Below are 56,046 nucleotides of genomic sequence, written 5' to 3' on the forward strand. Positions count from 1 at the left end.
GTCGCGGTCGCCGGAGTGCAGGGGCTCCAGGTCGAAGTGCGCGCCGTCGAATCCGGCGGCCAGTACCTGCCGGGTGGAGGCGACGACGGCCGCGCGGGTCGCCGGGCGCTCCAGATGCATCGCGTACGGCTTCTCGGGGGCGACCTCGTCGCCCAGCCAGGCCTGCACCCGCAACCGCGGCGCCTGCTTCCGCAGGCTGTCGACGAGCCAACGCGCCTTCGGGTAGGCCGACTTCGGCAGTGTGCCGTCGTGTTCCAGAGGGCCGGCGTGGACGTACAGGTCACGGACGCCGGTGTCCCTCAGCCGGCGGGCGAGGGCGGTGACGTCCGCGTCGGTCCTGCGCCCGTCGACCCAGGCGTGTCCGAGCCAGAGGGCGTCGCGGTCGCGGGTGCGGGTGCCGTCGGCGGGGTCACCGGTGTAGTTCACGCGGAGGGTGACCTCGGCGGCCAGCAGCGGGAGGAGCACGGCGAGGAGGACGCCGACCGTGATCCGACGGACCCGACGGGCCCAGCGAGGCCACCGGGGCCACCGGGGCCACGGGCGCCACCGCGGCCACTGGCGCCAAGAACGTCGCCCGGTCGCCGTCTCGCCGGTGTTCTCCGTGCGCTCCGCGGTGTCCATCCCCTTGTCCCCCTCGCCCGTCCCAATACGCCGGCCCTCCCCGCCCCGGACGCATACCGGTCGCGGGCCCGCATTCCTGCCCATACGCTCCGGAATGTGACGTCATCCTTGATCCGGGGACGGCCGCGGCGGGCCTCGCCGTCCCACATATCCGTGCGGGTCGTGCACACCCTGGTGGGCGGGCTGGCCGGGGTGGTGTGGCTGGTGTTGCCGGGGATGACGATCAATGCCGGTGTCCCGGTTCCGGACACCCGTGCGCATCCGCCGGCCGCGAGCGCGAGCGGCGCCGCGCGGGACGAGACGTCCGCCACCGATCTGGTGCTGCCGCTGGCCGTCGTCGGGGCGGCGGGGGTACTCGCCGGATACGGGTACGTACGGCGCGTCCGCCGGAGCCGGACCCGCACGACGCCCGCCGCGGGCCGTCTCGTGCCCGCCGCCCTGCCCGACCCCGCCGAACTCGACGGACGCACGCGCGTGTTGCTGACCGAGGCGGACGACCGGGTGCGGGCGGACGGGGAGCAACTCGGGTTCGCCGAGGAACGGGCGGGCGCCGAGGCCGTCGCGCCCTTCGCGCGGGCCCTGGAGGGCGCCGAGGCCGAACTCTCCGCCGCCTTCCGGATGCGGCAGCGGTACGACGACGGGGTCCCGGACGACGACACGGCCCGACGGCACACGCTCGCCGGGATCGTCGGCCGGTGCACGGAGGCGGTCCGGCGGCTGGACGCGGAGCGGGAGGCGTTCGACCGGCTGCGCGCTCTGGAGAGCGACGGGCTGGGGCCGGCTCTGGAGATCGCGGAGGCCCGCTTCCGCGACCTCACCGGCCGTACCGCGGCCGCGGAGGCGACCGTCGCCGACCTCACCGCACGTCACGGCCGCACCGCGACCTCCTCCGTCGCCGGCCACGTCGAACAGGCCAAGGACCGGCTGGTGTCCGCCACGACCCGCCTCAACCAGGCGCGCCAGAGCTCCGACCTGGGAGAAGGAGAGCAGGCCGCGCAGCACCTTCGTACCGCCGAGGAGGACATCGCCCTCGCGGCGTCACTCATCGACGCCATCGACCGCCTCGACGCGGCCCTGACCTCGGCCGCGTCCCTGGTCCCGGCCGCGCTCACGGGCGCCGAGGCGGCACTCGCCGGGCGGCGGGACCCCGGGGCCGACCGGGTGCTGGCCGCCGTGCGAGAAGACCTGACCACCGGGGCGTACGACCCGCTGGACGCCCTGCGGCACATCGTGCGGGCGGTCGGTCCGCCACCGGACGGTGTGCTGTCGGCCGCCGCCTGGCTGGTCGCGCGTACCTCCGTCACCGCCGCGGACGACTTCGTCACCACGCACCGGGGACTCGTGGGCGCCGAGGCCCGCACCCGCCTGGCTGAGGCCCGCCGACTGCTCCTCACCGACCCGCCCGCGGCGGACACCTTGGCGGGACAGGCACTGGACCTGGCGGAACAGGACACTCACCGGGCCGCCCAAGCGCCCCGTTAGGGGCGCGGGGAACTGCGCGACCAGCCACGACGGACCCGCAGCCGCTACAGCCACCGCGACATCCGGCGCCTCAGAACAGGCTCAGCAACGCCTCCGCCGGGTCCGCGAGCCCCGTCTCCCCGTCGGGCAACGGCAGTTCGAACCACACCGTCTTGCCCCGCGGGGTCCGCCGCGATCCCCAGGCCGCGCTCAGCAACCCCACCAGCTGCAGCCCTCGGCCGCCCTCGTCCGTGTCCCGGGCCCGCCGCCGCCTCGGCTGCACCAGCCCTGAGTCCCACACCTCGCACACCAGGGTCCGGTCGAGCAGCAGCCGCAGCCGGATCTCACCCTCGCCGTACCGCAGGGCGTTCGTGACCAGCTCGCTGACCAGCAGCTCCGTCGTGTCGACGAGGGGCTCCAGGTCCCACGACAGCAGTTGACCGCGCGCGTACTCCCGCGCCCGCCCGACACTGCGCGGCTCGCGCGGCAGCGTCCAGTCGCCGACCGAGTCGGCCGGCAGGCCCTGGACTCGGGCCATCAGCAGGGCGATGTCGTCCTCGCCGTGGTGGGTGTCGAGGGTGTTGAGGACGTGGTCGCAGACGTCCTCCAGGGGACGGGTGGGATCGGTCAGAGCGCCGACGAAGGCCTGCAGGCCCTCGTCGAGGGGGTGATCGCGGCTTTCGACCAGTCCATCCGTGTAGAGCGCGAGCAGGGCGCCTTCGGGCAGTTCGACCTCCACCTCCTCGAAGGGCTCCCCGCCCACGCCCAGCGGCATCCCGGGCGGCACGTCCAGCATCAACGCGTCCTCGCCGGGCTCGACCAGCACCGGCGGCAGATGCCCGGCGTTGGCGAACGTGCAGCGGCGTGTCACCGAGTCGTAGACCGCGTACACGCAGGTGGCGAGGTACACCTCGGAGAGGTCCGCCTCGCGCGGGCGGCGGGCCGCGCGGGTCGCCTGCTGGACCCCGCCCGGTGCGCCGAGGCCCCGTGCGATCTCGTCCAACGCGCTGAGCACCTCGGCCGGTTCGAGGTCGAGCAGGGCGAGCGTTCTGACCGCGGACCGGAGTTCACCCATGGCCACCGCGGCGCGCAGCCCGCGGCCCATGACGTCGCCGACCACCAGAGCCGTACGGTGACCGGGCAGTTCGATGACGTCGAACCAGTCGCCGCCGACCTCGCTGGGGCGGTCGGAGGAGGAGTTGCCCGGCAGGTAGCGGCAGGCGATGTCCAGACCGGCGGCGACCGGGTCGCCCGGGGGGAGCAGGGAGCGCTGCAGTATCAGCGCCCGTTCGTGCTCGCGGCGGTACAGACGCGCGTTGTCGATGCAGACCGCGGCGCGTGCCGCCAGTTCCACCGCCAGATCCCGGTCCCGGTCGCCGAACGGCTCGCTGCCCTTGGTCCGGGCGAACTGCGCGAGGCCCACGACGGTGTCGTGGGCGACCATCGGGACGGCCAGCGTGGACTGGACGAGGCCGCCGTCCTCGGCGGGCACGAGCTGGGGGCGGGCGGTGCGCAGGGCGTCCGCGCAGGGCGAGTTGAAGGGGTAGTGGTGGACGGCGCCGACGGCGACGGGCTGTCCGGAGCCGATGAAGGGGGCGTCGGAGACGGCGCTGGCGAAGGCGACCCGGCGCAGCTCCGCGCTGCCGTCGGCGAGGCCGGGCGGGGTCTCGTCGCCGGCCAGCAGCCCCTGGTAGAGGTCGACCGTGGCGAGGTCGCAGAAGCCGGGGACGACGACGTCGAGGAGTTCGCGGGCCGTGGTCTCCAGGTCGAGGGAGTTGCCGATGCGGGCGCCGGCCTCGTTCAGCAGGGCGAGATTGCGCCGTGCGGCGGCCGCCTCCCGGGCGGCGGCGCGACGGGAGGTGATGTCGATTCCGAGCCAGGCGATACCGATGGGGCGTCCGGAGCCGCTGTGCACCCGGTAGAGGTTGACCGACCAGTGCCGGCGTTCCTCCGAGCCCGGCAGGAAGCCGGTGACGTGCATGTCCGTGATGGAGTCGCCGGTCTCCAGGACCCGGCGCAGGGTCGCGGCGACGCGTTCGGCCTCCGGGCTGCGCAGGTAGTCGTGGACGCCGCGGCCGCGGTGGTCCTCGGGCGAGCTGCCGTAGGCGCCGCCGAAGGTCTGGGCGAACTGCTGGTTCGCGCGGCGGATCCGCAGATCGGGGTCGATCAGCAGGAAGCCGAAGGGGGATTGACCGAAAATCGACTGCGAGGCGGCGAGGTCGGTCTCGATGCTGCGCAGGGTGCGCACGTCGACGACGATGCAGACGGCGGCCTTCTCGCCCTCCTCGGTCCGCGTCGGCATGACGTAGACCTCGGCCAGGCCCTCCTTCTCGTCCGCTCCCCCGGCCGTTCCGGGCGTCCGGAACGGCACCACGCCGGTCCACTCCCGGCCGTCGAGGATCTCGGCCATCTTGCGCTGGCCCTGCTCGCGCAGGTCGGGGTCGACGAACGCCTTGATGGGGTCCATGCCGAGGGCGCGCCGGGCGGGGATGCCGAAGAGCTGCTCGGCACGCAGGCTCCACTGTTCGACGAGGCCGTCGGGACCGATGGAGAAGGACGCGACCTTGATGTAGTCGTAGATCGAGCCGGGCGGGCTGCTCTGCCACATGGCGTCGGCGGTGGGCTCGTCACCGAGGCCGGTGTCGCGGGTCGCCCTGCCGGAGGACGGTCCGCCGGACGAGGACGGCCCGGGCCCGCCCGTCGTCGCGCGGGTCGTGTCCGCCGCGGCATCGCCCGCGGCACTCCTCCTCGCGCCGTCCGACGGGTCCTCGGACTCCGTGGCCTTCGCTGGTATCTCGCTCACGCGAACCGTCCCCTCCAGCTCACCGCGCCCGGCACCGGTCACCGGGGGCGGCTGCCCGCAGTATCCAGCACTACGGCGCCGCACAACACGGTGTTCACGATCACAGCACGTTCCCGGCGGTTTTCGGTCCCGGCCGTGACAACACTTCCAGTCTTCTAACCAGCGGACACGGCGTCGAACCACACTCTCCGCCAACGGTCGTCGGGACCGTCCCGCGATCGACACGGAAGGCGCCCGCGTACAGCGCCCAAAGTCCCTATCCGGGCACCGCCAGCTCGAACCACACGGTCTTTCCCGCGTGTCCGGGCCGGGTACCCCAGCGGCGGGATGAATGAGCGACCAGTTGCAGACCGCGGCCGCTCTCGTCCTCGGCGTGGGCGACGCGCTCGCGGGGCGGGTCCGGCAGTGGGTCGGAGACCTCGACCAGGAGCACTCCGGGGAGGCCGACGGGCCGGACGAGACGGACGCCGATGGGGCCGGTGGCGTGCCGCAGGGAGTTGGTCACGAGTTCGCTGACCAGCAGGGCCGTGAGATCGCCCAGGGTGTCCAGGTCCCAGCTGTGCAGTTGGCCGCGGACGGCGGTGCGGGCGGTTCTGACCGCGCCGGGCTGGGCGGGAAAGCTCCACTCGGCGCAGTCGCCTTCGGTGTCGATCACGCCGATCACTTCCCGGGCCGATACTCACCCCATGTCCGGTTTTCTTGGGGTTAATGGGCACATACCCGATATCGAGAGGCGAGTACCGTCGCGGGGGGCGCGCTGTGGCACGAACGGCGTAGAAGTGATGGGGGGCTCAGCCGCCGGTGACCGCGCGGACCGCCTCCACGTCCTGGTCGAGCCAGTCGACGTCCCAGATCTCGTCCGGGCCGAGCCAGCGCAGTTCGTCGTGGTCCTGGAGCGGCTTGGGCACAGGGGAGCGGGTGAGCAGACGGGCCGTCCAGACCTGGAGGACGTACGGCGGCTTCAGCGGCCACTCGCCCGGTACGCGCACCAGGGCCTCCGCCTCGACGCCCAACTCCTCGCGCAGTTCCCGCACCAGGGCCGCGTCGGCCGTCTCGCCCCGTTCCACCTTGCCGCCGGGGAGTTCCCAGCGCCCGGCGAGGGCGGGGGGTGCGCTGCGGCGGGCGGCCAGGAGGCGGGGGCCGTCGAACAGGGCCGCACCCACCACCACGATCCGATCCGTCATGCGCGGGAGCCTACGGCACCGGGATCAGTTGACCGTGCTCGCTCCGTTCTGGCCGATCCGCTCGACCCAGTAGAGCTGCTTGTGACCGCGGTCGTCGAGGCTGTCCGCGATCTTCTGGGCCTCGGCGCGGGTCGCGTACCGGCCCACTCGGTAGCGATTGCCGTTGTCGTCCTGTCGTATGACGAGCCAGGGAAGAGTGATCGTGCCGTCGTTCACCGCGCTCCACCGCCCCCGCCCGCTAAGGAAACCGCAATCCGCATATGCCCGAGCCTACGCCTTCGCTTCACGCAGCGAATACGCCTTTTCACAAAGAGGTACGCAACCGGCCAGACCGAAGGGGGCGCGCGACGCCGGATGCGCCGTTCGCGCGGGGCGACGCATCCGGTCAGGGGCACTCCGGACAGGCAGGGGGCCACCTGCGAAAACGGCCAGATTCCACCGGCGCGCGGGCGACGGCGAGCACCGCCGGAGAGAGTCCCCAGGGGGCGCTTCCGGCGGTAACAGCCGTAAAGGTGTGCGCTACTTCACCGGGAGGTGGTACGCGACCCGGTAGCGGTCGGCCGGGACGACCACGTCGGCGGTCTCGACGGGGCGGCCCGAGGCGTAGAAGGTCCGCTGGACGACGAGGACCACATGGCCGGGCACGCCGCCGAGGGCGAGGAGTTCCTCGGCGAGGCCGGGGCGGGCGCCGACCTCCTCGGTGACGTTGTCCACGATCACATCGATCGCCGCCATGCGCTCGACGACGCCCATGCCGCCGAGCGGGCCCTCCTCGGGCAGCATCACGGGGGTGCGGCCGGTGACCGCGAGGGGCTCCCAGGAGGTGGAGAGCATCATCGCCTCGCCGGCCTCCCGGAACACGTACCGGGTGCACATCACCCGGTCGCCGGGCTTGATGGACAGCCGCTCGGCGATCGCGCCGCCGGCCTCGGTCTGCTCGCTGCGGGACTCCCAGGTACCGCGTGACTCGCCGTCGGCCTGCTCCTGCCGGAAGGGCGTCGCCCCGCCCGAGGGACGGAAGCCGGAGCGGGCGATGCTGCGGGGCACGGGCCGCTCGCGGACGTACGTGCCCGAACCCGAGCGGCCCTCGACCAGTCCCTCGGCCATGAGGACCTTGCGCGCCTCCAGGGCCACGGTGTCCGAGACGCCGTACTCCTCGCGGATTCTCGCCTGGGAGGGCAGCCGGGTGTGCGGTGGCAGTGAACCGTTGACGATCTTCTGGCGGAGATCACCCGCGACACGCAAGTACGCCGGCTGCTCACCGAAAGTCACTGGCCACTCCCATCAGGTTGTACAGACAGCAACAGCCTGGCAACCGTGGGTTCCGCCATGCAAGCAAAGGCCAGGGAATCACTCGATGTGATGACATGTGCCGGGTGAGGGCTTTACGCAGGCACTTTCTCCCCGCTATAGCCGCCGTCACACCTCCAGTTCGGAAGTGTCTCCCCCGCCACCCCCTCCACCGCCCCGCGCGTCGCCCGAGGGCGGGGTGGTGGCGAGACCCAGAGCCTTGCGGGCGGTGACGGACCTGCCGGGGGCGGACAGCACCATGATCCGGTCGTAGGCGGCGTAGAAGCCGTCCGCGTCGGTCGCCGCGGCCGCCCGGGCCCACTGTTTCCGGATGGTCTCCACCTCCTTGGCGACGGCCGTGACCGGGCCCCTGGCACCGGCCGGCCAGGTGCGGCCGCGCAGTGTGCGGGACTCCTCGGCGAGCGCCCCCGCCATCCGGGCGGCCCAGTCCCTACTCGCCCGCAGATCGTCGTCGGGGCCGTCCACGGGCTGGGTGTCGAGGGCCTTGTTCTCGATGTTGACCGCCTTGAGGTAGGCGATCTGGTCGGCGTCCAGCGAGCGCCCGTCGTTGCGCAGCGAGCCGGTCAGGTTCCCGCCGTCCTCGGTGCTGCCGAACACGCAGGTGACCTCCCGGTCGCCGTAGCGCCAGCTCTGCCGGGTGGGCGTCAGGTAGTACACGTCGACGTCCCCGGGCACGGCCCAGACGTCCATGGCGTAGGAGTACCGCAGCGCGTAGCAGCGGCTGTCGGCGGTCTCGGTGACCTTCTGGTCGCCGGGGTAGGCGGCGGAGCCGGACATCTTGAAGGCGGCGAAGACCTCGCCGTCGTGCCGTCCGGCGCAGGGCACCTTGTCGACGTCGTAGGCCACGCCCTCCAGGGACCCGTCCGGCGCGTCGAAGCACTCGCCCTTGGTGAGGGTGTAGGCGCTGCCGTTGTCGTGCGCGGCCTCCTTGAAGCCGGACCAGAACTCGGAGATGCCGTTCGTGGCCAGTACCAGTACCCACAGGGCGAGTCCGACCGACGACAGGACCGACCCGGCGATCGCCATGCCCTTGCCCCGCTCGCCCTTCCTGCGGATCTGCCCCAGCGCGATCAGGCCGAACAGCAGCCCGAGGGCGGGGACGCAGCAGAGGATGCCCAGCACCAGGGAGGCGATGGCGAGGCTGTTGACCGGGGCGGGTCGGTTGTACGGGCTGTAGCCCTGGCCCCAGGGCTGGTACGGGTACGGGTGCGGATACGGCGGCTGCGCGGGGAGCTGAGGCTCCTGGGGCTGGTGGGGCCCCGGGGGCGGCGGTATGGACACGGGTACCGTGCTCCTGGTTCGGGCGGCGCTGCGGAAGCTGCGCGGAGGGGTGCGGAGACGTACGCGGCGACCGGCCTTGCGGGAGCGGTGTACGGCTGGGCGCATGGTAAGCGCGGGGCTGGCAGGGGCGGAATGGGGATCACGCATCGGACGATTCGGGCGGTCAACGACCTGACCGCGCGGTGAGCGGCGGGGGCGCCCGGCGGCACGGTGTTCTCAGCGGCCGGGGTGTGCCCGCTGCTCGGCCTCCTGGCCGACGGGGCCGGGGGCGCGGCCCGGGCGGAGCTGGTGGAGGCGCTGGGCGTGCCCGACGGGCAAGCGGGCGCGGCCGCACGCGAGTTGCGAGACCGTGGCGTTCGGGGTGACGGCCGAGCACGATCTGCTGGAGCGGCCCGAGGTGTTCGGGCCGGGCACGGCGATGCCGGACGGCACGCCCGCCCCCTTCCCCGGCATCAGCGCCGACCCGCTGTGCGTCGCGTCGGCCCGGCAGTCTGCGATGGCCCGGTTCTTCGCCCGTGGCTTCGAGGCGGCGGCGGTGACGGCCTTCGGCATGGTGGGGGCCGGAGTGCCCCGGCTCCGCTGGGCGACCACCGTCGTCGAGGCCGTCTACGACCGCCCCTTCGGCTTCCTCGCCCTGCACCGCCACTCCCGGCTCGTACTGGCCGCCGGGTGGGTGACGGACCCGGAGCCGTATCCGGACCAGGACCCGGAGTACGCCGAGGAGTACCCCTGGGGCGGGGCTAGGGCCGCTCCCGCTCCAGCAACTCCACGCACCGCCCCAACAGCCCCGCCAGGGCGGCTCGTTCCTCGTCCGTGAACTCGGCCGCGAGCGCCCGCTCCACCCGTACGGCGCGGGAGTCGGCGTCGGCCATGACCGCGCGACCCTCGTCGGTGAGACGGGTCTCCAGCACGTTCCGGTGCCACTCGTGGGGGGTGCGCTCGATGAGCGCGCGGTCCTGGAGGTTGTTCAGGACCGTGTTCATCGTCGGCGGGGTGACCCCGCACAGACGAGCCAGGGCCGCCGCCGAGATCCCGGGGTTCTCGGAGAGGTGGAGCAGCGCCGAGTACTGGGCGACGGTCACGCCCGCGGGTTTCAGGACCGCGGCCTTGGTCGCGCTGAGAGCCTGTTCGGCCCGCTTGATGTGGGAGCCGAGGCGCTCGGACACGGGCATGGACGTCATCTGCGCATGGTAACGGCCTCTTTCTGTGATGAGACCACGCTGGATAATTAATGCATTGACGTGCATTAGAGCTCTAACTTAAATTCGGGTCCTGAAGGTAGTGAGTATCCGAAGTGAGAGGCACCGACGTGTCCCGTTCGATCCATCGCCGTACCTTTCTGACCACCACCGCCGCCGCGCTGGCCGTCACCGCGGCGGGCCCGGCCCGGGCGGCCACCGCGCCGCGGATATCCACGGCGTTCACGCTCCCCGACGACCGCGCCTATCCGGAGGGCATCGCACTCGATCCGCGGACCGGCGACGCGTATGTCGGCTCGTACACGACCGGCGCGGTGTACCGCGCCGCGAGGGGCAGCCGCGCTGCCGAGGTCTTCCTGGCGGCCGGCGCGGACGGCCGCACCACCGCCAACGGTCTCGAGGTCGACCGGGCCGGGCGGCTGTGGGTCATCGACTCCACGGCCGGCGTGGACGTCTACGCGTTGCCCGGCCGCACGCCGCTCGCCCGGCTCACCGTCCCCGACGGCGGCCCGTCCTTCGTCAACGACCTGGCGATCGGGCCGGACGGCACCGCCTACCTCACCGACAGCTCCCGCCCCGTGGTCTACCGCGTCACCCCGGCCGACCTCGCCCGCGCCCGCCGCGGCGGCGCGACGCTGGACGCCGCGTACGACCTGAGCTCCGTGGCCGACCCGGGCGGTCTGTTCCTCAACGGGATCGTCGTCGATCCCTCGGGGCGGCACCTGTTCGTCGTCGGCATGACCGGCGGCGGCCTGTACCGGGTGGACACCGCGACCGGCGCCGTACGCCAAGTCGCCCTGCACGGCGGCGACCTGACCCACGGTGACGGGCTGGAGCTGGCGCACGGCACGCTGTGGGCAGCGCAGAACGCCGTCAACACCCTCAGCCGGTGGCGGCTCGCCCGCGACGGCGCCTCGGCCCGGCTGGAGCGGCGCTTCACCGACTCCGCGCTGCAGGTCCCGACCACACTCGCCCGCCTCCACGGCCGGCTGCTGGTCGTGCGGTCGCAGTTCGACAAGGGCGGCCCGATGGGTCCGGGCGTGCCCGAGGAGCCGTTCACCGTGGCCTGGGTGGACGGGATCTGACGGTCACCCGGCCGGTTCGCCCGCCAGTCTGCGCTGCTCCTCCTCCACGATCCGGCGGGCGATGTCGGCGTCCGAGACGTCGATCGCGTCCGGGGTGGCGTCGGCGGTGTCGCTGCGGCGGGCGTAGGCGTCGAACAGGCGGCTCTTGTCGTTCAGGATGCGCAGGAGGCGCTCGTCGACGCTGTCGGGCGACAGCAGGCGGTGCACCTGGACCGGGCGGACCTGGCCCATGCGATGGGCGCGGGCCACGGCCTGGTGCTCCAGGGTGGGTTTGACCTGCGGTTCGCACAGGATCACCACGGACGCCGCCTGGAGGTTGAGGCCGGTGCCGCCCGCCTCGATCTGCGCGAGCAGGACCGCGTGGCCGTCGGCGGCCGTGAAGTCGTCGACCAGGCGCTGACGGCGGGCGGCGGGCACGTTGCCCGCGATCGGGCCCACGGGCGTGCCGTCCAGGGCCGACCGGGCCGCGGCGAGCACGTCGCGGAAGTACGAGAACACCACCACCTTCAGGTCGTTCGCCGCCGCGTCCGCGACCAGTTCGCGCAGCCGCTGCAGCTTCGCGGACTTCTCCGGGTCGGCGTAGGCGGCGCGGCGCATCGCCATGAAGTTCCCCGCGGCGACCGCCCCGCGGTACGCGTCCTGGTCGGCCGCGCTGAACTCCTCCCACTCGTCCACCTGGAGCACGGCGGGGAGTTCGGTGAGCACGTCCTGCTGGTTGCGGCGCAGGTAGGCGGGGGCGACGGCTCTGCGGAAGGCGTGCGGGCCGGCGACCGCGTCGCTGTCGCGGATCTCGGGGAGCAGCTCCGGCCGCAGGTGGCGGACGAGCGTGCGGAACTCCTCGACGCGGTTCTCCATCGGGGTTCCGGTCAGGAACAGCACGCGCTCGCAGGTTCCCGTCCAGGCGGCGATCGACCTGGTGCGGCGGGTGTCGGGGTTCTTCACGTAGTGCGCCTCGTCGACGACGAGCATGCCGGGCCCGGCGCCGTCCGGGGCGGGCAGGGTGTGCAGCAGGTCGAAGGTGGTCAGGGCGACGCCGCCGCGCTCGCGCCACTCGGCGTACGCGTCCTGCCGGTCCGGGCCGTGCACGGGCACCGCCCGCAGGGTGCTGCGGGAGCGGATCTCCCGCGTCCAGTTGATCAGCACGCTCGCCGGGCACACCACCAGGAAGTGGGTCTGTCCCTCGGCCGCGAGGTGGGCGAGCGCGGCGATGGCCTGGACCGTCTTGCCCAGGCCCATCTCGTCGCCGAGGACGACGCGGCGCTGGGCCAGGGCGAAGCGGGCGCCGAAGGACTGGTAGCCGCGCAGGGAGACCCGGCGGTGGGTGTCGTCGAGGGGCTGGGCGCGTACCCGCTCGGCCACCTCCGACGGCAGGAAGCCCTCGGCGGCCGCCTCGTCCGTGCGGTGGGCGCAGACCTCGGCGAGCTGGCTGTAGTACTCGGCGGAGCGCAGCTCGAAGTCGACCCAGGCCTCGATCTCGCCCGCGGGTCCGCGCAGCAGGTCGGTCGAGGCCTGCGCCAGCTTCAGCCGGGTGCCCTCCGCCTCCGCCTCGGCCGCCAGCTCGCGCAGCCGGGCCGTCGCGGCGAGTGTGGCCTCCCTGCGCCGGCGGCCGGCGAAGGCCAGGCGGAGCCGGCCGGTGGCGGGACGGGCGGCGCTCAGCAATCCGGCCAGCTCGCCGTCCAGCCGCCCGGCGGTGTCGACGGCCTTGCGCAGCTCCGGCCCGGCCTCGACGAGCCGGTGCAGGGCGACGACGAGGGCCGTGGTGCGGGGTTCGGGACGGTCGACGTCGATCCGGACCGAGACCGTCTCCGCGACGGCCGCCGCGATCTGGTGGGCGGCGGCGAGGGCCTGGTCGGCGGTCTGGGCACCGACACCGGGGAGCCGGCGCAGTTCGTACCGGCTCGCCTCGTGCACCGCCCGCACCGTCGTGAAGCCGGCCGCCTCCACGGCCGCCAGCCGCAGCCTGCCCTCGGTGGCGTCCTTCAGCCGGGCGACCGGGATGGACTCCAGCTCCCGGGCGACCAGTTCGTCCCTGAGCGGCACCAGCGCGGAGCGCACCGCCTGCAGGGCGCGGGCGTGATCGTCGAGTACGGCACGCGCGGCGTCGTACAGCCGTGTGCCCTGCTCGCAGACCTCCCGGGCCCGCCGCCCCACGGGCGCCGCCTGCACCTCCCCCGCACCCACCCGACCGCCCCTCCCGCGCCGCCCGTCCCACTGCCCACATCTTCGCACCGGGCACCGACAACGGAAGCGGCCCGTGAGGCCCGTGGCCCGGCCGTGCGATCAACTCCCGGGCGACACAATGCCCCTGGCTGTACCCTTGTGGCCACTGTGCGTGAGGAGCTGCCGACGCTACGCGGGGGATAGGGCGGATGAGTCTCCGGGCATTGCCGTTCGAGGACGAGGACGAACAGCGGCGGTTGTCGGTGTTCCACCTCGTCGGTCTCGCGGCGGGCGGTGTGATCGGTTCGGGCTGGATGCTGGGGGCCGGGGAGGCGTTCCGCAAGGCGGGTTCGGACGCCTGGCTCGCCTGGCTGTTCGGCGGTCTGCTCATGCTGCTGATCGCGGGCGTCATGGTCGAACTGGGTACCGCGGCGCCCAAGACCGGCGGGCTGATCTTCCTGCCGCTGCAGAGCAGCGGCGAGGTGGTGGCCACGGTCGTCGCGGCCGGGCTGTGGCTGGTGTACGCGATCAACCTGGCCAGCGAGGCCGTCGCGATGACGAAGGCGCTGTCCGGATGGCGGGTCCACGGACTCCTGGACGGCTCGGACACGCTCACCGACCGGGGCTGGTGCTACGCGCTGGTGTTCATGGCGGTGATCTCCGCGGTCAACCTGGTCGCCCCGCGCATCTTCTTCCGGATCAACTCCTGGCTGACCGTGCTGAAGGTCCTCGTCCCCGTGCTGACCGTCGTCCTGCTGATCGCCGCAGGTTTCGACGACCGGGGGCTCACGGCGAGCGCGCACAGCGACGGCAAGGGCGCGGCCGCGGCGCTGAGCGCGGTGGTCGGCAGCGGTGTGATCTACGCCTACGTCGGCTTCCAGGGGCCGCTGGACTTCGCCGGCAACGTCAAACGGCGGCCGCCGGGTGAGGCGGCCCGGCTGCGGCGGGCGGTCTTCGGGACGATCGTCGGCTCGATGGTGCTGTACATAGCGCTGCAGACCGTCTTCACCCGGTACCACGACGCCCAGTGGAGCACGGCCGACATGGGGTCCTCGCCCTACGCCCACTTCGCGTACGCCGTCGGACTGTTCTGGCTGGGCGTGCTGCTCCGCGTCAACGGCGTGGTCTCACCGATGGGTGCCGGGCTCGTCTTCGCGCACGCCCTCACGCGCGAGGTCGCGGCGCTCAGCCGGGCGCACCTGACGCACCGGGGGCTGCAGACCGCCCGCAAGGCGTCCCTGAAACGGCGTTACGACGTGTACTGGCTGGTCCTGGTCGTCGACTTCTTCATCGCCGCCGTCGCCCTGCGCGCGCTCGGCGGCAGCTGGAGCGCCCTCGTCGCCGCCACCGGAGTGCTGACCCTGGTCGTCTACGCCGTCCCCGGCGTGGCCCTGGTGTCCCTGCGCGAGCATCTGCCCGGCTACTCCGGCCGGCGGCGCGACGCCCACGAGGTGCTGGCCCGGGCGAGCTTCGCCCTGGTCGCGCTGATCCTCTACGGGGCCGGCTGGGCCTTCCTCTGGCAGGGGCTGGCGGCGCTCGCGGTGGGCTGCGTGCTGTTGCTGTGGCTGCCGAGCCTCGCCCAGTGGCTGCCCGCGTTCGGGCGGATATACGACGCCAAGGTGCATGTGACGCAGTTCCGGGACTGGCGTACCAGACCCTCCGCCCAGGCGGCGGTGTGGCTGCTCGGTCATCTCACGGTGCTGATGCTGCTGACCCTGTTCCTGGGCGACTCCCCGGTCGGCCTGCACCACAAGGTCCTGGGCGGCTTCCTGGCCGTCGTCACGGCACTGGTGTCCTTCGAGGGCCTGGTCAGGGCGTCCCGGCGGCACATCCGGCAGGTGCCGCCCATGCTGCCGAGGCCGGGGGCCGGCGCGCCCGCGCCGGCGCCGACGCCTATCGCAGTGAGCGAATGACCTCCCTGGCCTCCGCGTCGAACCCCTTCTCGCTCAGCTCGGCGACCGCCTCCTCCCGGCGCCGGGCGTCGGACCAGCGGCCCACGGTGGCCCGCAGCAGGAAGTGCCGGTCCTCCTCGTTCATGGCGCTGAGCCGCAACTGCGCGACGACCACCGCCACTTCCTGCGGGGTGATCCGCTGCTCGTTCTCCAGGCAGCGCTCCAGCAGGTCCCAGCCGTCCCGGCGCGGGTCCCGGCCGTCGCGGCGCAGGTCGGCGTCGTACAGCCGGGCCGCGATCCTGGCGACCACCGCGCCCGAGCCCTCGGGCGCGGTCACGGGGTCGGACGGGTCCGCGAGCTCCTTGCAGGCCAGGTAGACGGCCTCGGTGCGGCCGGCGCCGCGCAGCCCGTGGACGTACTCGACGAACAGGTCGGCCTCCGCGGAGTTCGCCAGGACGCGGGCGGCGAGGCGGCGGGCGACGGTCCGGGCCGCGCGGTTGCGGTCCCGCGGCCGCTCGACCTTGCCCAGCAGCGCCACCAGTTCGGCGCCGGTACGGCCGTCGGTGTGCACCGCGGCGGCGACGCGCAGCATCCGCCGGCACTCCGACGGGGCGTTGACGTTGCTCAGCGCCGTGTCCAGCCGGTCGAGTTCGCGCAGCGAGCGGGGCCCGGCGTCCCGGGCCGCTCCCCGGGCGACGATGTCGGCGAGCAGTTCCTCGGTCGTCCCCTTCAGCGCGTCGGACTCGTACCAGGTACGGACGATCTCGGCGAGGTCCTCCGTCTTGTCGCGCGCGGCGGCGTGCCGGCGGATCTCGGCGCACTTCGCGGCGTGCGGGGGCCTGCTGAGCCGGCCGCAGATCTCGGCGATGTCGTGCCGGGTGCGCCGCTTGCCGACGTGCTCCACGAGCGTGTCGCGGCCGTCGGTGCGGGTGGCGATCAGCTGGGCGATGATCTGGCGGGTCTCGTGCACGAAGTCGTCGTCGAGCTGGAGCTGGGCGTCGGCCCACTCCTCCAGGATTCTCTCGGAGGGGCTGACGTGGTGGAGCGCTCCGGCGAGGTCGTGGAACTGCCTCGGCACGGTGTCCGGGGTCTGCGCGCCGTTCTCGGTGATCGCGACGAGGGACCGGCGCAGGAGCTCGGCCGCCTCCTCCCCGCACTTCTCGTCGCGCAGGGCGACGTAGAGCAGCGCCTTGTCGAGGTTGGTGCGCCCCGAGCTGGGGGTGGTGAAGACGCGGACCGTGCGGTCCACCATCTCGTTCCGGCCGGCGGCGCGGCACTGGCGGATGAACACGGCGACGTCCAGGACCGTGCGCTGGCAGGCGATGTCGTGGATGACGCCGTCGATGAGCCGGGGGCCTCCGTCGGCGGCGCCGCCCGGCTCGTGCTCGACGTCCCACTGTTTGATGGCGAGTTCCGCGGCCTGCAGGATGGTGCGGTGCAGGGCCGCGGTGGCCAGCACGGTGACGGCGTCCCGGTCGTGGAACCGGGCCGCCGAGCGGATGAGTTCGTCCACGGACCGGCGGACGGCGAAGGCGTGCAGGGCGCGGACCGCGGCGGCCGGTCGGGGCCCGACACCGCCCTCGGTGCCCGGCTCGTCGCCCTCGCGCATGGCCTGGACGCGGCCCACGAAGCCGTCGACCGTGCAGTTGGTCACCCATTCGTAGCCGGAGCTCCACGCCTCGCCGTCCTCGCTCTCGGCGGCGCCGGCCGGTTCGGAGCCCGCGGCGGTACGGCCGTCGCTCATACGCGCAGTGCCTTCTCCGCCCTGTTCCAGTACCGGGCGAAGGCGTGCGGATCGCTGAAGGAGGTGTTGGCCCGGGCGTCGATGTGCCGGGCGAGATGCCTGCTGGCCTCATCGGGGCGGGAGCGGAGGATGGCGACCACGTCACCGGTCTTGCGCTCGTCCCTGAGCAGTTCGTCGAGGCGGGAGTCGCGGTCCAGCATCAGTGTCCTGACCCAGTCCTGCGGATCGACCGGGAGGTACGGGGCCCGGTCGCGGCGCGTGGGTTCCATCCGGTTGGTGAACAGCGGCGTGCCGTCGCGGGCGTCGTTCAGCGACATCCGCGGCACCTGGTGGCGGGCGGCCGCGCAGCTGTCCATCTCCCGCTTGACGGCCTCCCGCAGCAGGCCGATGGTCAGCCGCGACTCGTGGTCCTTGGTGCCGTCCTGCAGTATCCGCAGCAGGTGCCCGCTGAACGGGGTGCACCGCGCGAGGTCTCCGGGCAGCGAGGAACAGCCCTCGGCGGAGGCGAAGTTGGCGTCCTTGACGGCGGTGAAGACACAGGTGCCCTCGTCCAGTTCGCCCAGGACGCCGGGCAGCACCGGCTCCTCCCCCAGCTGCGGCAGCAGGTTGGAGTAGCAGCAGTCGGCGATCAGGACCTTCAGTTTCGCCCTGGCCCTGCGCATCACGCGGTAGACGTACCAGCTCGACAGCCAGGTCCAGGGCTGGTTCTTGTGCGAGGAGCCCACGGAGAAGTGCACCTGTGCGCCGGGCAGGTCGCTCCAGTACTGGCCGTGGCCGACGTAGACCACGAGGAAGATGTCCTCGGGTTGCGTCTCGTCCGCCGCCTCCTGCAGGGCCCGCATCACCCCGTCCGCGGTGCGGACCTCGTCGGGGCCGAGGACGCGGCAGCTGTCGGGGCCCCACATCGCGTCGCCGGACAGCACCTCGCCGTACATGCGCGCGCTCTCGCCGATCGACGGGTGGGAGTCGATGCCCGAGTTCACGGCGTACGTCGCCGGTCCGATGACCACCGCCCTGGATGCCATGTCAGCCGTCCTGGCCGGTCGTGCCGGGGTCCGGCTCCGTGTCGACGGCAGTGTCCAGCGGGTCGAGGCGCTCGCCGCGCCACCGCTCGACGACGTGCTTGGCCGCGTCCACCGCCGCCGAGACGGTCATCTCGGTGGCCTTGCCGACCACGGCGACCAGGATGATCTCGACGATGCCGCCGGTGAGGACGCCGTCCTCCTCGACCTCCCGGCGGTGCCAGGCCAGGCCGGTCTCCGCCGCGAGTTCGCCGAGCATGCGGTCCGGATCGTCCAGCCCGAGTTGTCCTTTGACGGACACCGAGATCTTCACAGCCATGCCAACGCCCCCGCGTCGAGGTCCGATCTGCCGCGTGCGCCGAGGCCGGTCACGCCCTCCCCGCCCCAACACCGTTACCAGCCTACCCACTTGGGCAACCCCCACCTGGGGCTCGTACGCGGATCACGGGAGCGTCACCCGGTGGTGCGGGAAGCACCCGCCCCGAGAAAGCGCCGCCCGGGCTCCCGCTCCACCGCCCCCGCGCCCGCCCGCCGGCCAGGCCTCCGCGCCTGCCAACGGGTGAAATCTGACCCATTGTCAGTTCTGCGGGGCATGGATGGAGGGCCGACCCCAACACGGCCGAGTCGGTGGAGACGACGCGCCGGAGGCGAGTGATGAACGAAGAAGCGGAACAGACGGGCGCCCGCGTCCACAGGACGCCGGTCCTGATCGTCGGCGGTTCCCTGGTCGGTCTGTCGACCTCGCTGTTCCTCGGACGGCTGGGGGTGGAGCACACGCTGGTCGAGCGGCACGCCGGCACCTCCATCCACCCGCGCGGCCGGGGCAACAACGTCCGCACGATGGAGTTGTTCCGGGTGGCCGGCGTGGAGCCGGCGATCCATCGGGCGGCCGCCACCCTGGCCGGCAACCACGGCATCCTGCAGACGCCGACCCTGGTCGGCGACGCGGGCGAGTGGCTGTTCCGGCAGATCGACCCGGGCGGCGGTATGGCTCGGTTCAGCCCCAGCGGCTGGTGCCTGTGCAGCCAGAACGACCTGGAGCCGGTCCTGCTGGAGCACGCCCGACGGCTGGGCGGCGATCTGCGGTTCGCCACGGAGATGCTGTCGTTCGACGCCGGTCCGGCCGACGTGACCGCCGTGGTCAAGAGCCGCGAGACCGGCGAGCACACGACCATCCGCGCGGACTACCTCGTCGCCGCCGACGGCCCCCGCAGCCCGGTCCGCGAACAGCTCGGCATCGGCCAGAGCGGCCCCGGCGACCTGTTCCACAACGTCAGCGTCACCTTCCGCTCCCGCCGGCTGGCCGAGGTGGTCGGCGAGCGCCGCTTCATCGTCTGCTACCTGACCAGCCCGGAAGCGGACGGCGCGCTGCTGCCGGTGGACAACGTCGAGAACTGGGTCTTCCACGCGCCCTGGCACCCCGAACACGGCGAAACGCTGGAGGAGTTCACCGACGAGCGGTGCGTCGAGCACATCCGGCGGGCCGTCGGCGTGGCGGACCTGGACGTGGAGATCACCGGCCGGGCGCCCTGGCACGCCGCCCAGCGCGTCGCCCGCGCCTACCGCTCGGGCCGCGTCTTCCTGGCCGGCGACTCGGCCCACGAGATGTCCCCCACCGGCGCGTTCGGCTCCAACACCGGCATCCAGGACGCGCACAACCTGGCGTGGAAGCTGGCCGCGGTGCTCGGCGGCTGGGCGGGCGAGGGACTGCTGGACACGTACGACGCCGAGCGGCGGCCGGTGGCGGAGGCGACCAGCGCCCGGGCCGCCGCCCGGTCGGCCGAGCACAGCCACCCCGGCTTCGCACCGCCGCCCGGTGCGGGCGCCGGCGGCCCCCAGCGGGGCATCCTCAACGTGGCCCTCGGCTACCGCTATCCGCAGGGCGCCGTCGTCGGCACCGAGCCCACCGCCCCGGTCGTCCCGGACGGCCTCGCCCTGACGGGTGAACCCGGCAGCCGCGCCCCGCACATGTGGCTGCGTCACCGCGGCGAGCGGATCTCGACCCTCGACCTGTACGAGAAGTCCCTGGTCCTGCTGAGCGGGGCCGGCGAAGCGGGTGGCTGGCACGAGGCGGCCGCGCGGCTCGCCGAGCAGACGCCCGTCCCCGTCGTGTCGTACCGCGTGGGCACCGGGCCCGATGCCGAGCTGGTGCCCGAGGAGGGCGCGGACTGGGCGCAGTGCCACGGCACGGAGCACGGGGGCGCCGTACTGGTCCGCCCCGACGGGTTCGTCGCCTGGCGCTCGCCGGGCCCGGTGCCGGACGCCGAGTCGACGCTGCGTCATGTTCTGGCGGCGGTGGCGGCACTGGCCTGAACTCGGGGCAGGACGGCCGGCCGGGCGGCGCGACACCGCCCGGCCGGCCGATGCCGTTCACCCGCGTGATCGTCTTGAGTGGTGGTGGAGCGCCACCGCGCTGACGGTGGTTCATGTCGGGGCCGGGTCACCTCAGCTGACACGACGCCAGCTGCCCAGGCCGTGACGGAAGGAAATCCACCTATGCGCTCTGCTCGCATGCTCCTGGCCACCGCGGCGGCCTCGGCCGTCCTGGCGATCACCGCCCCCGGCGCCTACGCGGCCGACGGTGGCTGGAGTCCGGACGACTCCTCGTCGTCCTCCCACGGCAAGGAGCACGACTCTTCCTCCTCCTCCGGCAAGGAGCACGACTCCTCGTCCTCCTGGGGCAAGGAGCACGACTCCTCGTCCTCCTGGGGCAAGGAGCACGACACGGACGGCAGCCACGACGGACCGCGTGGTGGCATGCACACGGGTGGCGGGGCGCTGACCGCCGTGAAGGGGGACTCCTGGGGCGGCTCCTCCGACCCCCGGTTCGACCCGAACACCTACCGCAACCACGGTGACGGCTCGTCGAGCGGCTCCGGCGACTCGGACGGCTGGCGCGGTGAGCACGAGAAGCCGCACGGGGGCATGCACACCGGTGGCGGCGCGCTCGCCACGCCGACGATGACCGCGGGCGGGCTGGCCGTCCTGGGCCTCGCCGGGACCGGCCTGTACGCGGCACGGCGGAGGAAGACCGCCGGAAGCCTGGCCTGAGCCATGCCGGACGCGATAGCGGCCCGGGCCGCCACACGCGCCCCCGTGGCGGCCCGGCCGCTCCCTCCCCCGTCCCGTCCGCTCGACTGCTGTGTCCGAGTGAGGTGTTCTTCCCGATGGCTGCCCCTTCCTCTCCCCCCTCCGGCGACGACCCGGCCTCCACCACGGGCTCGCGTACGAGCCCGGTCATGATCTGGGCCGCGACCGGGCTGCTCCTGGCCATCGCCCTGATCGCGGGCCACGACCCCGCGCCCGGCACCTCCCGGGCCCCGCGCGCGGAGCAGGCCGTCGTATCGGCCCCACCCGCCCGGGCGGCTCCCTCGGGGAGTTCGGCGGGACCGCATATGCCCTGGTCGCGGCCGGTGCGTCTGCTCATCCCGAAGATCGGCGTCGACGCGCCCTTCACCGAGCTCGCCATCGGCGCGAGCGGGCAGCTCCAGCCGCCGCCGGCGGCCGACACCAACCTCGTCGGCTGGTACGCCGACGGCGCCGCGCCCGGGCAGACGGGCACGGCGGTCATCGCGGGGCATGTCGACACCAAGACGTCCGCCGCCGTCTTCGCCGACCTGGGCGAACTGCGCAAGGACGACGTCTTCTCCGTGGAGCGCGCCGACGGCCGTACCGCCACCTTCCAGGTCGACGGCGCGGAGACCTTCTCGAAGGCGGACTTCCCCAGCGACCGCGTCTACGGCGACACCCCGCGGGCCGAGGCACGCCTCATCACCTGTGCGGGCGACTACGACCGCACGGTGCGCGACTACACCGACAACCTGGTCGTCTTCGCGCACCTGGTGTGAGTCACGGTCACCCGCGTGATTCACGCGAGTCGCGCGCTTCACAGGACGGGCACAGGATCGAGTACGCCGAGAAGCAATCCCCCGAGAAGGAGATGTGCGCAGGATGACCACCACGTCCGAACGTGCCCCCCAGGCATCGCCCCGTGTGTCCCAGTCCGTGTTCGACGGCTCCCGGCTGCGGGTCGTCCTGCTCGTGGACGTCTACGACGGCGCCCAGCAGCAGTTCCTGGAGGCCTACGAGCAGCTGTGCCACCAGGTCGCGTCCGTCCCCGGACACGTCAGCGACCAGCTGTGCCAGTCCATCGAGAACCCCTCCCAGTGGCTGATCACCAGCGAGTGGGAGAGCGCCCCGCCGTTCCTCGCCTGGGTCAACAGCGAGGAGCACGTGCGGATGGTGGAGCCGCTGCACAGCTGCGTGCGCGACACGCGGTCGCTGCGCTTCCACGTCGTCCGCGAGACCGGCGGTCCCGCCGTGGGCGACGAGCGCCGGCTGCAGAGCATGCCCCGCATCGGTGACGGTGTGATCCGGCACGCGCTCACCTTCACCGTCAAGCCGGGCAGCGAGGAGCAGGTCAAGAAGATCCTCGCCGACTACGCCTCCCCCGAACCCCGGGTCGACGACAACACCCGGCTGTGCCGTACGTCCCTCTTCATGCACGGCAACCGGGTGGTGCGGGCCGTCGAGGTCAAGGGCGACCTGCTCGCCGCGCTGCGCCACGTCGCCCGCCAGCCCGAGGTCCGCGCCGTCGAGGAGGCCATCAACCCCTATCTGGAGCAGGACCGGGATCTCGACGACCCCGAGTCGGCCCGGATGTTCTTCACCCGTGCGGCCCTGCCCGCCGTGCACCACGTGACGGCGGAGCAGGGGGACGCGCAGGTGGAGCGGCACGCCCTGTACTACCCGGCCCGTCCGGGACAGGGAATGCGGCTGGCCGAGGTGCTCGCCCGGCAGGACGCGGCGGCGGCGGACAACCCGCACGGTCCGGTCCTGCGCAGCACGATCTTCCAGCGGGACGACATCGTTGTCCGGCTGATCGACGTGCGCGGCGCGCTCGACACCGCCGTCCCCGCGCCGTTCCTCGGTCTCGCCGAGCCCGGGCAGGTGGCCGACCTGACCACGTTCCCGGACGGCGACCCGGCGCGCGTGCTCGACGCCGCGCGCATGGACCTCGTCACCGACCGCCGTTCGCCCGACGCCTGATCGGTCGACCGCGACGGCCACTCCCCCACCCGCCCGTGCAGCGCATGAATCGGAGCACTGTCGTGACCACTTCCCGTCCCAGAATCGTGGCTCTGAACGAGATCGAGCCCAACACCCGCCGTGGCGGCGATCTGCGCGCCCTGCTCACCCCCGCCACGGTCGGCTCGACCAGCGGTTTCATGGGTGTGGCCATCGTGCAGCCCGGCGACCGCATCGGTGAGCACTACCACCCGTACTCCGAGGAGTTCGTGTACGTCCTGTGCGGGCAGCTGGAGGTGGACCTCGACGGCGAGGCCCACCCGCTGCAGCCCGAGCAGGGGCTGATGATCCCCGCCCACATGCGGCACCGCTTCCGCAACGTGGGCAACGTCGAGGCCCGTCTCGTCTTCCATCTCGGCCCGCTGGCACCGACCCCGCCGCTCGGGCACGTGGACACCGAGGAGACGGACTCGGCCCCGGTGGCCGGCCGAGATCGGGTCGCGTCATGAGCAGGCGCGTCGCGGTCACCGGCATAGGCATCGTCGCACCGGGCGGCATCGGCGTACCGGCGTTCTGGAACCTGCTGGCCGAGGGGCGCACCGCGACCCGGGGCATCACGTTCTTCGACCCGTCCGGGCTCCGGTCGCGGATCGCCGCCGAGTGCGACTTCGAGCCCGGCGCGCACGGGCTGGACGCGGAGCAGGTCGCGCGCTGCGACCGCTACATCCAGTTCGCCCTGGTGGCGGGCGAGGAGGCGGTCCTTGACGCGGGTCTCGACCTGGGCCGGGAGGATCCCTGGCGGGTCGGGGTCTCACTGGGCACCGCCGTCGGCGGGACCACCCGACTGGAGCACGACTACGTCCTGGTCAGCCATCGTGGGCAGCGCTGGGACGTGGACGAACGCGAGGCCGGCCCGCACCTGCAGCGCGCGTTCGCGCCGAGCACGCTCGCCGCGACGGTGGCGGAACGGTTCGGCGCGGGCGGGCCGGTGCAGACGGTCTCCACGGGCTGCACCTCCGGCCTGGACGCGGTGGGCTACGCCTTCCACACGATCGAGGAGGGCAGGGCCGACATCTGCATAGCCGGCGCCTCGGACTCGCCGATCTCCCCGATCACCATGGCCTGCTTCGACGCGATCAAGGCCACCTCCCCCAACAACGACGACCCGGCCCACGCCTCCCGCCCCTTCGACGCCGAACGCAACGGCTTCGTCATGGGCGAGGGCGGCGCCGTACTCGTCCTGGAGGAGCTGGAGCACGCGCGAGCCCGAGGCGCGCACGTGTACTGCGAGCTCAGTGGCTACGCCACCTTCGGCAACGCCTACCACATGACCGGTCTGACCACCGAGGGAGTGGAGATGGCCCGTGCCATCCGAGACGCCCTCGACCACGCCCGGCTCGACCCGACGGCGATCGACTACGTCAACGCGCACGGGTCGGGCACCCAGCAGAACGACCGGCACGAGACCGCGGCGGTCAAGCGGGCGCTGGGCCCGCACGCCTACGACACCCCGATGAGCTCCATCAAGTCCATGGTGGGCCACTCCCTGGGCGCGATCGGCGCGATAGAGGTCGTCGCCTGCGTGCTGGCCCTGGCCCACCAGGTCGTACCGCCCACCGCGAACTACGAGACCCCGGACCCCGAGTGCGACCTGGACTACGTCCCGCGCACGGCCCGCGAACGCCGGCTGGACAGCGTGCTGTCCGTGGGCAGCGGGTTCGGGGGCTTCCAGTCCGCGGTGGTCCTGTCCCGGTCGAGGGAGCCAAGACGATGAGCGAACCGTATCCACGGCGTGCCGCAATCACCGGAATCGGCGTGGTCGCGCCCAACGGCGACGGCACGGACGCCTTCTGGAAGTCCACCGAGGCGGGCCTCAGCGTCCTCGACCGGGTCACCCGCGAGGGCTGTGAGCACCTGCCGCTGCGGGTGGCCGGCGAGATCCGGGGCTTCGACGCCGGCACGGCGGTCGAGGAGCGGTATCTCGTGCAGACCGACCGCTTCACGCACTTCGCGCTGGCCGCCGCCGACCGCGCGCTGGACGACGCCGGGCTCGGCCGGGCCGACACCGACGACGCTCCGTTCTCGGTCGGCGTGGTCACCGCGGCCGGTTCCGGCGGCGGCGAGTTCGGACAGCGGGAACTGCAGCAGCTGTGGGGCAAGGGCAGCCGGTTCGTCGGCCCGTACCAGTCGATCGCCTGGTTCTACGCCGCCAGCACCGGCCAGATCTCCATCCGCCGCGGCTTCAAGGGCCCCTGTGGTGTGGTCGCCTCCGACGAGGCGGGCGGCCTGGACGCCCTGGCGCACGCGGCGCGCGCGGTGCGCCGTGGCACCGACGTGGTGGTGGCGGGGTCCACGGAGGCGCCGCTCGCCCCGTACTCGGTGGTCTGCCAGCTCGGTTACCCGGAGCTGAGCACCGAGGAGGACCCGACCCGCGCCTACCGCCCCTTCACCTCCGCGGCCTGCGGGTTCGTGCCCGCCGAGGGCGGCGCCATGCTGGTGGTGGAGGACGAGGGCTCGGCCCGCGAGCGCGGTGCCGACGTGCGGGCCCGGCTCGCCGGACACGCGGCGACGTTCACCGGGGCCGGCCGCTGGGAGCGGTCCCGGGAGGGGCTCGCGCACGCCATCCGCGGCGCCCTGGCCGAGGCCCGCTGCGCGCCCGAGGAGATCGACGTGGTCTTCGCCGACGCGCTGGGTGTGCCGGAGGCCGACCGGGCCGAGGCCCTGGCGATCGCCGACGTGTTCGGCGCGCACGGGAGGCGGGTGCCGGTCACCGCGCCGAAGACCGGGATCGGCCGCGGTTACGGAGCCGCGCCCGTGCTGGACGTCGCGGCGGCGGCGCTGGCGATGCGGTACGGCGTGATCCCGCCCACCCCGAACGTCTTCGACGTCTGCCACGACCTCGACCTCGTGACCGGCGCGGCCCGCGCCGCCGAGCCGCGCACGGCGCTGGTCCTCAGCCGAGGGCTCATGGGGTCGAACTCGGCGCTCGTGCTGCGGCACGGCGCCACCTGACGAACCGTCACAGAGCGAAGGAGAACCACCGCATGAGTGACCGCATCACCGTGGAAGAACTGTCCGAGCTGATGAAGAAGGCAGCCGGCGTCACCGTCGCCCCCGAGGAGTTGCAGCGGGGCTACGACTCCGGCTTCGACACCTTCGGCATCGACTCGCTCGGGCTGCTGGGCATCGTCGGCGAGCTGGAGAACCGCTACGGCACGCCGATGCCGCCGGACGCCGAGCGCAGCAAGACGCCCCGGCAGTTCCTCGACCAGGTCAACGGCGCCCTGCCGGCGGGGGCGTGACATGACCGGACACACCGAGAACGAGATCACCATCGCCGCACCGCTGGACCTGGTGTGGGACATCACGAACGACGTGGCGGGCTGGCCACGGCTGTTCAGCGAGTACGCCTCCGCCGAGATCCTCTCCCGGGAGGGGAACAAGGTCACCTTCCGGCTCACCATGCACCCCGACGACAACGGCAAGGTGTGGAGCTGGGTCTCGGAGCGCGAGGCGGACCGCGACACCCTCACCGTCCGGGCCCGCCGGGTCGAGACGGGGCCGTTCGACCACATGAACATCCTGTGGCGGTACGAGGAGGTCCCCCAGGGCGTGCGGATGGTCTGGACACAGGACTTCGCGATGAAGCCCGAGGCGCCGGTCGACGACGACTGGATGACCGACAACATCAACCGCAACTCCAAGGTGCAGCTGGCGCTGATCCGCGACCGCATCGAGAAGACCGCCGCCGAGCAGGGCCTCACGCCCGGCCTGACCGACTGAGCCGGACGGAGGACCGCCCATGCACCAGGCGCTGATCGTCGCCCGGATGGCCCCCGGCTCGGCCCAGGACATCGCGAAGATCTTCGCGGAGTCCGACCGGGGCGAGCTGCCGCACCTCGTCGGAGTAGTCCGGCGCAGCCTGTTCCAGTTCGGCGATGTGTACATGCATCTCGTGGAGTCCGAGCGCGATCCCGGACCCGCCATCGCCAAGGTCGTCGACCACCCGGAGTTCCGGGGGGTCAGCGAGCGTCTCGCCTCGTACGTCAGTGCGTACGACCCCGAGACCTGGCGTTCCCCGAAGGACGCCATGGCCCAGCGCTTCTATCTCTGGGAGCGCGACCCGGCCGGCTGACCCACGCATCTCACCGGTCGCCGGACCCGCAGCGTCGCGGGTCCGGCGACCGGTGTGTGAGGCCCCGCTCAGCCCGGGACGTGGCAGTCGAAGGCGTGCAGGTAGGGGTTGACGGGGCTGATGTCGTCGATGACCAGCCCTGCCTCGGTGATCCGGCTCACCATGCTCTCGGTGGTGTGCTTGGCCCCGCCGACGTTGAGCAGCAGCAACAGGTCCATGGCGGTGCTGAACCGCATGGAGGGCGTGTCGTCGACCAGGTTCTCGATGACCACGACCCTGGCCCCGGGCCCGCCGGTCTCACGGACGTTGCGCAGCAGGCGGGCCGTGCTCTCGTCGTCCCACTCCAGGATGTTCTTGATGATGTACGTGTCGGCCCGGACCGGCACGGACACCCGGCAGTCGCCGCCCAGGATCTGCACCCGGTCGGCGAGCGCGCCGCCCTCCCGCAGCCGGGGGTCGGCGTTCTCCACCACCTGCGGCAGGTCGAGCAGGGTGCCGCGCATCGACGGGTACTTCTCCAGCAGGCTCGCCACGACGTGCCCCTGGCCTCCCCCGATGTCGGCGACCGACGCGCTCCCGGACAGGTCGAGGAGTTCGGCGACCTCCTTCGCGGACTGCTTGCTGGAGGTGGTCATGGCCCGGTTGAAGACGTGCGCGGACTCGGGCGCGTCCTCGTTGAGGTACTGGAAGAACTCCTTGCCGTACAGCTCCTGCACGACGTTGCGGCCGCTGCGCACGGCCTCGTCCAGCATCGGCCAGGCGTCCCAGGTCCACGGCTCGGTGCACCACAGGGCGATGGCGCGCAGGCTGTGCGGGTCGTCCTCGCGCAGCAGCCGGGACACGTCGGTGTGCGCGAACGTCCCGTCCGGCCGCTCGGCGAAGACGCCGTAGCAGGACAGGGCCCGCAGCAGCCGTCGTAGCGGCCCCGGTTCGGACTTCACCGCGGCTGCGAGGTCCTCCGCGGCCATGGGGTCGTCGCCGAGGGCGTCGGCGACGCCGAGGCGTGCCGCGGCGCGCAGGGCGGCGGCACAGGCCGCCCCGAAGGCGAGTTCCCGCAGCCGCATCGACGGCGGTGGGGCGGTCTGGGCGGTCGTCATGTGCCGCCCTCCTTCCTGGAGTCGAACGGTACGGCGGTCAGCACAGGCCGGCGGGCCTGGACGCCCGGCAGTTGTTGCCGTCGAAGGTGTTGTCCCGGCCGGGGTCGCCGTTGACCAGGTCGGCCGGGGCGTTGTTCTGCAGCACGTTGTCCTTGATGCGGTTGTGGTCGCTGGTGACGCCCACGAAGCTCTTGAACAGCACGATGCCGCCGGACAGCGGTGAGGCACCCACGTTGTCCCGGATCGTGTTGTGGGTGACGAGGATGTCGTCGGCGCCGGTCAGGACGATGCCGGAGCCCTGGAGGGCGGGCAGCCGCTCGGTCTTGGGGCACGACTTGTTGTTGCGCACGACGCGGTTGTCGCGGACGGTCACGTCGCCGGTCTTGGGCTTGTTCTCGTCGCCGACGACCATCACGCCCGCGCAGTTGCCGGTGAGGTGGTTGGCGGCGACGGAGAGGTCGCGCAGGCGGCGGACGGTGATGCCGATCCGGTTGCCCTGCAGCCGGTTGTGCTCCACGCGGGTGCCGTGGGTGTCCGCGGCGCCCGCCTCCCTGGTGATGGTGTTGGCGAGGAAGATGCCCGCGTCGCCGTTGTCCCGGGCGGTGTTGGCGCGGAGCACGCTGCGCACCGAGCCCTCCTGGGCGATGCCCCACACGCCGTTCTTCGCCGAGGTCACGTTCCGCACGGTCAGGCCGTCGGTGGCCATGGCGAAGACGCCGGTGTGGCCGAAACCGGTCACCGTCAGGTCGGCCACGGTGACGCCGCGGAGGTCGTGGCCCTTGGCGCCGATCACACAGATGCCGTTGCCGCGCGCCGCGCAGGCGCCCGTCTTGTCGGTGCCCGGTTCGACGACCGTCTCACGGCCCGTGCCCCGCAGGGTCAGGTGAGGCGTCGTCACCTTGACGCTCTCGTGGTAGGTGCCGGGGGTCACCAGCACGGTGTCCCCGGGGGCGGCGGCATCCACCGCCTTCTGGATGGACTGGCCGGGGAACACCAGGTGGAAACTGGGCACGGAGACCGGCGGGGCGGCACCGAGGCCCGCCCCGAGGATCGCTGCCGTGCACGCCAGATACGCGATGCGACATTTAGTCATATTCCATACGTTATGACCGGATTGCTCGCGGGACGGTGCGATGGGCCATCCCGGGGCGTGTCACGCGCGGTGCGGCAGCGGCCGGGGGCCGGGCGCCGGGACCGCGAAGGCCGGGACCGCGAAGGCCGGGGGCCGGGACCGCGGGGGCCGGGGCGCCGGGACCGCGGGGGCCGGGGGCCGGGACCGCGGGGGCCGGGGCGCCGGGGCGCCGGGACCGCGGGGGCCGGGGCGCCGGGGGCCGGGGCGCCGGGACCGCGGGGGCCGGCCGCCGGGGCCGCGGGGGCCGGTCACGCCGGGCCTTCGGTGTTCAGGTTCCGCAGGCCGGGCAGTCGGGGCGGCGCTCCGAGCGCTGCATGATCGCCTCGCCGGGAACCATGAGGTTGAGGCCGAACCGGCAGCCGGGCTCGACCGGCGGTACCCCGCACAGCAGCATGATCGCCGCATGGGCCAGCAGACCGCCGGACAGGCCCGCGGTCACGGCGTTCACCGGGTTCCACGGCATCCGGGGCGAGGCGGCCTCCTCGTCCTGGCCGGGTGCGAGACGCAGGTCGCGGCGCTCGACCTCGGTACTGCGCAGACACTCCCAGCAGGCGCCCCGGCCGGGCGTGAACGCCCCGACACTCACCAGGGGCCCGCGATAGCCGGCCTCGGCCCACGGGATGCCGGAGGCCAGGCAGACCTGATTGGCCCATCGGCGGATCACGGGCGGGCGGTCGGCGGCCAGGAGCAGCAGGTCGTAGTGCGGAGCGCCTTCGGCCAGGAGTTCCTCGAGGTCCGACGGGTCGCGCACCTCCCGGCGCTCGCCGGTGACCGTCGTGTCCGAGTTCAGGGCGCGCAGTGCCGTCAGGGCCGCGTCGAGCTTGGGTGTGCCGACGTCGGCCTCGCGGAAGAGGGTCTGGCGGTCGAGATTGGACAGTTCGACGACGTCGGGTTCGACGCAGTGCAGCCGCCCCACCCCGGAGGCCACCAGGTCCCGGGCGGCGGCCGAGCCGGTGCCGCCGAGGCCGACCAGCAGGACCCGGGCGCGGCGCAGCAGCAGCTGCGGCTCCCAGGCACTCTCCCTGGGCCGGAGGTCCATCCAGCGCAGCAGGGTCATGCCCCGGCCGTAACGCTCTCGTTCCCGCTCCGACAGCTCCGCGGGCGGCACGGCGCCGGCGTCCTCCACGTACCCGGCCGAGGTGAGGTCCGCCATCGCCTGGGCGATGTCCGGTTCCGGCAGCCGCAGTTGCGGATGGCGGCGGGCGACCTCGGCGACGACGGCCGCGGCGCTCCGCGTGCCGTCCATGGCCTCGACCAGCGTCCACACCCAGCCGTCGGGGTCCTTGACCTCGGCGCCGACGCCGTGGACGACGCTGCCGATCCGCACGTTGCCGTCGACGGTCCGGTAGGCCCGGTGCTCCGGCTTGATCCGGGGCCGCCGCAGCGCGTGCACAGTCATCTTCACGCCAATCTCGTCAGCCCCAACTCACCGGCGGGCAACGGACATTGACAACAATCGTGCGGCTGACCAACTCTGGCATGAGCACGTCGGACCACCGCAGGCCGCAGCCATCGTCAGGAGGACACGGCATGCCGAACAAGATCGAGATCCGCCCGCTGGACAAGAAGGAGACCACCGGCGAGTCCGGTGGCAACGGCGGCGCCTGACCGGACGCGGACGATGGACCGTTCTCCGACGGTCATGGACCGTTACCCGACGGTCGCGGAAGTCACCGACTCGGCGCGGCGGTTGGTGTCCCGCTTCCCCGGTGCCACCGGCCGGCTGCGCCGGATCGGTACCTCCCGTGCGGGCCGCCCGATGACGATGCTGTCCCTGGGACACGGACCGCGCCATGTCCTGGTCGTCGCCGGGCCGCATCCCGACGAACCGGTGGGCCCCGCCACCGCGCTGGCCCTGGCGGAGCGGCTGGCACGCGGTGACCGGTCGTGCGCGGCGACCGACCTCTCCCTCGTCACCTGGGACATCGTCCTGTGCCTGGACCCGGACGGCGCCGCGCTGAGCCGGGGAGTCGAAGAGGCGACGGCCGGCCCGGACCACCCCCTGGCCGGCTACTACCGCGCCGCCTACCGCCCCGTCGCGGCGGAGCAGCCGGAGTGGGCGCCGATCGTGGCACGACAACTCCCCGAGAGCCAGGCGCTGTTCGCGGTGATCGACGAACTGCGTCCCGTTCTCCAGTGCTCCCTGCACAGCGTCGAAGCGGGCGGCAGCTGGGTGCAGTTGACCCGGGACCTGCCCGAACTGGCCGCGCCCTTCCAGGCGTCGGCCGCGGCCCTCGGCATCCCCGTCCAGCTCGGCACCTTCGACGCCCTGTACTGGGAGAACCCCAGCCCCGGAATCCACGTACTGCCCCCGCCGGACAGCACCGCCCGGCTGGCGGCCGGCTCCGAGAACATCGGGCTGTCCACCTGGTGCGCGCCCCAGCGCCACGGCGGTCTCACCGCGATCGTCGAAGTGCCCCTGTGGGCGAGCGACCTGGCCGACGACTCCTCGCCGCATCCGGAGGCCGCCGCCGTACTGCGCGACCTGGCCGGCCTGGTCCGGGACGGCGGCCGGCAGGTGACCGCCGTCCTCGACAAGGCGCGCGCCTTCCTGCCGCCGCCCGAGGGCAGCCCGCCGCGGCGGGTGCTGGAGTGGATGGCCGACGGTCTCTACGACCTGGTCGCCGAGTCCTGGCAGCCCCTCGCCCGGCAGGCGGCCGAGGACGAGCGGCCCGCGCTGACGAGGGCCCAGGTCTCCGCCCTCGACATCGTGGCCCGCCGCCAGCCCCTGCGGGCCGCGGGCCTCCTCCTGCGCCTGCTGAAGACGGCGGACGACCCCGCCGCCCCGGGCCTGTACCGCGACCTGGACGACCTCTTCACCACCTGGTGCACGGACTTCGAGAAGACCCTCGGCCTGCGCTGGGTCCCCGTCCACCACCAGGTCGCCCACCAGACCCGCACGGTACTGGCGGCAGCCGAGGCCGCCCTGGGGTAACCGGACCGGTCGCACCGTCGACGATCTCGCGGCTCGGCCCTCGCCGAGTCGCCACGGTTGAGCCAGTTCGAGATCACCCTGGACCTGAACAAACTCACCCCACCCAGCAGCTGAGCGGGCGAACGCACAAGGGACCGGGCCGCAAGGAGCCCGGTCCCCGCCGTGATCACACGTTGAACCTGAACTCCACCACGTCGCCGTCCTGCATGACGTAGTCCTTGCCCTCCATACGGGCCTTGCCCTTGGCGCGGGCCTCGGCGACCGAGCCGGTCTCCACCAGGTCGGCGAAGGAGATGACCTCCGCCTTGATGAAGCCCTTCTGGAAGTCGGTGTGGATGACACCGGCGGCCTCGGGGGCGGTGGCGCCCTTCTTGATGGTCCAGGCGCGGGATTCCTTGGGGCCGGCCGTGAGGTAGGTCTGCAGGCCGAGGGTGTTGAAGCCCACGCGCGCGAGGGTGGCGAGGCCGGGCTCCTCGGCGCCGACGGACTCCAGCAGCTCCATCGCGTCGGCCTCGTCGAGCTCGGCGAGGTCCGCCTCCAGCTTGGCGTTGAGGAAGATCGCCTCGGCGGGTGCGACCAGGGCGCGCTGCTCGTTCTTGAAGTCGTCGTCGACCAGTTCGTCCTCGTCGACGTTGAAGACGTACAGGAAGGGCTTCGTCGTCAGGAGGTGCAGGTCGTGCAGCGGCTCGGCGCGCTCGCTGCCCTGGACGATGCCGTGCGCGAAGAGCGTGTCGCCCTTCTCCAGGATCTCCTTGGCCTCCTCGACGGCCTTCACCTTCGGCGCGATGTCCTTCTTGATCCGCGACTCCTTCTGCAGGCGCGGCAGGACCTTCTCGATGGTCTGCAGGTCGGCGAGGATCAGCTCGGTGTTGATCGTCTCGATGTCGTCCTTCGGCGAGACCTTGCCGTCGACGTGCACGACGTTCTCGTCCTTGAAGGCACGGATGACCTGGCAGATCGCGTCGGACTCGCGGATGTTCGCCAGGAACTTGTTGCCCAGGCCCTCGCCCTCGCTCGCGCCGCGCACGATGCCCGCGATGTCGACGAAGTCGACGGTCGCCGGGAGTATCCGCTGCGAGGAGAAGATTTCGGCCAGTTTCGTCAGCCGGGCGTCGGGGACGCCGACCACGCCCACGTTCGGCTCGATCGTGGCGAACGGGTAGTTGGCCGCGAGCACGTCGTTCTTGGTCAGGGCGTTGAACAGGGTCGACTTGCCGACATTCGGCAGACCGACGATTCCGATCGTGAGCGACACGTTGCGACTTCCCGTACGTGAGAGGAGAGGACTGGAGGGGCTGGGCCGATCCACCAGTCTACGGCGTGCCGAACCGCGCCCCGGATACGGATCGAACGCATGGCCAAGGTCTTTCCTACGGCGTGTCCCAGGGGCGATTCGACACATAAACAGACCTAAGTTGGTCGGGTGGAGCAACACAGGACGCGACCCCCGCACGACGGAACGCGACGAGGCACGCCCCCGCTGCCCCCGCAGGCGACCCGCGGCGGCGCCGCGGGCGGTGGTGCGCGACCTGCGCCGCATCCCGCGCCGAAGCGCCCGGCCGCCCGCCCCGCGGGGGTTCGGCGACCCGGCGCTCCCCTGCTGGTGGGGGCGCGGCGGCTGCCCAACCCGCGGCTGACCGGGCTGGGCGGCGGCCTGTTCTGCGGGGCCGTGATGTTCGTCCTCGGCTGCCTCGACGACCTGCTCCTCGGCGGCTCGCTGACGGTGTACGGCGTGCTGTTCCTGCCGGTGTGCGTCCTGACCGCGGCCTGGGTGCGCAAGGGCGACCTGGTGACCGCCCCCGTGGTCGTGCCGATCGCCTTCGCGGTGGGCCTGCTCCCCGTCGCCGACAGCGGCGGCGGGGCGCTGGACCGGCTGATGGGCCTGGTGACGGCGCTCGCCACCCAGGCGGGATGGCTGTACGGAGGGACGCTGATCGCCGGACTGATCGTGATCGTGCGGCGGGCCGCGCTGATGCGCCGTCAGGCCGTCCGGCGCAGGACCGACCCGCCCCGCTGACCGACCCCTCCGGGGGCGCTGCTAGTGCTCGGTGACCGCTCGCATCGCGGCGCCCACGATCCCCGCGTTGTTCTGCAGCTGCGCGGGGAGGACCTCCGCCTTGATGCCCTCGATGAAGTGCAGGAACTTCGCGGACTTGCGGCTGACGCCGCCGCCGATGATGAACAGGTCCGGCGAGAAGAGCATCTCGACGTGGGCGAGGTACTTCTGGACCCGGTTCGCCCAGTGCTCCCAGGTCAGGTCGGCGTCGTCCTTGGCCTTGCTGGAGGCGCGCTTCTCCGCGTCGTGACCGTGCAGCTCCAGGTGGCCCAGCTCGGTGTTGGGGACGAGGACGCCGTCGACGAAGAGCGCGCTGCCGATGCCCGTGCCGAAGGTCAGCAGGATGACGGTGCCCCTGCGGTCCTTGCCGGCACCGAAGTGCATCTCGGCGACGCCCGCCGCGTCCGCGTCGTTGACCACCGTCGCCGGCAGGCCGCCCAGACGTTCGCTGAACAACGCGCGCGCGTCCGTGTCGATCCAGCTCTTGTCGACGTTGGCCGCCGTACGGATGTGGGATCCGTCGGTGACCACGCCCGGGAAGGTGAGTCCGACCGGGCCCGTCCAGCCGAAGTGGTCGATCACCTGCTTCACACCGTCGGCCACGCCGTCGGGCGTGGCCGGCTGCGGGGTGAGCACCTTGAAGCGCTCCTGGGCCAGGTCGCCCCTGTCGAGGTCGACAGGGGCGCCCTTGATCCCGGATCCACCGATGTCCAGGCCGAAGATCTGCATGGCTCTACGTTACGACGTACGACTGACGGTCACTCCGCGGAGGTGCCCGTACGCTCGGCGATCAGTGCAGCCGCCTCCTCGCGGAGATCGCGGCGCAGCTCCTTGGGCAGCGAGAAGGTGATGGACTCCTCGGCCGCCTTGACGATCTCCACGTCCTCGAAGCCGCGCTGCGACAGCCACTCCAGGACCTGCTCGACGAGGACCTCCGGGACGGAGGCGCCGGAGGTGACGCCGACCGTGGTCACGCCCTCCAGCCAGGCCGCGTCGATCTCGTCGGCGAAGTCCACGAGGTACGCCGCGCGGGCCCCGGCCAGCTTGGCGACCTCGACCAGGCGCTTGGAGTTGGAGGAGTTGCGGGAGCCGACCACGATGACCAGGTCCGCCTCGGCGCCCATCTGCTTCACCGCGAGCTGGCGGTTCTGGGTGGCGTAGCAGATGTCGTCGCTGGGCGGGGAGATCAGCTGCGGGAACTTCTCCTTCAGCGCGTCGACGGTCTCCATGGTCTCGTCGACGGAGAGCGTGGTCTGGGACAGCCACACGACCTTGGAGGGGTCGCGGACCTCGACCTTGGCGACGTCGCCGGGGCCGTCGACGAGGGTGATGTGGTCGGGGGCCTCGCCGGAGGTGCCGATGACCTCCTCGTGCCCCTCGTGCCCGATCAGGAGGATGTCGTAGTCCTCGTTGGCGAAGCGGACGGCTTCCTTGTGGACCTTGGTGACCAGCGGGCAGGTCGCGTCGATGGTGGCGAGCCTGCCGCGCTCGGCCTCCTCGTGGACGACGGGGGCGACGCCGTGCGCGGAGAACATCACGATGTTCCCCTCGGGGACCTCCTCGGTCCGCTCGACGAAGATCGCGCCCTTCTTCTCCAGGGTCTGCACGACGTACTTGTTGTGGACGATCTCGTGGCGGACGTAGATCGGAGCCCCGTACTGCTCGAGGGCTTTCTCGACGGCGATCACGGCGCGGTCCACACCCGCGCAGTAGCCACGGGGGGCGGCGAGCAGGACACGGCGGCCAGGCGAAGCAGTCATGCGTCCATCGTAGGGCCACGTCCGGGGGGTCGAAGATCGCGTCCGCGGGGAGACCGGCCGTGGGGTGGGAGGGGTGGGACGGGACACGACGGACGGGGCACCGGCGGAGGCGGCATGTCCAGGACCGGCACGGCGGAACAAACCACCGGCGAGGGGCACGGCCTGCGACGCGGCCTCGGTCCGCGGGTCCGGTGAGGTGGTGGCGGCAGGTGCTGGTTCCGGTGCTGGGGGCGGCGATCACGGTCGCGGTGATCGTGGCGGCGTCGGGTGCGGCGCAGGTGGTGGGGGCGGTGTGGCCGGCGGTCGGGTGCGCGGTACCGGTGGCACAGCGCGGGCGCCAGTCGCGCAGGGCCGGCCGAACGACGCTGACCCGCGTTGTCGGAGCGGGCCGTTACCCTCGCGGCATGGCTCTCAACACGTCCGCCGAAACGCCCGTGCCCGTCGGTGAGGTCTCGCGGCTCATCGGGGGGTGGATCGACCGGTTGGGGGCGGTCTGGGTCGAAGGGCAGATCACGCAGTTGTCGCGGCGGCCCGGGGCCGGGGTGGTGTTTCTGACGTTGCGTGATCCGTCGTACGACATCTCGATCAGCGTGACCTGTTACCGGCAGGTGTTCGATGCCGTCGCCGACGTGGTCGGCGAGGGCGCGCGGGTCGTCGTGCAGGCCAAGCCGGAGTGGTACGCCCCGCGCGGCCAGCTCTCCCTGCGCGCCACCGAGATAAGGCCCGTCGGTGTCGGTGAACTGCTCGCCCGGCTGGAGCGGCTGAAGAAGGCGTTGGCCGCCGAGGGGCTGTTCTCGGCGGAGCGGAAGAAGCCGTTGCCGTTTCTGCCGCAGCTGATCGGGCTGGTGTGCGGGCGGGCGTCCGCGGCGGAGCGGGACGTGCTGGAGAACGCCCGGCACCGCTGGCCCGCGGTCCGCTTCGAGGTGCGCAACGTCGCCGTGCAGGGTGTGCACGCCGTCCCGCAGGTCGTGCAGGCCGTGAAGGAGCTCGACGAGCTGGCCGGCGTGGACGTGATCATCGTCGCCCGAGGGGGTGGCAGCGTGGAGGACCTGCTGCCGTTCTCCGACGAGCAGTTGGTGCGTGCCGTCGCGGAGTGCCGTACGCCCGTGGTGTCCGCCATCGGGCACGAGCCCGACAATCCCCTCCTCGATCACGTGGCCGACCTGCGTGCCTCGACTCCGACCGACGCCGCCAAGAAGGTCGTCCCGGACGTGGGCGAGGAGTACGAGCGGGTGCGGATGCTGCGGGACCGGGCCCGGCGCTGTGCGCAGGCCCTGGTGGAGCGGGAGGAGCGCGGGCTCGCGCACGCCCTCGCCCGGCCCGCGATACAGGATCCGCACCGGATGGTCGACGAGCGGGCCGACCACGTGGCCTCGCTGGTGGACCGCTCGCGGCGGACCGTGGGCCATCTCCTCGACCGGGCCGACTCCGAGCTCACGCACACGCACGCGCGCGTGGTCGCCCTCTCTCCCTCCGCCACCCTCAAGCGCGGGTACGCGGTGCTGCAGAAGGCCGACGGGCACGTGGTGCGGGATCCGGGCGAGGTCACGGCGGACGAGACGCTGCGGGCACGGGTCAGTGAGGGCGAGTTCGTTGTCCGAGTCGACACATAGGGTGGGTGGATGACCAGCAAGGTGGCGGAAGAGGCGCTCGGGTACGAGCAGGCGCGCGACGAACTGATCGAGGTCGTACGGCGGCTGGAGGCGGGCGGCACGACGCTGGAGGAGTCGCTGGCCCTGTGGGAGCGCGGCGAGGAGCTGGCCAAGGTGTGCCGGCGCTGGCTGGACGGGGCCCGCGCCCGCCTGGACGCCGCTCTGGCCGAGGAGGAAGCGGCCGACGGGGGCGACGCCCGGGAGGACGACGAGTAGGGGCGCGAGCCGTCCCGTTGTGAAGCGGATCACCACACCTTCACATTAGTTGAAACTTGAACCTCCCCTGGCGTACCTTCGGTGCCGTCAGCCGATCCGGACCGCGGTCCGGTACGGGTCGCACGTCACCCCGAGGAAGATCCCGCATGTCTCTCGTTCTCGACCCCGCCGCCCAGGACCTGCTGTTCCGTGAGGCCCGCACCGCGAACACCTTCACCGACGAGCCGGTGACGGACGAGCAGGTGCAGGCGATCTACGACCTGGTCAAGTACGGCCCGACCTCCATGAACCAGTCGCCGCTGCGCGTGACGCTGGTCCGCTCCGCCGAGGCCCGTGAGCGCCTGGTGCAGCACCTGGCCGAGGGCAACCAGAAGAAGACCGCCGCCGCCCCGCTGGTCGCGATCCTCTCCGCGGACAACGAGTTCCACGAGGAGCTGCCGCACCTCTTCCCGCACTTCCCGCAGGCCAAGGACCTCTTCGCCGGCAGCCGCGAGGCCCGCGAGAAGAACGCCGCGCTGAACGCCGCCCTCCAGGCCGCCTACTTCATCATCGGCGTCCGTGCCGCCGGTCTCGCCGCCGGCCCGATGACCGGTCTCGACTTCGAGGGCGTCCGCAAGGAGTTCCTGGACGACGACCACACCCCGCTGATGGTCGTCAACATCGGCAAGCCGGGCGAGGACGCCTGGTTCCCGCGCTCTCCGCGCCTGGACTACGAGCAGGTCGTCACCACGGTCTGAGCGAGCCCCGCATGCGAGGAGGCCCCCGGCGTCACCGCCGGGGGCCTCCTCGCATGCGCGCGTCTCGGTCACGACATCTTCAGCGCCTGCGCCACCTCGGTCAGCTGCCGCAGGGAGCCGGTGCCCGCGACCACCGTCGTCGAGCCCTTGCCGGGCAGCACCAGGGCGTCGTAGCGGCCGCCGGTGTAGCGCGTCCAGGTCCTGCCGTCGATGTCCTGGGTGGCCCTGGTCGCCGTACCGCCCTGAGTGGCCTGGTCGATGAACTCCGACGGCTTCTGAGTCGACTGCTCGACCTGCACGTACTGACCGTCGGGGGCGTGGAAGCCCAGGTGCCAGGCGTCGAAGTTCGCGCCGTCGAAGCGTACGGACGTCGCCTTCCAGGTCTTGGGCAGGCCCTCGGGCGCGGCCACCGGATAGGCCGCGGCGCGGCGTGCCGTGAGCAGCTCGACGCGGTAGTCGACCCGCTTGATGTCGGGAGCCGAGTCGTCGTGGGGGATGAAGACGTAGATGAGCGCCGCCGCGATCCCGATGAGGCCCAGGGAGAGAATCATGTCCCGGACCGTCTTCTGCCTGCCGTTCGAACCTGCCACGCCCTCTATCGTCGCAGGTGCCCGGTCCGCTCATCCGTGGGGTCCCCTGCTCATTTTGTCGGACTGACGATAGAGTCGAGGGTCGAACCCTCATCCGGCCGTCGTCGTATCAGAAAGGTGCGCTCCGATGACCGAGCATCATCACTTGCCGTCCGAGCTCGAAGTTCCCAGCGAAGCCCCCGACCGCAACCTCGCCCTGGAGCTCGTCCGGGTGACCGAAGCCGCCGCGATGGCCGCGGGCCGCTGGGTCGGACGGGGCGACAAGAACGGCGCCGACGGCGCCGCCGTACGCGCCATGCGGACCCTCGTCTCCACCGTGTCGATGAACGGCGTGGTCGTCATCGGCGAGGGCGAGAAGGACGAGGCGCCGATGCTCTTCAACGGCGAGCGCGTCGGTGACGGAACCGGTCCCGAGTGCGACATCGCCGTCGACCCGATCGACGGAACCACGCTGACGGCCAAGGGCATGCCGAACGCGATCGCCGTGCTGGCGGCCGCGGACCGCGGGTCGATGTTCGACCCGTCCGCCGTCTTCTACATGGACAAACTGGTCACCGGGCCCGAGGCGGCGGACTTCGTCGACATCGACGCGCCCGTGTCGGTGAACATCCGGCGGGTGGCCAAGGCCAAGCGGTCCACCCCGGAGGACGTGACCGTGGTGATCCTGGACCGGCCGCGGCACGAGGGGATCATCAAGGAGATCCGGGAGGCCGGGGCACGGATCAAGCTGATCTCCGACGGCGATGTCGCCGGGTCGATCTACGCGCTGCGCGAGGGCACCGGTGTCGACATGCTGCTGGGCATCGGCGGCACGCCCGAGGGCATCATCTCGGCCTGCGCCGTGAAGTGCCTCGGCGGCACGATCCAGGGCAAGCTGTGGCCCAAGGACGACGAGGAGCGGGCGCGGGCGATCGACGCCGGGCACGACCTGGACCGCGTGCTGATGACCGACGACCTGGTGGCCGGGGAGAACGTGTTCTTCGTCGCCACCGGGATCACCGACGGGGAGCTGCTGCGGGGTGTGCGGTACCGGTCGGAGACCGCGACGACCGACTCGATCGTGATGCGCTCGAAGTCGGGGACGGTCCGGCGGATCGCCTCCGACCACCGGCTCAGCAAGCTGCGGGCCTACAGCGCGATCGACTTCGACCGCGCCAAGTAGCCCGGTCCGGCCGGGAACCGGCCGCCGAGCCGAGAAGTGGGCGCCCCCTGGTGCGGTAGGGGGCGCCCACTTCTCGTCCGTACGGGTGCTATCCCGCCGCCGCTATACGGCCCTGCGCTCGCGCCGTCTTCTTCAGCTCCATCTCGCGGCGCCGGCGCCTGGCGAGCACCACGCGGCGCTCGGCGGCCGTGAGACCGCCCCAGACGCCGTAGGGCTCGGGTTGCAGCAGGGCGTGCTCACGGCACTCGACCATCACCGGACAGCGGGCGCAGACGCGCTTGGCCGCCTCCTCGCGGGACAGGCGTGCCGCCGTGGGCTCCTTGGAGGGAGCGAAGAACAGGCCGGCCTCGTCCCGCCGGCACACGGCCTCGGTGTGCCACGGGGCGTCCTGGTCCCTGACTGGCACTGGCACCCGCTGGGCCGGAACGGCAGCTACCTGCAGGGACGAATGCGGCGGTTGCAGCACGGTCTACTCCTGACGACGGCTTCGCGAGCGAGCGACGATGCAGCAAGCCCTACCCGCTGTGCGCACGCCTATGCACTGAGTTCCGAACCGCCGGATCGCCCGTGCTTGCCAGGGGTGCGCCGCCACGGCCGCCGGTGAACCCGTTCCCCTGCGGAAGGGCCGGATTCACATCCGTCAACGGTCCAGGTATTTGCGCAAACTCTTGTCGACCTTGTGCTGCACGCGATCGAGAATGTCCGCGACGAACCTGCCACGCTTCGGTTTCGCCTCGACACTGCCCAGCACGGCCCAGCCGTCGACGTAGACCACGGGGGCGTTCTCGTCGTCCGAGTCCAGCGTGGCCACCTCGAAGCTGCCGAGCACCCCGCCGCCGGTGCCGCGCAGCGAGACGTTCTCCGGGACGCGGACCTCGACGCTGCCGAAGACCGCGACCGCCTTGATGACGACCTGCTGGTACTCGAACAGCGCCTCGCTGAGGTCTATCTCCACGCTGCCGAAGAACGCGTACGCGTGGATACGGCGTCCGGCGCGCCGCCGGCCCCTGCGCACGGCGCTGCTGAGCACCGCCACCACATGGTCGTCCGGGTCGACCGGGACGCTGCCCAGCGGGGGCCGGTCGGGGGCGGCGGCGAACGAGGGGGCCGCGCGGTGCCCGTGGGCGGCCGGCAGGTCCCGTATGAACACCTCCAGCTCCCCGACGGTCTTGGCGGCGAGCACGCCCTCCACCCGCTCGGCGTGCTCGTCGGCGGTCAGACGGCCTTCGCCGAGGGCCTCGCGCAGGATGTCGGCGACACGGTCGCGGTCGGCGTCCGAGGCGCGCAGGCCGGCCGCCGCGGACGTCGGTTCGGTGTGCTTCTGAAGGTCCACGGCAGCAGCGTAGCGAAACGCGATAGATCGCGACTACCCCCCAACTGAGGACAACCTCACAAGCTCGCCGTCAACGGGAGGTTCTACGCTGGTGAGCGCCCGCCAGTGTCGGCGGGCGGCCGTCTGTCGAGTGAGGAATGGGCTGCGATGCCTGAGTTCGCGTACACCGATCTGCTCCCCATGGGAGAGGACACCACCCCCTACCGGCTGGTGACCTCCGAGGGTGTCTCCACCTTCGAGGCCGACGGGCGGACGTTCCTCAAGGTGGAGCCGGAGGCGCTGCGCAAGCTCGCCGAGGAGGCCATCCACGACATCCAGCACTACCTGCGGCCCGCCCACCTCGCCCAGCTGCGCCGCATCATCGACGACCCCGAGGCGTCCGGCAACGACAAGTTCGTCGCCCTGGACCTGCTGAAGAACGCCAACATCGCCGCCGCCGGCGTGCTGCCCATGTGCCAGGACACCGGTACGGCGATCGTCATGGGCAAGCGCGGCCAGAACGTGCTGACCGAGGGCGGCGACGAGGCGGCCCTCTCGCGCGGCGTCTACGACGCGTACAAGAACCTCAACCTGCGCTACTCGCAGATGGCTCCGCTCACCATGTGGGAGGAGAAGAACACCGGCTCCAACCTCCCCGCCCAGATCGAGCTGTACGCCACCGACGGCGGCGCGTACAAGTTCCTGTTCATGGCGAAGGGCGGCGGCTCCGCCAACAAGTCCTTCCTGTACCAGGAGACGAAGGCCGTCCTGAACGAGTCCTCCATGATGAAGTTCCTGGAGGAGAAGATCCGTTCGCTGGGTACGGCCGCCTGCCCGCCGTACCACCTGGCCATCGTCGTGGGCGGCACGAGCGCCGAGTACGCGCTGAAGACCGCCAAGTACGCCTCCGCCCACTACCTGGACGAGATCCCGGCCGAGGGCTCCGAGCTCGGGCACGGCTTCCGGGACAAGGAGCTGGAGCAGAAGGTCTTCGAGCTGACGCAGAGGATCGGGATCGGCGCGCAGTTCGGCGGCAAGTACTTCTGCCACGACGTCCGCGTCGTCCGCCTCCCGCGCCACGGCGCCTCCTGCCCCGTCGCCATCGCCGTCTCCTGCTCGGCCGACCGCCAGGCACTCGCGAAGATCACCCCGGAGGGCGTCTTCCTGGAGCAGCTGGAGACGGACCCGGCGCGCTTCCTGCCGGAGACGACCGACGAGCACCTGGACGAGTCCGACGTCGTGCGGATCGACCTGAACCAGCCGATGGAGTCGATCCTCGCCGAGCTCACCAAGTACCCGGTGAAGACCCGCCTCTCCCTCACCGGCCCGCTGGTCGTGGCCCGTGACATCGCGCACGCCAAGATCAAGGAGCGGCTCGACGCGGGCGAGGAGATGCCGCAGTACCTGAAGGACCACCCGGTGTACTACGCCGGCCCGGCGAAGACGCCCGAGGGGTACGCCTCCGGTTCCTTCGGCCCGACCACGGCCGGCCGCATGGACTCCTACGTCGAGCAGTTCCAGGCCGCCGGCGGCTCCAAGGTCATGCTCGCCAAGGGCAACCGCAGCAAGCAGGTCACGGACGCCTGCGACGCGCACGGCGGCTTCTACCTCGGTTCCATCGGCGGTCCGGCCGCCCGTCTCGCCCAGGACTGCATCAAGAAGGTCGAGGTCGTCGAGTACGAGGAGCTCGGCATGGAGGCGGTCTGGAAGATCGAGGTCGAGGACTTCCCGGCGTTCATCGTCGTGGACGACAAGGGCAACGACTTCTTCCAGGACCCCGCCCCACAGCCGACGTTCACGTCGATCCCGGTACGGGGGCCGGGCCTGGGCTAGGCCCGTACGGCGGACGGCGGTGACGGTTCGCCTCCGCGGGGAACAGTGGTCCCGTCGTGGACGCTGTGAGACGTGGAGGTGATCGTCGATGACCGACGAGCAGGAACAGAGCGGGACCGGATACCGGATCGAGCACGACTCCATGGGTGAGGTACGCGTCCCGGCGGGTGCCAAGTGGCGGGCCCAGACGCAGCGTGCCGTCGAGAACTTCCCCATCTCCGGCCAGCGCGTCGAACGCGCCCACATCGAGGCGCTCGCCCGAATCAAGGGCGCGGCGGCGAAGGTGAACGGGCGGCTCGGGGTGCTCGACAAGGACGTCGCGGAGGCGATCCGGGAGGCGGCCGAGGAGGTCGCGCGGGGCGAGTGGGACGAGCACTTCCCGATCGACGTCTTCCAGACCGGTTCCGGCACCTCCTCGAACATGAACACCAACGAGGTCATCGCCACGCTCGCGACCGAGCGGCTCGGCCGGGACGTCCACCCCAACGACCACGTCAACGCCTCGCAGTCCTCCAACGACGTCTTCCCGTCCTCCATCCACATCGCCGCCACCGCCGCCGTCACCCGGGACCTGGTCCCGGCCCTGGAACACCTGGCGGGCTCGCTGGAGCGCAAGTCCGAGGAGTTCGCGGACGTCGTGAAGTCGGGGCGCACGCATCTGATGGACGCCACGCCCGTCACCCTCGGCCAGGAGTTCGGCGGGTACGCGGCCCAGATCCGCTACGGCGTGGAGCGGCTGCACGCCTCGCTCCCCCGCCTCGCCGAGCTGCCCCTGGGCGGCACGGCCGTCGGCACCGGCATCAACACCCCGCCCGGCTTCTCGGCGGCCGTCATCGAGGAGGTCGCCCGGGCCACCGGGCTGCCGCTGACCGAGGCGCGCGACCACTTCGAGGCGCAGGGCGCGCGGGACGGGATCGTGGAGACCAGCGGGCAGCTGCGGACCATCGCGGTCGGGCTGACGAAGATCGCCAATGATCTGCGCTGGATGTCCTCCGGTCCGCGCACCGGGCTCGCCGAGATCGCCCTGCCCGACCTCCAGCCCGGCTCGTCGATCATGCCGGGCAAGGTCAACCCGGTGATCCCGGAGGCGGTCCTCATGGTCGCCGCCCAGGTCATCGGGAACGACGCCACCGTCGCCACCGCGGGAGCGGCCGGCAACTTCGAACTCAACGTCATGCTGCCGGTGATCGCCAAGAACGTCCTGGAGTCGATCCGGCTGCTCGCCAACGTCTCCCGGCTGCTCGCCGACCGGACCGTGGACGGCATCACCGCGAACCGGGAGCGGGCGCGCGAGTACGCCGAGTCCTCACCGTCGGTCGTCACCCCGCTCAACAAGTACATCGGCTACGAGGAGGCCGCCAAGGTCGCCAAGAAGGCGCTGGCCCAGCGCAAGACGATCCGGCAGGTCGTGGTGGAGGGCGGCTACGTGGAACGGGGGGACCTGACCGAACAGCAGCTCGACGAGGCCCTGGATGTCCTGCGTATGACGCGTCCGTAACCAATCGGCGCCCCGGCGAGAACCGTGACGCGGACCGCAGCGTCGTTTGCCTGTGACACCTAATATCTGTGCATGGCAGAGGGCGGAGCGGTGAGGGCGCAAGCGGCAGCGGGCACGTCGGCGGACTTCTGGGCGCCCGGCAGCCAGATCCTGTGGCGGTACCGGGAGAACGCGGGCGAGCGTTTCCACATCGCCCGCCCCGTCACCGTCGTCCGCGACGACGCCGAGCTGCTCGCCGTGTGGCTGGCGCCCGGCACCGAGTGCGTCAAGCCGGTCCTCGCCGACGGCACGCCCGTGCACGTCGAGCCGCTGCGGACGCGCTACACCAAGCCGCGGACCGTGCAGTACGACCGCTGGTTCGGCACCGGCGTGCTGAAGCTGGCCCGGCCGGGCGAGCCCTGGTCGGTGTGGCTGTTCTGGGAGCCGGGCTGGCGGTTCAAGAACTGGTACGTGAACCTCGAGACCCCGCTCACCCGTTGGCGTGGCGGTGTGGACTCCGAGGACCACTTCCTCGACATCTCCGTCCACCCGGACCGCAGTTGGCACTGGCGCGACGAGGACGAGTTCGCGCAGGCCCGGCGGGACGGGCTGATGGACGAGTCGGTGGCCGAGCGGGTGCGGAAGGCGGGCGATTCCGCGGTGGAGGTGATCCGCGCCTGGGGGCCGCCGTTCAGCGAGGGCTGGCAGCACTGGCGCCCGGATCCGTCCTGGGCTGTACCTTCTTTGCCGGAGGACTGGGACCGTACGCCCGCGCACGTGTCCTCATGAGACCCTTGATGCGCCCCCGGTCCACAACCGTAGGATCGTCCTCCGCAACTTGATATCAAGGACCGGTGCGCAACACCGTCGTTGAGGGGTGGTGGCCGGGTGACGGGTGGGCGTGCAGCAGCAACTCCCGGAGCATGCGCCGGGCTTGACCGAACGTCACCGAGGGGCGGCAGGACGTGAGCGAGGGGTACGAGGGCAACGCCGGCACGGACCGTCGACGGTTCGCCGGTGGCACAGGAACAGCCTCTGACCACGCGGGAATTCCGTTCCGGGGACACGTATTCCGGGTATCGGGATTCCTGCGGGACCAACTGCGCGCTCGACGCGCAGCCCCGGACGGACGGATTCGACACGCGTGACGGAGTACCCCATCTCCTTCGAGCGCCCCGGCGCCGACCCTGCGGACGCCCGCGGGGCGGTTCTGCACACCCCGACGCAGCTGCCGGACGCACCCATGGCCGCCTTACCCGCGCAGGCGCGCGCCGGAGAGACACCCTCGACACCGAGTACGGCCACACCGTGCGGCAAGGGAAAGGAGCCGGCCTCGTCTGCCGACACCACGGGCCAGGGCCCCGAGCACTCCCAGCCTTCCGCCGTGGAGCCCGACACGCACCGTCCGCGGCCCGTGCCCGAGTCCGCCCCTGACCGGGCGGACACCGAGCAGGACCGGCCGCAGAGCGGCGGCCCGGAGCGTCGCAAGGGCCAGGGGCTCGCGCCGGGCCAGCCCACGCCCATGCGCCGGGACGGCGACCGGCTGCGGTTCGTCGGGGCGGCGACGCGGCGGATCGCCCGCGGCATCGACCTCGACGAGATCGTCATGGGGCTGTGCCGGGCGACCGTACCGACGTTCTCGGACGCGATCCTGGTCTATCTGCGCGACCCGCTGCCCGTCGGCGACGAGCGGCCCACCGGCCCGCTGCTGCTGCGGCTGCGCCGCACCGACCGCATCCCGGCCGAACGCGACACCGAGAGCGCCGGCTTCTCGCCCGCGCTCCAGCCGGAGCCCGCCGAGCTCACCGAACTCGACTCGCTCGGCGCCGAGCTGTGCGAGGTGCGGCCGGGCAGCGCGCTCGCCGAGGTGCTGCGCGGGGTCCGCCCGGTCTTCACCGACGCGCCCGCGGCCCACGCCGCCCTGCCCGAACTGCTCGGGGAGGGCGGGGAGACGCTGGTGCCCGGCGGCCAGCGCTCCATCCTCGCCCCGCTGCGCGGCCGGCGCCGGGTGATCGGCGCCGCGCTCTTCCTGCGGCGGCCGGAGCGCCTGGCCTTCGAGGCCGACGACCTGCTGGTCGCCGCCCAGCTGGCCACGCACAGCGCGCTCGGCATCGACAAGGCGGTGCTGTACGGCCGTGAGGCGTACATCGCCGACGAGCTGCAGCGCACCATGCTCCCGGAGCACCTGCCGCGGCCGACGGGCGTGCGGCTGGCCTCGCGCTACCTCCCGGCGGCCGAGACGGCGCGGGTCGGTGGCGACTGGTACGACGCGATCCCGCTGCCGGGCAGCCGGGTGGCGCTGGTGGTGGGTGACGTCATGGGGCACTCCATGACGTCGGCGGCCATCATGGGCCAGCTGCGCACGACGGCACAGACGCTCGCCGGCCTGGACCTGCCGCCGCAGGAGGTGCTGCACCACCTCGACGAACAGGCGCAGCGGCTGGGCACCGACCGCATGGCGACCTGCCTCTACGCCGTCTACGACCCGGTCTCGCACCGCATCACCATCGCCAACGCGGGCCATCCGCCGCCCGTGCTGCTGCACCTGGGCGGGCGGGCCGAGGTGCTGCGGGTGCCGCCGGGCGCGCCGATCGGTGTGGGCGGGGTCGACTTCGAGGCCGTGGAGCTGGACGCGCCCGCCGGCGCGACCCTGCTGCTGTACACCGACGGTCTGGTGGAGTCCCGGCTGCGTGACGTGTGGACCGGGATAGAGCAGCTGCGGGAGAAGCTGGCCGCCACCGCGCAGTTGACGGGGCCGGATCATCCGCCGCCGCTGGAGGCGCTGTGCGACGAGGTCCTGGACATGCTCGGGCCGGGCGACCGGGACGACGACATCGCGCTGCTCGCGGCGCGTTTCGACGGGATCGCGCCCAGTGACGTCGCGTACTGGTTCCTGGAACCGGAGGACGCGGCGCCCGGGCGGGCGCGGCGGCTCGCGCGCCGGGCACTGTCCCGGTGGGGGCTGGAGGAGCTCAGCGACTCCGTCGAGCTGCTGGTGAGCGAGGTCGTCACCAACGCGGTGCGCTACGCCTCGCGGCCGGTGACGCTGCGGCTGCTGCGGACCGATGTGCTGCGGTGCGAGGTGGGGGACGACGTGCCCCAGCTGCCCCGGCTCCGGCAGGCCCGGGCGACGGACGAGGGCGGACGCGGGCTGTACCTCGTCAACCGGCTGGCCCGGCGGTGGGGGGCGACCCGGCTCAGCACCGGCAAGGTCGTGTGGTTCGAGCTGAGCAAGACCGCGCCGTAGGGGTTGGACAGGCGAAGAGAAGGGCGCCCGGTGTTCTCACCGGGCGCCCTTCTCTCTGCGCTGCTACTGCCCGCCGTTGGGATTCAGCGGATTGTCGATGTTCCCGTTGGTCGGCGTCCCCGTCGGAGTCTGCGTCGGGGTCTGGGTGGGCGTCTGCGTCGGGGTCTGGGTCGGCGTCTGCGTGGGTGTCTGCGACGGCGACTGGGACGTCGGCGCCTGGCTCGACGGGGTCTGCGACGGGGTCTGGGTCGGCGTCTGCGAGACCGTCGGCGTGTACGACGGCTGGACCGCCGCGCCCTGGTCGGTCTCCAGCTCGAACTTCAGGCCCGTCTGGGAGACGCCGAACATGTAGGCCGCCCAGATCTGCGCGGGGAAGCCACCGCCGTTGACGCGCGGGTAGCCGCCCGCCTTGTACATCGAGACCTGGGCGCCGTTCTTCTTGGACTCGCCGAACAGGCCCACCGAGGTGACCAGGTCGGGCGTGTATCCGCTGAACCAGGCCGAGCGGTTCTCGTCGGAGGTACCGGTCTTGCCGGCGACCTTGCGGCCGTCGCGATTGGCGTTGTCCCGGACCGAGATCTTGGCCGTACCGTCGTCGACCACGCCGGTCAGCACGGAGGTCACCGAGTCGGCGGCCTCGCGCTTGATGACCTGCCCGCCGATCGGGTTCGGCAGGTCGACGGTGCGCCTGCTGTTCTCGACCGACTTGATGATGGACGGGGTGACCTTCTTGCCGTGGTTGTCGAGGGTCGCGTAGACGCCGGCCATCTGCAGGGGGCTCGCGCCCATCGTGCCGAGGGTCTGGGCGGGTACGGCCCTGAGGTCGGCGGTGTCCATGCCGAGTTGGCTCGCCACCTTGAGCACCTTCTCCATGCCCACGTCGACGCCCATCTGCGCGAAGACGGAGTTGACGGAGTAGTTCATCGCCGTCTGGACGGTGATGGGCCCGTAGTCGTGGTCGTCCTCGTTCTGCGGGGCGAAGCCGACCTTGGTGCCGTTGTCCACGACCGGGCGCTTGCTGGTGCCGTCGTACATCGTGTTCGCGGTGATCGGCTTGCCGGTCTGGGTCTGGGCGGCCTCGTCGAAGGCGGCGGCGAGGATGACCGGCTTGAACGTCGACGCCGGTTGATAATCCGTGCGAGTCGCGTTGTTGAAGTAGTGCTTCAGGTAGTCGGTACCGCCGTACATCGCGACGATCGCACCCGTCTTCGGGCTCACCGACACGGCACCAGCCTGGACGTCCGCATCGACCTTGCGCTGCTTCGGGTTCAGCTTGCTGGTCAACTGTGACTTGACGGATTCGACCAGTGCCGCCTGCTTCTTCTTGTCGATGTTCAGTGTGATGGTCCACCCGCCGGCATCCACAAGATTCAGGGCATCGTTGAGGTTGTCGGCGGCGCCCTGTGCCACGAGCTGCCGGGCCAGCTGGTTGTTGGCGGCCTTCACCAGATACCCGGTCTGGCCCTCCATACCGGCGGCGGCCTTGGGCGCCTTCGGCTTCGGGAACGTCATCTTGTCGCGCTCGGCCTTGTCCAGCCAGCCCTGTCCGACCATGTTGTCCAGCACGTAGTTCCAGCGGGCCTGCACCAGACGCCGGCCGGTGTCGGAGGCGATCGCCCAGTCGTACTGGTTCGGCGCCTGCAGCAGTGCGGCGAGGTAGGCGCCCTGCTGCACCGAGAGCTTCTCGGCGTCGACGCGGTAGTAGGCCTGCGCCGCGGCCTGGATGCCGTAGGCGCCGCGGCCGTAGTAGCTGGTGTTGATGTAGCCGGCGAGGATGTAGTCCTTGGACTTCTCCCGGTCCAGCTTCAGCGAGATGACCAGTTCCTTCAGCTTGCGCGAGACCGTCTGGTTCTGGGTGAGGTAGTAGTTCTTGACGTACTGCTGGGTGATCGTCGAACCGCCCTGCGCGCCCTTGCCGGACAGGGTGTTCAGCAGACCGCGGGCGGTGCCCTTGAGGTCGATGCCGTTGTCCTTGTAGAACGTCTTGTTCTCGGCGGCGACGAAGGTCTTCTGGACGCTCTTGGGCACCTTGGACAGCGGCACGATCTCGCGGTTGCGCTTGCCGTCGCGGGTGAGGAGCGAGCCGTCGCTGTACTTGTAGACGTTGCTTTGCAGCGTCGCGTCGGCATTGCCCTTGGGAATGTCGATCATCATGTACAGCACGATGAAGGCGCCCATGCCGAGCAGGCACACGCCGAGGAAGCCGCCGACGATCTTCTTCCAGGTGAAGAGCCGGCGTATGAAGCTCTTGCCGTCCTTGCCCTTGGCCCTGTCCGCGGTGCCACGGCCCGCTTTGCCCTTGGCGGCGCGCCGAGCTGCGGCGCGGCCGCCCTCGGCCGGGCCGCCCTCGACCGTGCCGACCGACGCCGAGCCGGCCGGGCGGGTGGGCGCCGCCGTACCGGACGAGCGCGTGGGGGGCGCCGCGCGGCGGCCACCGCGCTGTCGCGCTCTTCTCTCTTCCGCTCGTCCCATGAGTCCGTTCCGCTCCGCTTCGTTCATGTGTGCTCATGTGTCACACAGGTTCGCCGCACAGGTCAGCTCAGAAAGCTAACACCGGGAGATGTGCCAAAGGTCCGTCGTTCCCGCCTTTTGCGGACGTGACAATCAGCACCCACCCCAACGGAACCGACGGTTACGAGCGGTCAGGGGTTGCCCGACCAGGCGAAGCGATACCACCTCGACACCTGGGGGCCTTGTTGCAGAACCATGACAATCGGTCGCCACCTGGGCTCCCGCACAGCGCGCCATGATCTACACACGGCGCGTATACACAAGGCGTATACACCCCGTGTACAGTCCTTGGCATGTCCATCGGTCACACCCTTCTGGGACTCCTGGAGTCCGGGCCACGCCACGGTTACGACCTCAAGCGGGCCTTCGACGAGAAGTTCGGTCACGACCGGCCGCTGCACTACGGCCAGGTCTACTCGACGATGTCCCGGCTGCTGAAGAACGGCCTCGTCGAGGTCGACGGCATCGAGCCGGGCGGCGGCCCCGAGCGCAAGCGGTACGCGATCACCGACGCCGGGATCACCGACGTCGAGCGGTGGCTCGCGACGCCGGAGGCGCCGGAGCCGTATCTGCAGTCGACGCTCTACACCAAGGTCGTCCTGGCGCTGCTTACGCACCGCAACGCCGCCGACATCCTCGACACCCAGCGCGCCGAGCACCTGCGCCTGATGCGGATCCTCACCGACCGCAAGCGCAGGGGCGATCTCGCCGACCAGCTCATCTGCGACCACGCCCTGTTCCACCTCGAGGCCGACCTGCGCTGGCTGGAGCTCACCGCCGCGCGCCTCGACAAGCTCGCCGAGGCGGTGACCAAGTGACTCCCGACGGTTCCCTGCTGGTCGCCGACGACCTGCACAAGGCGTACGGCCCGACCGTCGCCCTCGACGGCGCCGAGTTCTCCATCCACCCGGGCGAGGTCGTCGCCGTCATGGGCCCCTCCGGGTCCGGCAAGTCGACGCTGCTGCACTGCCTCGCCGGGATCGTGCCGCCCGACTCGGGGTCGATCCTCTACAACGGGCGCGAGATGGCGACCATGAGCGACTCCGAGCGCAGCGCCCTGCGTCGCTCGGAGTTCGGGTTCGTCTTCCAGTTCGGTCAGCTCGTACCGGAACTGACCTGCGTCGAGAACGTCGCGCTGCCGCTGCGGCTCAACGGCACCTCCCGCAAGGAGGCCGAGCAGGCCGCGCTCACCTGGATGGAGCGGCTGGAGGTCGACGACCTCCGCAAGAAGCGGCCCGGCGAGGTCTCGGGCGGTCAGGGGCAGCGGGTCGCGGTGGCGCGGGCGCTGGTGACCGACCCGCGCGTGCTCTTCGCCGACGAGCCCACGGGCGCGCTCGACTCGCTCAACGGCGAGCGCGTGATGGAACTGCTCACGGACGCCGCGCGGTCCACCAACGCGGCCGTGGTGCTGGTCACGCACGAGGCGCGGGTGGCCGCGTACTCGGACCGCGAGATCGTCGTACGGGACGGCAAGTCCCGGGACATGGAGCGCGTCGTATGACCTTGCGGGGGTGGGCCAAGGACTTGGCCATGGGGGTGCGGTTCGCCTTCGCCGGCGGCCGCGAGGGCTGGGTACGGGCCCTGCTGACGGCCGTCGGCGTGGGGCTCGGCGTGGCCCTGCTGCTGCTGACGACGGCCATTCCCAGTGCGTTGTCCGCGCGTGACCGGCGCGGCAGCGACCGGGACGACTTCACGTACAGCGCGAAGGTGCTGCCGAAGGCCGACGACACGGTGATCGTCGCCCAGACGGACACGGCTTTCCGCAGCGACAACGTCCGCGGCCGGCTGCTGCAGCCGGAGGGCGCGAAGGCACCGTTGCCGCCCGGGGTGGGGACGTTCCCCGCGCAGGGCGAGATGGTCGTCTCGCCCGCGCTGAAGAAGCTGCTGGAGTCCGGCTCGGGCAAGCTGCTGCGCGAGCGCCTGCCGTACCGGATCAGCGGCACGATCGGGCACGCGGGGCTGATCGGGCCCGCCGAGCTCGCCTACTACGCGGGCGCCACGGGCCTGGAGCACCACCTGTCCGGCGGATACGTCGAGCGGATCGACTACTTCGGGCCCTCTCCGGGGCACGAGCAGGACGAGCTGGATCCGGTCCTGATCCTGCTCATCATGATCATCTTCGTGGTGCTGCTGCTGCCGGTGGGCGTGTTCATCGCGGCGGCCGTGCGCTTCGGCGGCGAGCGCCGGGACCGGCGGCTCGCGGCCCTGCGGCTGGTCGGCGCGGACGGCCGGATGGCCCGCCGGATCGCGGGCGGCGAGGCCCTGGCGGGGGCGCTGCTGGGGCTCGTCCTCGGCGGTGTCTTCTTCCTGATCGGGCGACAGTCCGCGGGCCTGCTGGTGGTGCGGGACATCAGCGTCTTCCCCAGCGACCTCAACCCCTCGCCCGCCCTGGTGGCGCTCGTCGCGATCGCCGTACCGGCCTCGGCCGTCCTGGTGACGCTGTTCGCGCTGCGCGGGGTCGTCATCGAGCCGCTCGGCGTGGTCCGTACGGCGAAGCCGCCGCGCCGCCGGCTGTGGTGGCGGCTGCTGCTGCCGCTGGGCGGCCTGGCGCTGCTGTACCCGATGATGGGGAAGGGCAACGGCAACGGGAACTTCAACGAGTGGATGGTGATCAGCGGCACCGTGCTGCTGCTGATCGGCGTCACCGCGCTGCTGCCGTGGCTCGTGGAGGCCGTCGTGGCCCGGCTGGACCCGGGCGCCGTCTCCTGGCAACTGGCCGTTCGCCGCCTGCAGTTGAGCAGCGGCTCGGCGGCCCGCATGGTCAACGGCATCGCCGTCGCGGTGGCCGGGGCGATCGCGCTGCAGATGCTGTTCGCCGGCGTCGAGCACGACTACGTCAAGTCCACCCGCGCCGATCTGAACCGGGCTCAGATGGAGGTCTCCCTGCACGGGGACATGGCGCCGTCCGAGGCCGGCCGGCGGCTGGCGCGGACCGAGGGGGTGCGCCACGCCACGGCCCTCTCGCTGGGCTCGGCCGGGAACGGCCCGAAGGACCCGGACGACAGCGTGGAGGTGGCCGTCGGCTCCTGCGCGGAGCTCGGCCAGGTGGCGCGGCTGGCCTCGTGCCGGGACGGCGACATCTTCCGGATCGTCGGCGCCCACTACGACTCCACGTCGCCGAAGCTGCTCAAGGCGGGCAGGACCCTGTACTTCGACCCGGCCTACAGCGGGTCGACGAGCCACACGGTCCCCTGGAAGCTGCCCGCCGGCCTGAAGACCGCGGGGCCGCGGGAGGACCCGACCGGCTACGAGCGCGGCGGTCTGCTCATCACGCCCAAGGCGCTGCCCTCGGCCACCACGGCCGGCTTCGTGCGGAAGGTGTACGTCTCACTGGACCCGTCGGTGTCCGACGCCCGTGAGTACGCGCGCAACGCCGCCGCGGCCATGGACCCGCTGGCGGACGTGTACGCGCTGACGTCGGGCAAGGTGAACCTGCAGTTCCGCTCCATCCGCACCGGCCTGTTCGTCGGGGCCACCTGCGTCCTGGTGCTGATCGGCGCGAGTCTGCTGGTCTCCCAGCTGGAGCAGCTGCGCGAGCGCAAGAAGCTGCTGTCGTCACTGGTCGCCTTCGGCACCCGGCGCCGCACGCTGAGCCTGTCGGTGCTGTGGCAGACGGCGATCCCGATCGCGCTGGGCCTGCTTCTGGCGTCGATCGTCGGTCTGACACTGGGCGCGGTGCTGCTGCGGATGACCGGCGAGACGGTGACCGTGGACTGGGCGAGCGTGCTGTCCATGACGGGCATCGGCGCCGCGGTGGTCCTCGCCGTGACCGTGCTGAGTCTGCCGCCGCTGCTGCGGCTGATGCGCCCGGACGGTCTGCGCACCGAGTAGCGGGGCGCGCCCCGTCGGCCCCTCCTCCACGCCGGGGAGGGGCCGGCGCGTTCACAGGCTGTGCTGCTGCACCACCCGTCGTACCTGCGCGAACAGCATGCCCACGTTGACGGACTTGCGGCACACGACGACCGCGACGACGTCCTGCTGCTGGCTCATCCTCACGAACAGGTGGGTGACGTTGTCGCTGTTGACGAGGACTTCCTGGAAGAAGTGGGTCTCGTCGCCGCTCTGCCCCCGGCGTTCCTTCCAAAGGTCCTCGATCATCAGGACGGTACGGCCCTGGAACAGATCGAGCGTCGCGCCCGCCAGCAGGTCCAGGACCTCCGGAGGGTGATTGTCGACCGTCTCGTACGCCAGCAGCATGCCGGTGGCCATGTCGACGACACCCGACGCGACACAGTCGGGGGCCTCGGTACGCAGGGATTTGACCAGGCTCATCACCTGGTCCGAGAAACCGGCGTTCATACGCTTCGTCGCCATCCTTTCAGACTCCTTCTGCCGTCTTGCTCATGAGGATCGAGCCGATCCGGTCCAGGGCGGGCTGGGTCGCCAGGTGCAGCCGGTCGACGTCCATGCCCTCGTCACCGAGGACGATCATGAGAGCCGTGTCGCCCACCGCGTAGAAGGCCGCGCAGCCGTGGCTTCCGTACGTCACGGTCTGGCGCAGGGCGCCGCGGGCGGTCGCCTGGGCGGTACGGCGGGCCAGGCCCAGGCCGGCCGCGGCGAGCGCGGCGAGGCCTTCCGGGTCGATCGAGTCGGCGGTGTCGGCCGCGATGAGCAGGCCGTCGGCCGCCGCGACCGCGGTGTCGGTGATGCCGGTCACCTGCTCCCGTAGTCCGCGCATCTCGAGCGCCAGGGCTTCGTGATCCATGTACTCAACTCCCGTGATTTCCTTGGTGTCTGTTCATCTCGTGCTGCCGTTGCGAAGCCGGAAGAAGCCGCCCGGCCTGCGGCGCGGCAGGTCCGCCGGGCCGGGCGGTTCGGGCGGGGGCGGTGCGGGGGGCAGGGGTGCGCGGTGCCGTACGCCCTCGGGCGGAGTGCGGACCGGGATGGGAGCGGGCCGCGGGGGGCAGGTCAGCAGTCCCTCTGCGAGCATGCGGGCGAGTTCGACGGTGACGGTGTAGACGCCGCGCCCGGTGCGGAAGGCGAGGTCGCGGGCGGTGCGGCGGCCGTCGGCGTGGGCGAGGACGTCCCGCCGCAGTTCGGTGAGCGGCCCCTCGAAGCCCACGACGGGCAGCGGCCGCTCCCGGTCCGGGTGGACGGGGTACGGCAGGGTGGCCAGGGCGGCGAGCTTGCGGCTCGCCTCCTCCAGCAGCCGGACCGAGGACTCACCGACCGGTACCGGGGCGGGGGGTTCCCGGCCGGCGGGGCCGCTCTCGCAGCCGTCGATCCGTCCGGCGATGACCGCGAACACCGCGTCCTGCAGCGCCATCGCGCACACCACCCGCAACTGGGCGGCGCCCGTGTAGCCGTGCGCGATCAGCCCGGTGACCGGCCAGCGCGCGCCGCCGGCCTCCCGGACCAGCGCCGCCCACTGCTCGCCGGTCACCCGTCCGGAGCGCAGCAGCA

At 71.9% G+C, this 56,046-nt stretch carries 53 protein-coding genes (2 of these 53 only partly in view); 28 read left to right on the forward strand and 25 right to left on the reverse strand.

Annotation, left to right across the window (positions count from 1 at the left end; all coding sequences use genetic code 11):
- Positions 1-621 carry the 5' portion of a glycosyl hydrolase family 18 protein gene (locus tag ACQF4J_RS17935; protein WP_351566368.1) on the reverse strand. 492 nt of this gene lie to the left of the window's left edge, so the window shows 621 of its 1,113 coding nt (coding positions 1-621); the start codon lies at positions 619-621; the stop codon falls past the left edge of the window.
- Positions 622-717: 96 nt separating this feature from the next.
- Here ACQF4J_RS17935 and ACQF4J_RS17940 point away from each other — a divergent pair, with 96 nt between their 5' ends.
- The gene (locus ACQF4J_RS17940) at positions 718-2,103 is read left to right on the forward strand and encodes a hypothetical protein (RefSeq protein ID WP_351566365.1); all 1,386 of its coding nucleotides are present in this window, start codon (positions 718-720) and stop codon (positions 2,101-2,103) included.
- A 70-nt stretch (positions 2,104-2,173) separates the two neighbouring features.
- On the opposite strand, the gene ACQF4J_RS17945 is transcribed toward ACQF4J_RS17940, so the two are convergent.
- From ACQF4J_RS17945 to ACQF4J_RS17970, 6 genes are all read right to left on the reverse strand, one after another.
- Complete coding sequence (locus tag ACQF4J_RS17945) at positions 2,174-4,885, reverse strand: SpoIIE family protein phosphatase (RefSeq protein ID WP_351800717.1); 2,712 nt, start codon at positions 4,883-4,885, stop codon at positions 2,174-2,176.
- A 256-nt stretch (positions 4,886-5,141) separates the two neighbouring features.
- A complete protein-coding gene (locus ACQF4J_RS17950) occupies positions 5,142-5,549 on the reverse strand; it encodes an ATP-binding protein (protein WP_351566360.1) in 408 nt (135 codons plus the stop codon).
- 127 nt (positions 5,550-5,676) lie between these two features.
- Entirely contained in the window at positions 5,677-6,069 is a 393-nt protein-coding gene (locus ACQF4J_RS17955) for a (deoxy)nucleoside triphosphate pyrophosphohydrolase (protein WP_351566358.1), read from the reverse strand.
- Between the two features lie 24 nt (positions 6,070-6,093).
- Positions 6,094-6,285, reverse strand: coding sequence for an SPOR domain-containing protein (locus ACQF4J_RS17960; protein WP_351566356.1), 192 nt, complete (start codon positions 6,283-6,285; stop codon positions 6,094-6,096).
- A gap of 303 nt (positions 6,286-6,588) precedes the next feature.
- The gene (locus ACQF4J_RS17965; protein ID WP_351566354.1) at positions 6,589-7,341 is read right to left on the reverse strand and encodes a GntR family transcriptional regulator; all 753 of its coding nucleotides are present in this window, start codon (positions 7,339-7,341) and stop codon (positions 6,589-6,591) included.
- A 147-nt stretch (positions 7,342-7,488) separates the two neighbouring features.
- Positions 7,489-8,661 (reverse strand): DUF4190 domain-containing protein, encoded by a 1,173-nt coding sequence (locus ACQF4J_RS17970; protein WP_351566352.1) that lies wholly within the window; start codon positions 8,659-8,661, stop codon positions 7,489-7,491.
- 349 nt (positions 8,662-9,010) lie between these two features.
- Here ACQF4J_RS17970 and ACQF4J_RS17975 point away from each other — a divergent pair, with 349 nt between their 5' ends.
- On the forward strand, positions 9,011-9,478 hold the full coding sequence (locus ACQF4J_RS17975) for a hypothetical protein (protein WP_351566351.1): 468 nt from the start codon (positions 9,011-9,013) through the stop codon (positions 9,476-9,478).
- On the opposite strand, the gene ACQF4J_RS17980 is transcribed toward ACQF4J_RS17975, so the two are convergent.
- Positions 9,402-9,842, reverse strand: a complete 441-nt coding sequence (locus ACQF4J_RS17980) for a MarR family winged helix-turn-helix transcriptional regulator (RefSeq protein ID WP_351566348.1) — start codon at positions 9,840-9,842, stop codon at positions 9,402-9,404. The two genes, ACQF4J_RS17975 and ACQF4J_RS17980, sit on opposite strands and share 77 nt — an antisense overlap.
- Positions 9,843-9,970: 128 nt before the next feature.
- Between ACQF4J_RS17980 and ACQF4J_RS17985 the strand changes: the two genes are divergently transcribed.
- Complete coding sequence (locus ACQF4J_RS17985; protein ID WP_351566345.1) at positions 9,971-10,945, forward strand: SMP-30/gluconolactonase/LRE family protein; 975 nt, start codon at positions 9,971-9,973, stop codon at positions 10,943-10,945.
- A gap of 3 nt (positions 10,946-10,948) precedes the next feature.
- Here ACQF4J_RS17985 and ACQF4J_RS17990 read toward each other — a convergent pair whose 3' ends face one another.
- Complete coding sequence (locus tag ACQF4J_RS17990) at positions 10,949-13,126, reverse strand: DEAD/DEAH box helicase (protein WP_427166127.1); 2,178 nt, start codon at positions 13,124-13,126, stop codon at positions 10,949-10,951.
- A 188-nt stretch (positions 13,127-13,314) separates the two neighbouring features.
- On the opposite strand from ACQF4J_RS17990, the gene ACQF4J_RS17995 reads away from it, so the two are divergent.
- The gene (locus tag ACQF4J_RS17995; protein ID WP_427166129.1) at positions 13,315-15,018 is read left to right on the forward strand and encodes an APC family permease; all 1,704 of its coding nucleotides are present in this window, start codon (positions 13,315-13,317) and stop codon (positions 15,016-15,018) included.
- On the opposite strand, the gene ACQF4J_RS18000 is transcribed toward ACQF4J_RS17995, so the two are convergent.
- Genes ACQF4J_RS18000 through ACQF4J_RS18010 form a run of 3 tightly spaced genes read right to left on the reverse strand, consistent with a single transcriptional unit; the run spans position 14,999 to position 18,082 of the window.
- Positions 14,999-16,741 (reverse strand): hypothetical protein, encoded by a 1,743-nt coding sequence (locus ACQF4J_RS18000; RefSeq protein ID WP_351566332.1) that lies wholly within the window; start codon positions 16,739-16,741, stop codon positions 14,999-15,001. The two genes, ACQF4J_RS17995 and ACQF4J_RS18000, sit on opposite strands and share 20 nt — an antisense overlap.
- Positions 16,738-17,766 carry a hypothetical protein gene (locus ACQF4J_RS18005; RefSeq protein ID WP_351566330.1) on the reverse strand — a complete coding sequence of 343 codons (1,029 nt, stop codon included), beginning with the start codon at positions 17,764-17,766 and terminating at the stop codon, positions 16,738-16,740. Before ACQF4J_RS18005 ends, ACQF4J_RS18000 begins: the two co-directional genes overlap by 4 nt.
- Before the next feature lies 1 nt (position 17,767).
- Positions 17,768-18,082, reverse strand: coding sequence for a hypothetical protein (locus ACQF4J_RS18010; protein ID WP_351566328.1), 315 nt, complete (start codon positions 18,080-18,082; stop codon positions 17,768-17,770).
- A gap of 335 nt (positions 18,083-18,417) precedes the next feature.
- On the opposite strand from ACQF4J_RS18010, the gene ACQF4J_RS18015 reads away from it, so the two are divergent.
- The 10 genes from ACQF4J_RS18015 (at position 18,418) to ACQF4J_RS18060 (ending at position 26,926) form a co-directional block, all read left to right on the forward strand.
- Positions 18,418-20,076, forward strand: a complete 1,659-nt coding sequence (locus tag ACQF4J_RS18015) for an FAD-dependent oxidoreductase (protein WP_351800727.1) — start codon at positions 18,418-18,420, stop codon at positions 20,074-20,076.
- 183 nt (positions 20,077-20,259) lie between these two features.
- On the forward strand, positions 20,260-20,814 hold the full coding sequence (locus ACQF4J_RS18020) for a hypothetical protein (protein ID WP_427166132.1): 555 nt from the start codon (positions 20,260-20,262) through the stop codon (positions 20,812-20,814).
- 116 nt (positions 20,815-20,930) lie between these two features.
- Positions 20,931-21,611, forward strand: coding sequence for a class F sortase (locus tag ACQF4J_RS18025; protein ID WP_351566321.1), 681 nt, complete (start codon positions 20,931-20,933; stop codon positions 21,609-21,611).
- Between the two features lie 103 nt (positions 21,612-21,714).
- Complete coding sequence (locus ACQF4J_RS18030) at positions 21,715-22,812, forward strand: SchA/CurD-like domain-containing protein (protein ID WP_351566318.1); 1,098 nt, start codon at positions 21,715-21,717, stop codon at positions 22,810-22,812.
- A 62-nt stretch (positions 22,813-22,874) separates the two neighbouring features.
- On the forward strand, positions 22,875-23,300 hold the full coding sequence (locus ACQF4J_RS18035; protein ID WP_260844697.1) for a cupin domain-containing protein: 426 nt from the start codon (positions 22,875-22,877) through the stop codon (positions 23,298-23,300).
- Positions 23,297-24,565: a beta-ketoacyl-[acyl-carrier-protein] synthase family protein gene (locus ACQF4J_RS18040; RefSeq protein ID WP_351800731.1), complete on the forward strand. Its 1,269-nt coding sequence runs from the start codon at positions 23,297-23,299 to the stop codon at positions 24,563-24,565. The genes ACQF4J_RS18035 and ACQF4J_RS18040 overlap by 4 nt, the downstream gene beginning before the upstream one ends.
- Positions 24,562-25,803 carry a ketosynthase chain-length factor gene (locus tag ACQF4J_RS18045; RefSeq protein ID WP_351566313.1) on the forward strand — a complete coding sequence of 414 codons (1,242 nt, stop codon included), beginning with the start codon at positions 24,562-24,564 and terminating at the stop codon, positions 25,801-25,803. Before ACQF4J_RS18040 ends, ACQF4J_RS18045 begins: the two co-directional genes overlap by 4 nt.
- 32 nt (positions 25,804-25,835) lie before the next feature.
- Positions 25,836-26,093 carry an acyl carrier protein gene (locus ACQF4J_RS18050; protein ID WP_351566307.1) on the forward strand — a complete coding sequence of 86 codons (258 nt, stop codon included), beginning with the start codon at positions 25,836-25,838 and terminating at the stop codon, positions 26,091-26,093.
- A gap of 1 nt (position 26,094) precedes the next feature.
- Entirely contained in the window at positions 26,095-26,574 is a 480-nt protein-coding gene (locus ACQF4J_RS18055; protein WP_142142234.1) for an SRPBCC family protein, read from the forward strand.
- A 19-nt stretch (positions 26,575-26,593) separates the two neighbouring features.
- A complete protein-coding gene (locus tag ACQF4J_RS18060; RefSeq protein ID WP_351566304.1) occupies positions 26,594-26,926 on the forward strand; it encodes a TcmI family type II polyketide cyclase in 333 nt (110 codons plus the stop codon).
- A 68-nt stretch (positions 26,927-26,994) separates the two neighbouring features.
- On the opposite strand, the gene ACQF4J_RS18065 is transcribed toward ACQF4J_RS18060, so the two are convergent.
- The 3 genes from ACQF4J_RS18065 to ACQF4J_RS18075 form a co-directional block, all read right to left on the reverse strand.
- Positions 26,995-28,023: a methyltransferase gene (locus ACQF4J_RS18065; protein WP_427166136.1), complete on the reverse strand. Its 1,029-nt coding sequence runs from the start codon at positions 28,021-28,023 to the stop codon at positions 26,995-26,997.
- Positions 28,024-28,060: 37 nt separating this feature from the next.
- Positions 28,061-29,116 carry a right-handed parallel beta-helix repeat-containing protein gene (locus ACQF4J_RS18070; protein ID WP_427166138.1) on the reverse strand — a complete coding sequence of 352 codons (1,056 nt, stop codon included), beginning with the start codon at positions 29,114-29,116 and terminating at the stop codon, positions 28,061-28,063.
- 307 nt (positions 29,117-29,423) lie between these two features.
- Entirely contained in the window at positions 29,424-30,554 is a 1,131-nt protein-coding gene (locus ACQF4J_RS18075; RefSeq protein ID WP_427168595.1) for a HesA/MoeB/ThiF family protein, read from the reverse strand.
- Between the two features lie 80 nt (positions 30,555-30,634).
- Between ACQF4J_RS18075 and ACQF4J_RS18080 the strand changes: the two genes are divergently transcribed.
- Both ACQF4J_RS18080 and ACQF4J_RS18085 read left to right on the forward strand, forming a co-directional pair.
- Complete coding sequence (locus ACQF4J_RS18080; RefSeq protein WP_427166140.1) at positions 30,635-30,763, forward strand: hypothetical protein; 129 nt, start codon at positions 30,635-30,637, stop codon at positions 30,761-30,763.
- A gap of 34 nt (positions 30,764-30,797) precedes the next feature.
- Positions 30,798-32,090 (forward strand): M14 family zinc carboxypeptidase, encoded by a 1,293-nt coding sequence (locus ACQF4J_RS18085; protein WP_351566596.1) that lies wholly within the window; start codon positions 30,798-30,800, stop codon positions 32,088-32,090.
- Positions 32,091-32,256: 166 nt separating this feature from the next.
- On the opposite strand, the gene ychF is transcribed toward ACQF4J_RS18085, so the two are convergent.
- Positions 32,257-33,345 (reverse strand): redox-regulated ATPase YchF, encoded by a 1,089-nt coding sequence (gene ychF, locus ACQF4J_RS18090; RefSeq protein WP_351566295.1) that lies wholly within the window; start codon positions 33,343-33,345, stop codon positions 32,257-32,259.
- 168 nt (positions 33,346-33,513) lie between these two features.
- Between ychF and ACQF4J_RS18095 the strand changes: the two genes are divergently transcribed.
- Positions 33,514-34,107, forward strand: coding sequence for a DUF6542 domain-containing protein (locus ACQF4J_RS18095; protein ID WP_351566292.1), 594 nt, complete (start codon positions 33,514-33,516; stop codon positions 34,105-34,107).
- A 21-nt stretch (positions 34,108-34,128) separates the two neighbouring features.
- Here the strand turns inward: ACQF4J_RS18095 and ppgK are convergent, their stop codons facing one another.
- Both ppgK and ACQF4J_RS18105 read right to left on the reverse strand, forming a co-directional pair.
- Complete coding sequence (gene ppgK, locus ACQF4J_RS18100) at positions 34,129-34,875, reverse strand: polyphosphate--glucose phosphotransferase (RefSeq protein WP_427166142.1); 747 nt, start codon at positions 34,873-34,875, stop codon at positions 34,129-34,131.
- 29 nt (positions 34,876-34,904) lie between these two features.
- Positions 34,905-35,906, reverse strand: coding sequence for a 4-hydroxy-3-methylbut-2-enyl diphosphate reductase (locus ACQF4J_RS18105; protein ID WP_351566286.1), 1,002 nt, complete (start codon positions 35,904-35,906; stop codon positions 34,905-34,907).
- 404 nt (positions 35,907-36,310) lie between these two features.
- Between ACQF4J_RS18105 and xseA the strand changes: the two genes are divergently transcribed.
- From xseA to ACQF4J_RS18120, 3 genes are all read left to right on the forward strand, one after another.
- Entirely contained in the window at positions 36,311-37,519 is a 1,209-nt protein-coding gene (gene xseA / locus ACQF4J_RS18110; protein WP_427166144.1) for an exodeoxyribonuclease VII large subunit, read from the forward strand.
- A 9-nt stretch (positions 37,520-37,528) separates the two neighbouring features.
- Positions 37,529-37,774: an exodeoxyribonuclease VII small subunit gene (locus tag ACQF4J_RS18115; RefSeq protein WP_427166145.1), complete on the forward strand. Its 246-nt coding sequence runs from the start codon at positions 37,529-37,531 to the stop codon at positions 37,772-37,774.
- 146 nt (positions 37,775-37,920) lie between these two features.
- The gene (locus ACQF4J_RS18120; protein ID WP_351566277.1) at positions 37,921-38,511 is read left to right on the forward strand and encodes a malonic semialdehyde reductase; all 591 of its coding nucleotides are present in this window, start codon (positions 37,921-37,923) and stop codon (positions 38,509-38,511) included.
- Positions 38,512-38,579: 68 nt separating this feature from the next.
- Here ACQF4J_RS18120 and ACQF4J_RS18125 read toward each other — a convergent pair whose 3' ends face one another.
- Entirely contained in the window at positions 38,580-39,101 is a 522-nt protein-coding gene (locus tag ACQF4J_RS18125; protein ID WP_427166147.1) for a DUF4245 domain-containing protein, read from the reverse strand.
- Between the two features lie 127 nt (positions 39,102-39,228).
- Here ACQF4J_RS18125 and glpX point away from each other — a divergent pair, with 127 nt between their 5' ends.
- Entirely contained in the window at positions 39,229-40,263 is a 1,035-nt protein-coding gene (gene glpX, locus ACQF4J_RS18130) for a class II fructose-bisphosphatase (RefSeq protein ID WP_058923475.1), read from the forward strand.
- 88 nt (positions 40,264-40,351) lie between these two features.
- Here glpX and ACQF4J_RS18135 read toward each other — a convergent pair whose 3' ends face one another.
- Both ACQF4J_RS18135 and ACQF4J_RS18140 read right to left on the reverse strand, forming a co-directional pair.
- Positions 40,352-40,729 carry a WhiB family transcriptional regulator gene (locus ACQF4J_RS18135; RefSeq protein WP_079077994.1) on the reverse strand — a complete coding sequence of 126 codons (378 nt, stop codon included), beginning with the start codon at positions 40,727-40,729 and terminating at the stop codon, positions 40,352-40,354.
- A gap of 174 nt (positions 40,730-40,903) precedes the next feature.
- The gene (locus ACQF4J_RS18140) at positions 40,904-41,596 is read right to left on the reverse strand and encodes a DUF1707 SHOCT-like domain-containing protein (protein WP_351566270.1); all 693 of its coding nucleotides are present in this window, start codon (positions 41,594-41,596) and stop codon (positions 40,904-40,906) included.
- A gap of 147 nt (positions 41,597-41,743) precedes the next feature.
- On the opposite strand from ACQF4J_RS18140, the gene ACQF4J_RS18145 reads away from it, so the two are divergent.
- From ACQF4J_RS18145 to ACQF4J_RS18160, 4 genes are all read left to right on the forward strand, one after another.
- Entirely contained in the window at positions 41,744-43,408 is a 1,665-nt protein-coding gene (locus tag ACQF4J_RS18145) for a fumarate hydratase (RefSeq protein WP_351566267.1), read from the forward strand.
- 88 nt (positions 43,409-43,496) lie between these two features.
- Positions 43,497-44,906, forward strand: a complete 1,410-nt coding sequence (locus tag ACQF4J_RS18150) for a class II fumarate hydratase (RefSeq protein ID WP_351566264.1) — start codon at positions 43,497-43,499, stop codon at positions 44,904-44,906.
- 72 nt (positions 44,907-44,978) lie between these two features.
- Complete coding sequence (gene fomD / locus ACQF4J_RS18155) at positions 44,979-45,674, forward strand: cytidylyl-2-hydroxypropylphosphonate hydrolase (protein WP_351566261.1); 696 nt, start codon at positions 44,979-44,981, stop codon at positions 45,672-45,674.
- A 355-nt stretch (positions 45,675-46,029) separates the two neighbouring features.
- Complete coding sequence (locus ACQF4J_RS18160) at positions 46,030-48,132, forward strand: SpoIIE family protein phosphatase (RefSeq protein WP_351566259.1); 2,103 nt, start codon at positions 46,030-46,032, stop codon at positions 48,130-48,132.
- A gap of 63 nt (positions 48,133-48,195) precedes the next feature.
- Here the strand turns inward: ACQF4J_RS18160 and ACQF4J_RS18165 are convergent, their stop codons facing one another.
- Positions 48,196-50,604 carry a transglycosylase domain-containing protein gene (locus ACQF4J_RS18165; RefSeq protein WP_427166151.1) on the reverse strand — a complete coding sequence of 803 codons (2,409 nt, stop codon included), beginning with the start codon at positions 50,602-50,604 and terminating at the stop codon, positions 48,196-48,198.
- A gap of 332 nt (positions 50,605-50,936) precedes the next feature.
- Between ACQF4J_RS18165 and ACQF4J_RS18170 the strand changes: the two genes are divergently transcribed.
- The 3 genes from ACQF4J_RS18170 to ACQF4J_RS18180 are packed head-to-tail and all read left to right on the forward strand — an operon-like array spanning position 50,937 to position 54,474.
- Positions 50,937-51,461: a PadR family transcriptional regulator gene (locus ACQF4J_RS18170; protein WP_351566254.1), complete on the forward strand. Its 525-nt coding sequence runs from the start codon at positions 50,937-50,939 to the stop codon at positions 51,459-51,461.
- Positions 51,458-52,144, forward strand: coding sequence for an ABC transporter ATP-binding protein (locus ACQF4J_RS18175; RefSeq protein ID WP_351566251.1), 687 nt, complete (start codon positions 51,458-51,460; stop codon positions 52,142-52,144). The genes ACQF4J_RS18170 and ACQF4J_RS18175 overlap by 4 nt, the downstream gene beginning before the upstream one ends.
- On the forward strand, positions 52,141-54,474 hold the full coding sequence (locus ACQF4J_RS18180) for an ABC transporter permease (RefSeq protein ID WP_427166153.1): 2,334 nt from the start codon (positions 52,141-52,143) through the stop codon (positions 54,472-54,474). Before ACQF4J_RS18175 ends, ACQF4J_RS18180 begins: the two co-directional genes overlap by 4 nt.
- A gap of 51 nt (positions 54,475-54,525) precedes the next feature.
- On the opposite strand, the gene ACQF4J_RS18185 is transcribed toward ACQF4J_RS18180, so the two are convergent.
- The 3 genes in view from ACQF4J_RS18185 to ACQF4J_RS18195 are tightly spaced (at most 33 nt apart) and all read right to left on the reverse strand, a layout consistent with a single transcriptional unit that may run on beyond the window.
- The gene (locus ACQF4J_RS18185; protein WP_351566245.1) at positions 54,526-54,957 is read right to left on the reverse strand and encodes a hypothetical protein; all 432 of its coding nucleotides are present in this window, start codon (positions 54,955-54,957) and stop codon (positions 54,526-54,528) included.
- Positions 54,958-54,961: 4 nt separating this feature from the next.
- Complete coding sequence (locus ACQF4J_RS18190) at positions 54,962-55,348, reverse strand: roadblock/LC7 domain-containing protein (protein ID WP_200704576.1); 387 nt, start codon at positions 55,346-55,348, stop codon at positions 54,962-54,964.
- A gap of 33 nt (positions 55,349-55,381) precedes the next feature.
- A protein-coding gene (locus tag ACQF4J_RS18195; RefSeq protein WP_351566242.1) for a MarR family transcriptional regulator crosses the window boundary here: on the reverse strand, positions 55,382-56,046 show its 3' portion. 160 nt of this gene lie beyond the right edge of the window; only the last 665 of its 825 coding nucleotides appear in the window; the start codon falls outside the window, past its right edge; it ends in the stop codon at positions 55,382-55,384.

The sequence above is a fragment of the Streptomyces sp. C1-1 genome, from assembly GCF_050214755.1.
Classification (GTDB): Bacteria; Actinomycetota; Actinomycetes; order Streptomycetales; family Streptomycetaceae; genus Streptomyces.

Coding starts and splice junctions, on each gene's coding strand:
- ACQF4J_RS18025 (WP_351566321.1), top strand. CDS start 20,931: ATGGCTGCCCCTTCCTCTCCCCCCTCCGGCGACGACCCGGCCTCCACC.
- ACQF4J_RS18085 (WP_351566596.1), top strand. CDS start 30,798: ATGGACCGTTACCCGACGGTCGCGGAAGTCACCGACTCGGCGCGGCGG.
- fomD (WP_351566261.1), top strand. CDS start 44,979: ATGGCAGAGGGCGGAGCGGTGAGGGCGCAAGCGGCAGCGGGCACGTCG.
- ACQF4J_RS18105 (WP_351566286.1), bottom strand. CDS start 35,906: ATGACTGCTTCGCCTGGCCGCCGTGTCCTGCTCGCCGCCCCCCGTGGC.
- ACQF4J_RS18020 (WP_427166132.1), top strand. CDS start 20,260: ATGCGCTCTGCTCGCATGCTCCTGGCCACCGCGGCGGCCTCGGCCGTC.
- ACQF4J_RS17995 (WP_427166129.1), top strand. CDS start 13,315: ATGAGTCTCCGGGCATTGCCGTTCGAGGACGAGGACGAACAGCGGCGG.
- ACQF4J_RS18145 (WP_351566267.1), top strand. CDS start 41,744: ATGCCTGAGTTCGCGTACACCGATCTGCTCCCCATGGGAGAGGACACC.
- ACQF4J_RS18185 (WP_351566245.1), bottom strand. CDS start 54,957: ATGGCGACGAAGCGTATGAACGCCGGTTTCTCGGACCAGGTGATGAGC.
- ACQF4J_RS18010 (WP_351566328.1), bottom strand. CDS start 18,082: ATGGCTGTGAAGATCTCGGTGTCCGTCAAAGGACAACTCGGGCTGGAC.
- ACQF4J_RS18065 (WP_427166136.1), bottom strand. CDS start 28,023: ATGACGACCGCCCAGACCGCCCCACCGCCGTCGATGCGGCTGCGGGAA.
- ACQF4J_RS18060 (WP_351566304.1), top strand. CDS start 26,594: ATGCACCAGGCGCTGATCGTCGCCCGGATGGCCCCCGGCTCGGCCCAG.
- ACQF4J_RS18180 (WP_427166153.1), top strand. CDS start 52,141: ATGACCTTGCGGGGGTGGGCCAAGGACTTGGCCATGGGGGTGCGGTTC.
- ACQF4J_RS18080 (WP_427166140.1), top strand. CDS start 30,635: ATGAGCACGTCGGACCACCGCAGGCCGCAGCCATCGTCAGGAGGACAC.
- ACQF4J_RS18005 (WP_351566330.1), bottom strand. CDS start 17,766: ATGGCATCCAGGGCGGTGGTCATCGGACCGGCGACGTACGCCGTGAAC.
- glpX (WP_058923475.1), top strand. CDS start 39,229: ATGACCGAGCATCATCACTTGCCGTCCGAGCTCGAAGTTCCCAGCGAA.
- ACQF4J_RS17980 (WP_351566348.1), bottom strand. CDS start 9,842: ATGACGTCCATGCCCGTGTCCGAGCGCCTCGGCTCCCACATCAAGCGG.
- ACQF4J_RS18190 (WP_200704576.1), bottom strand. CDS start 55,348: ATGGATCACGAAGCCCTGGCGCTCGAGATGCGCGGACTACGGGAGCAG.
- ACQF4J_RS18015 (WP_351800727.1), top strand. CDS start 18,418: ATGAACGAAGAAGCGGAACAGACGGGCGCCCGCGTCCACAGGACGCCG.
- ppgK (WP_427166142.1), bottom strand. CDS start 34,875: ATGCAGATCTTCGGCCTGGACATCGGTGGATCCGGGATCAAGGGCGCC.
- ACQF4J_RS18170 (WP_351566254.1), top strand. CDS start 50,937: ATGTCCATCGGTCACACCCTTCTGGGACTCCTGGAGTCCGGGCCACGC.
- ACQF4J_RS18120 (WP_351566277.1), top strand. CDS start 37,921: ATGTCTCTCGTTCTCGACCCCGCCGCCCAGGACCTGCTGTTCCGTGAG.
- ACQF4J_RS18150 (WP_351566264.1), top strand. CDS start 43,497: ATGACCGACGAGCAGGAACAGAGCGGGACCGGATACCGGATCGAGCAC.
- ACQF4J_RS18000 (WP_351566332.1), bottom strand. CDS start 16,741: ATGAGCGACGGCCGTACCGCCGCGGGCTCCGAACCGGCCGGCGCCGCC.
- ACQF4J_RS18050 (WP_351566307.1), top strand. CDS start 25,836: ATGAGTGACCGCATCACCGTGGAAGAACTGTCCGAGCTGATGAAGAAG.
- ACQF4J_RS17955 (WP_351566358.1), bottom strand. CDS start 6,069: ATGACGGATCGGATCGTGGTGGTGGGTGCGGCCCTGTTCGACGGCCCC.
- ACQF4J_RS18075 (WP_427168595.1), bottom strand. CDS start 30,554: ATGACTGTGCACGCGCTGCGGCGGCCCCGGATCAAGCCGGAGCACCGG.
- ACQF4J_RS18045 (WP_351566313.1), top strand. CDS start 24,562: ATGAGCGAACCGTATCCACGGCGTGCCGCAATCACCGGAATCGGCGTG.
- xseA (WP_427166144.1), top strand. CDS start 36,311: ATGGCTCTCAACACGTCCGCCGAAACGCCCGTGCCCGTCGGTGAGGTC.
- ACQF4J_RS18055 (WP_142142234.1), top strand. CDS start 26,095: ATGACCGGACACACCGAGAACGAGATCACCATCGCCGCACCGCTGGAC.
- ACQF4J_RS18070 (WP_427166138.1), bottom strand. CDS start 29,116: ATGACTAAATGTCGCATCGCGTATCTGGCGTGCACGGCAGCGATCCTC.
- ACQF4J_RS18115 (WP_427166145.1), top strand. CDS start 37,529: ATGACCAGCAAGGTGGCGGAAGAGGCGCTCGGGTACGAGCAGGCGCGC.
- ACQF4J_RS18165 (WP_427166151.1), bottom strand. CDS start 50,604: ATGGGACGAGCGGAAGAGAGAAGAGCGCGACAGCGCGGTGGCCGCCGC.
- ACQF4J_RS18040 (WP_351800731.1), top strand. CDS start 23,297: ATGAGCAGGCGCGTCGCGGTCACCGGCATAGGCATCGTCGCACCGGGC.
- ACQF4J_RS18030 (WP_351566318.1), top strand. CDS start 21,715: ATGACCACCACGTCCGAACGTGCCCCCCAGGCATCGCCCCGTGTGTCC.